This window comes from Paenisporosarcina sp. TG-14 (genome assembly GCF_000297555.1).
Taxonomy (GTDB): domain Bacteria; phylum Bacillota; class Bacilli; order Bacillales_A; family Planococcaceae; genus Paenisporosarcina; species Paenisporosarcina antarctica.
In genome coordinates, this window is sequence record NZ_AMGD01000027.1 from 1 (window position 1) to 57,671 (window position 57,671).

Sequence of the window (57,671 nt, forward strand, 5' to 3'; positions counted from 1 at the left end):
CAGAATAAACCTGTTTTACACTTCTCCTACGCAAACCAGCTTCACCAAATTCTTTATAAGCACGTACCCATCGTTTTAATAGAGATTCAGTAGAAATATTAAATGCTTTAGCTAAAGATGTGTATCCCAAGGAACCTTCTAAATAGGCGAGCACAACTTTCAATTTAAATTCATCGCTATATTTTGCCATATAAAAAACACCCCAAAAATTAGATTTTTAACTCTAACTTTTGGGGTGCAGCACCGAGTCAGGTCTTTAGTTATTATTCACTTAATGATACCCAACTAATTTTTATATGAAGTAACTTAGAAACAACCTTATCTTCTTAGTGAAGCCATTAAGATTTAACTCAACTTCATGTCTGATAAATTGTAATAATAGAGCCCATTATATATATGTCTATATCTCTCTATTATTTACGATTTGCATATGTATGTGTATCAATACCTCGTTGCGATAAATAATGGTGCAAGTCACCTGAAATAATTAATGGAGATTGTTGTAACTCTTGAATTGAGTTTGCGCCAAGTGACACCATTAACATCGTCAAGTCTTCATTTATTTGCTTGATTTCTTCAATTGTCGCTAGTTCGCCATCATCAACTAATGTCTTTAATATCACACCTGCTAACCCAACGGCAGAAGCACCGATTGATAAGCATTTCACAATATCAAGTGCATGTTGAATACCCCCAGAGGCTATCAAGGGAATAGTTGAATTGATGCTGGTTGTTTCTATAAGAGATGCCGCTGTAGGGATACCCCAGTCATTAAAATAGGTGAGTTTTCTTTGTCGGCGTTCATTTTCAATTGCAGCAAAGTTTGTTCCACCAAAACCACCAACATCGATGGCAGCGACATTCATTTCCATGAGTTTAATCGCAGCTTCACGTGAAATTCCAAAACCTGTTTCTTTTACAATTACAGGAACAGTTAATTCTTTTACTAGTTGTTCAATTCTAGAAAGTGCTCCTTGAAAATCTCGATCCCCTTCAGGCATCGTCAATTCCTGGATGACATTCAAATGGATTTGAATAGCATTTGCTTCCAACATATCTACTGCGCGTTTCGCTTGATCCACTGTGGCTTCACTACCTAAATTAGCAATGATCATTCCATTTGGATTTTCTTTTCGTACGGTTGCATAAGATTGGATTTCTTCTGAATTCTTGATCGCGGCCATTTGAGATCCTACAGCCATAGGTATATTCATTTCACGAGAAATACGAGCTAATTGACTATTTAACTCAGTCGTTTTAGCTCCTCCCCCACCAGTCATTGCATTAATGAAAATAGGCGAACCAAAAACGAGTTCGCCTATTTGAGTTTGCAATGATACGCTGTCCCAACTGCTGTTGGGAAGAGCTTGATGGACAAAACGTATATCATCTAACCAAGTCGCTCTAGATTGCCCCGTCGACAAAGCATGTTTTATATGGTCTAATTTTCGTTCAGCTCTAGTCATTACAATACTCCATTATTTAAAATCTTTTAATTTATCACCTATAACATCACTAATTGAAAAACCTTTTGTTTCTTCAGGCATTTGGTAATCGGATCCTGAATATTCATTTTCTTTTTCTAGTAAATCTTTTATACTTAGTGACAATCGTTTATCTTGTTTGTTGACCTCTAATACTTTCACTTGTACTTCTTGCCCTTCTTTTAATACTTCGTGTGGCGTACCAATGTGAGAATGGGCAATCTGTGAGATGTGAACAAGTCCTTCAATTCCAGGGAATACTTCAACAAATGCACCGTAAGACACTAGACGTTTTATTGTACCTGTTTGAACAGAACCACGTGGCGCTTTATCTTCTATTCCTTCCCAAGGTCCAGGAAGTGTGTCTTTAATTGATAAAGAAATGCGTTCGCTGTCACGGTCGACAGACAATACCTTCACTTTGATTTGTTGCCCTTCTTGAATTACGTCTGAAACCTGTTCTACATGCTCATGTGATAATTGAGAGATATGAACAAGTCCATCTACCCCACCAAGATCTACAAAAGCACCGAAAGAAGCAATTCGTTGAACAGTGCCTGTTAGCTCATCTCCAGCATGAATGTGGTCAAGAACATTTTTCTTGTTTGACTCTTTCTCTGCTTCCACAACTGCACGATGGGATAAGATTAAACGGTTTTTCTCTTTTTCCATTTCAACAATTAAAAAAGTTAAAACTTTTCCTTTATAATCATCGAATGATTCTACAAAGTGATCTTCTACTAATGAAGCTGGAACAAATCCACGCAAACCAAGGTCAACAACAAGTCCACCTTTAACAACGTCTTTAACTTCCGCTTCAATAATTTCACCACTTTTAAATTTTTGCTCTAATGAATCCCAAGCTTCTGCAGCGTCTACTTTGCGTTTTGATAACACAAAATTGTCGTCTTCAACTTTTGTAATAATTAAATTTAATTCGTCACCGATGGAAACGGCGTCAGAAGCTTTTTCAATGTGTAAGCTTGACAGTTCACTAATTGGAATTATTCCATCAAAAGGTGCACCCTCAATTGTGACAGTAACTGCCTTTTCCTCAACTTGGGCAACCGTACCTTTTACAAGATTTCCTTCACGAAATTCTTGATTTTCCTGCAAGTTCATTTCCTCAGACATATAGCATCCTCCTTCACAACGTTCCACTCTTTATATTATGCGAATTCTTTAATAAAAACAAAAATTTGGACTTTTTAAAACAAAACAACATATTTCAAGATTTATTCTCATTTATTAACATTTGAATTTGATTCATGATTACTAATGTTACTTCATCAGCAGACGCCTTACGATCGCGATATGGTTGCATGATGATTGGAGCTCCATAAACTACTTTTAAACGCTTAAATGCCTTATAAGGTCCTATAATGGCACAAGGAACAACGTCTGCTTCACCTCTAAGCGCAAAAAAACCAGCTCCAGAGAAGCCTTTTCCGAGTTCCCCATTTTCACTTCTAGTTCCTTCAGGAAAAAGACCCATCACTTCCCCGCCTTTTAAAATGGTGATTGCTCTTCTCAATGCTTCGCGGTCACTTAATCCTCGTTTTACTGGAAAAGCATTTAATTTCGGTAAAAGTGGCTTTAATATGGGTGCATTAAACAACTCTTCTTTTGCCATAAAATAAACGGGTCGCGGTGCAGTTATTCCAACTACTGGTGGATCAAGAGCATTAATATGGTTGGAACAAATTAATACTCCCCCTGTTTCAGGAAAATTCTCTAACCCTTTAACATCAAAACGATAAATCGGATTTAAAACGGTCCTTACTAACGATCTCGTAAAATGGTATAAGTTCACTTAGCTCATCCTCTCTTTTGCTAACTGAATTATGTATTTGGCAGCTTCTTGAATTGTTAAATTCGTAGTGTCCAAATAAATTGCATCTTTTGCTTGAACTAGAGGGGAAGCTTGTCGTTCAGTGTCCATTTTATCGCGTTCTACGATTTCTTTTTTAAGTTGATCTACATGTGAATCAATTCCACGGCGTTCGTTATCTAACTGACGGCGTTTCGCTCGTTCATCAACAGATGCAGACATGAAAACTTTTAATTCCGCATCAACCAGAACATGCGTCCCGATATCTCGGCCATCCATCACTACGCCACCACTTTTAGCCATTATTAGTTGGCGATTAACCATTTCCTCTCTTAGTCCTGCATGTGAGGCAACAACGGAAACGGAAGATGTCACAATATTAGAGCGAATCTCATCTGAAACATCCTCGTCATCTAAGAAGACAAGTTGTCCATCACTTGACGGTTTCAACTCGATTGTGGTTTCAAAAAGCAGTTGTGTAAGAGCCTCTTCATTTTCTAAATCTATGTGACGTTTGAGTACTTTATACGTAATTGCACGGTACATAGCACCTGTATCAATATATGTATAACCAAGTTCTTCAGCCGCTAGTTTCGCTATTGTACTTTTGCCCGCAGCAGCAGGTCCATCAATTGCTATTTGTATATTTTTTTTCATTTGACCAACTCCTAAACTTTCTCACATATATTGTACCATAGGAAAACAGAAAAAAGCCCACTCACGTGAGCTTTCGTTTTGATGATTATTAAAATTTCAGATGACTTAAATCATTGTCTTCTTTTCTCACATCTACCCTATTTCCCAACTCATATTAAGTCAACAATTCAGATTTTAAAACTTCCTTAGTCTCAGTATCCACTAATATGCGGAATGTGTGACTTTGATCATCAGTTTGTTTCAATACTAATAGTTCATAACAAAGTCTTTGTTGCAATTGATTATTTTCTGTATAAGCAAGTCTTTCCTGTTGTACTTTTGCTTCTGAAGTGAAAAATGTATTCCAATCGATAGCTACTATTTTTTGGTCAGGTAATTTTTCTTTTTGAATATATTCCATCGTGTTAACACCTAAAATTTCACCATCATCCTTAGCTAATTTTAATTGAATCGCATCTGAATAAATGCGCGCGTCGTTAACGGGATCTAATCTGACGAAAACTACATGCCATACAAGATGATTTTCTCTTGTTTCAACAAGCTCTAAATCATCAAAACCAAAAGATTTTACCGCTTCATTTGCTTTCTCTTTCATTTTTTCTTGCGAAATTCGATCTTCCCCAATAGGGCGTTCCACTAACAATGATAATAAATGACCACCTTTTTTAGTGAAATCTGCATAACCAGTTCGAATACCTTCATGAAATTGAATGTGATAGAAAGGATATGGAGCTTCAGACTTACTAGTAGACGTTACTATTTTTGCTTTAGTAAATTTAGGGAACATTTCTTTCATGTTGCTTACAACTTCTTGTTCAGTTTTTGGTTTTTCATCTATTGCTTGTAAGTCTTTTTTCTTTTGATCATCTGACTCACTTGCTGTCAAAGGAAAATCAGCTTCCGAATACCCTTTTACCTGTTTTGTCATTCCACTCCATTGTTTTGAGGGTTGTGCAGTTTTTACCTCTTTTTGCCACTTAGAAAAAGATTGTTGTTTTGCTAATAATTCAGTCGTTGCATTTTGCCATTCATATGAAAACTCATCTAAATTAGCTGCTACATTTGTTGTAACTACTAGCCATTTATCATCTGTAACTTTTTCCTGACCCTTTAATTTCGCATAATCTCCTAGTCGCCCAAGATAATTCATCCATTCATTTGAAAATTCTCTCTGGAGTGGCAGTGAAGCGATATCACTTCTTATTTCAGAAGTAAGTCTCCAAATATCTTCAAGTGGTTGCGCTTGAGCAGCTTTGTCCTTAAAGACTGTCGAACTTTGCACAGCTTTTTGCAACTCACTTAGTTTTTCAGATGAATCGCTCAATCGATTCGTGTACTGAGCTCGCAAGTCAAGTGCTAAATCTTTTTCATTTTGTTTTGATGTATATAAAAATACGCCCATTATTATTAAGACAACTGTTAATACGCTTGATAAAATTTTCATGTCATTTCCTCCTCACATACAGAAAATATGTTTCCCTATTTTTTTAATTTGAGGTCTTGTCCAAATCCAATCACTAGTTGCAGTGTCAGGATTAAAATAATAAAGCGCATTTTCTGTAGGATCCCAACCATTTAACGCATCAAGTACGGCTTCTTTTGCACGCTCGTTTGGTGTTAACCATATTTGACCATCAGCAACTGCTGTAAAGGCTAATGGTTGGAAAATAACTGCACTTATTGTGTTTGGGAACTCAGCATCTTCCAGTCGATTTATTATGACAGCTGCAACAGCAACTTGTCCTTCATACGATTCACCTCGTGCTTCGCCGTAAACCGCATTGGCCATAAGTTGTAAATCCTGATCGGTATATTTAGCTGGTAATTGCGTTTGAACTGATTGTTTTGTTCCTCCTCGATTTGTACCTTTTTTCACTTGTTGCTCCAATGGAACATTTCCATAATGCGTGAATTGATTACCTTGATTCAGTTGTTTTCGCACAAATTCTTTATGATAGGTCGATGCATTGACAAGTTTTGTTTTTGTATTTTGTCCCGCCACTCCATCTATCGGTAAACCGTATTGATCTTGGAAATTACGTAAAGCCCAGTAAGTCCCATATCCAAATTTACCATCTATCTTATTTTTGTAAAAACCGATATATTGTAATCGAGATTGTAGTTCAATTACATCTTCGCCATACGCACCTAGTTCAATGACTTGACCAGAAAATGCTTCAGATCGATCAGGAGCGCTAAGTGATAATGTCAACAAACAAATTATGACAAGCCAAATAAATCCTTTATTTTTTCGCATACACACTCTCCTTTTTATTAGGATGGGAATTCATGCGATTTTTATACAAAAAAATGAAACCAATTTAAAATTGATTTCACAAAATTTCTCTTATAGTATTACTTTTATTAAAATATTGCAGCGTCAATAAATGTGCTTGTTTTACTTTCGTTAAACCTAACCACCATAAGAACAACATAAATGGAATCATAAAATATAATGAAATCTTCTCAATTGCTAAGATCCCGTTATACATCATATGTAAGCCTAGTGGTACAAGTAAGGCGACAAACAGGATTGGTTTTGATGAGCGGCTTACTGCAAACTTTGCACGTCCAAGATAATAACCCATTACAACGCCAAAAATGGCATGACTCGAAACAGGCAATAAAGCACGTAAGAATGCCGTATTTAGTCCATATGTAAATAAATATAAAATATTTTCAACCGTTGCAAATCCCAGAGATACACTTGCCCCATATAGAATTCCATCATAAGGGTTATCAAATTCAACATGTTTATAAATAAGCATAACTAAAATGAGCCACTTAAAAAACTCTTCAAGTACACTTGTAAATAGCACATTCCGCAAAAACAATGATTGAATTATATTCTCAAATTCAAACACATGTTGAATAAAGAGGATTGGAAACGTTAAAATAGCACCATAGAGAAATGTGTGAAACAATGTTTTAGATGGCTCTGAAGAAATCTGATTACGCAAATAAAAATAACTAAATAATGCAAGTCCTGGAGCGATTGCGACAGATAATAATATAATCATGTTGCGCTCGCCTCCTTTTTGTAGTTTAATTATATCATTTTCAAGCTAGCTATTGGACATTAGGAGGAACATTGAAATGAAAAAAGTTATAGTAATTCATACAGGTGGAACTATTTCTATGCATGTTAACTTTGAGTCAGGAGCAGTCGTACCAGGAGATTCAAATCCCTTAACTTCAGAAATCGATAAATTGATGGAGTATGCTGATATACATGAAATTGAAGCGTTTAATTATCCTTCCCCTCATATGACACCGATAGAAATGTTAACACTAAAAAATATAATCGAACAACAGTTAGCAGAAAAAGAGGTGGCTGGATTTGTGATTACACACGGAACAGATACTTTAGAAGAAACAGCCTACTTCCTTGATTTAACAATAAAAAGCAATGTACCTATTATCTTAACTGGTGCCATGCGTTCTTCAAATGAAATTGGAGCAGATGGTGTTTATAATTTGTTATCTGCGGTTCGTGTAGCAAATTCTCAACAAGCAATTGATAAAGGCGTACTTGTTGTAATGAACGATGAAATACATACAGCACAAAATGTAACGAAAACTTCAACCAGTAATGTCTCTACATTCCAAAGTCCTCAGTATGGACCTATAGGATTGATTACTAAAACGGCCATTCATTTTCATCATTCACCCATTCGTCATGAAACCTATGATGTGAAAGACATTAACAAGCGAGTGGCATTACTCAAAGTATATGCGGGAATGGATGTAGACTTACTAATGCATGTTGCGAACAATAATTATGATGGGGTAGTATTGGAAGGATTAGGACAAGGGAATGTTCCGCCAGCTATTGTGCCGGGAATTCAGCAGTTAATGAATCAACATATACCAATTGTATTAGTATCCAGATGCTACAACGGAATTGCTCAGCCTGTTTATGGCTATGAAGGCGGAGGGAAAATGTTAGAAGATATGGGTGTTTTATTTGCCCATGGACTTAGTGGTCAAAAAGCACGTTTAAAATTATTAATTGGTCTATCTGATTCTCGCATGACACATACTCCATCAGCAATATTCGAACATTAGGATTGATGTCAATTTTTTTGCTACATTGAGAAGGAGGAGGGATTGACGAACAATTCAAATGTGCGACGGCATTGTATTTGATCGCGTCAACCATGTCCTCTTTCGTCACCTTAAAATGTTTTCATTATCATTAGAGAAGCTGTCGCTATTTCACAGCTTTTCTTTTTGTGTAATTGCATTTGCAATTACCTCTCCATGAAATCGACCATTTTCAATAAAGATTTCATTTGCATTATTGCCTGCTGCTAGAACACCCGCGATATATAAGTTTTCAACATTGGATTCCATTGTAAGTTCATTTAATAAAGGTCTACCTGAGACATCATCAATTTGAACACCCGTTCTTTTTAAAAAATCATGATCTGGATGATAACCAATCATTGCAAATACAAAATCGTTTTTTAGAGTAATCACTTCACCTTGTTTGTAAATTCTTACTTCTTCTTGCATTATTTCTTCAACCTGTGATTCAAAAAGCATAGTAATTTCACCACTTCGAACTAATCCTTCAAATTCCGGTAATATCCAAGGTTTTATACTACTTGAATAGCTACTTCCTCTATAAACAACCGTCACTCGTGCACGAGCTTTATGTAATTCTAGAGCGGCATCAATACTAGAGTTTTTGCCACCTATTACTACCACATCTGTGTCAAAGTATGGATGACCTTCTTTAAAGTAGTGGCTGACTTTCGGTAATTCTTCCCCCTGTATTCCTAATAAATTAGGATGATCATAATATCCTGTTGCAATAATAACAATTCTTGCTATATATGTAGTTTTTGAAGTATGAATTTCAAACATATCTTGTTTTTTCTCAACTCGTTCTACCGTTTCAAATCGGTGAATTTGTAAATTTTTTATTTTTACAACTTCACGATAATAAACAAGTGCTTGATTACGCTTAGGCTTACGTCCTTCGATGATAAAAGGAACTTCCCCGATTGATAGTTTTTCACTTGTACTAAAAAACGTTTGGTGCGTTGGGTAATTATAAATAGCTTCCACGACGTTACCTTTTTCTATAATAATGGGTGAAAGCCCCATATTTTGTAATGATATTGCAGCTGCTAGCCCACAAGGACCTCCACCTACAATAATTGCATCTACTTTTTCCATCAATTTACACTTCCTCTATTAAAAAAATCTCCTATCTTAGGATAGGAGAACGAAACGACTTATACAACTAATTAGCATATGTTTTTTCTTCTATCCACTTATCCCATTCGTTCATGTTAGGACCAATTATGTTTTGTTGATAAATTTTCTTTTTTTCAATTGTCATTGAATCAATTGCAAATCCACCAAGCCCTACCACTAAATTAGGAAAATCTATCTCTAAGGATTTTGATAATTCGAGAGTCTGTGAAAGATTACTTAACATTGTGCATGACATAAATAAAAATCGAGGTTTTACAGTTTGGATTACCACTGAAATATCATTTTCCTTAATACTGCTCCCCAAATAAATGACTTCATAACCTTTACGTCTCATATACAAAGTGAAGATTAATAAACCTAATTCATGCCATTCTCCAGGTCCGCATACAGCAATGACTTTCGGTAAAATCCCATTATGAGGATAAGCATGCATAACTGCTCCAATTCGAGAACGTAAAATAGATGTGGCAAAATGCTCGTGCGCTGTAGTAATTTTTCCATCTTCCCACAATAAACCTACTTGAACTAGTAACGGAGCTAAAATATCAATTAACACTTTATCCATAGTAAATATGGTAAAAGACTCATCCATAAAATTTTGAGCAGAACGTTCATCAAAACGAAGAAATGCTTGTAATGTATCTTGTTGAAGTTGAGTTACCCTATTATCTTCTTGATGCGATAGCGGATGAGACACATCTTTATTATCTTGTTCTAATAAGGAAACCGCTTGACTAATTGTAAACCCGTCATTTACTTTTTGTGCCAACCATTTTAGTTTTCGCACATGGTTATCTGAATATAACCGATGTCCTACTTCATTTCGAATGGGCGCAATCATTTGATAACGTCTTTCCCAGGCACGAATCGTGCCTGGCAAAATGCCTACCATAGTTGAAACTGCCTTCATGTTATATTTCCCTTTATTATCTATGTTGTTTTGCATGACTAAACCTCCAAGAATTTCACATCTGCTGTTGTATCAGTATAGGAAATTTAGTGAAGATTGTATACGTTTGTGTATGTTTTAATGAACATTTGTAGAACTTTTATGTTTAATCGATAAGATATGACACTCTGCAGGAGCGCCATATCTTAAGGGGATTAAAGATGTTCCGAATCCATTACTTATAAGCGTGGCTTCATCTAGTTCCTTTTTTAAGGAACCTTTTTGATAAAATCCCCATTTACCTAATCGGATCTGACCACCATGTGTATGTCCAGCTAACAACACATTTAATTTATACTTTTCTTTTACATTACTGAAGACAAAAGGGGTGTGGGAGACGAAAATTTTCATATCTTCTTTGGGAACATTATTAAAACTTTTTTCAATATCTGCTAGTCCTGCAGATACATCGTCAATTCCAACAATCCACACTCGTTGTTTTTGATTTATTATGCAAATGGCTTCGTTCTCTAAAATTGTGCCACCAACGTTTTGAATATATTTGCGGATATGTTGTTCTCCAACTTCTCGATCATTGTTGCCCCAAACGTAATAGAGAGGTCCAATTTTAGCGAGACGTGTAATATTTTCTTGTATCCGCTTCAAAGGAACTCCTCTTTCAGCTAAGTCTCCACCAATAATTACTGCATCAATTTCGGAATCGATTTGTCTCATTAACCGATTTGGTATTTTTCGACGATGTATATCAGAAATGAAAAATATACGAAAAGGATTTTGGTCAGAATAATTAGTTAACTGGATGTCTTGACGACGTATATTTATCTCAAATGCTTTCTTTAACATGAAGAGGGGCATGCTTAAAACTACACCTATAATGGTTGCTAAATAGCGCATTTCTACACCTCTTTACTAAAAATAAAAAGAGGAGGGTTGCCCCATCCCCTTTTCTTTTTATTTTTGTTTTGAATTAATCTTCTTTTATGTGAAGTACCCGGAATCCAGATCGATCAAGTTCCTTTAGGAATTTTTGAACGTTATCACGTTTCTCAATTTTTAAAACGATACGTCGCAGTAACTTGTCTGATTCGTCGAATGTAACCAGTGAAATAACCGATTCATGAAACTTTTGAATAATGTCTCCCACACGAGCGATACGACCTTCTATTTCTACAGACGTAAACGTAATTCGAACACCTGGTTTATCCATTCCAAAAGCACTTCTAAATTGATTCATGGTGTCGTAACGAGTCACTAAACCTAAAAATTGATTTCCTTCAACTACAGCAATAATCGGGAAGTCATTAAGTTGAATTAAGGAATTTTCAAAAACATCTTCAATTGATAAATAAATATCTGCACGCGATACTATGTCCATTATAGAAGCTTTTTTCAAAAAGTCCTCTTTTGTTAATCCGCTATCATAATATGCCTGGTACGCAAGATAGCGATTTAGAATTCCTTTATACAAGCCGTCTTCTAGAACTGGCAGTGCGTCAATTTGATTTTTCTCTAATAACGCTAGTGCGTCTTGTAAAGACTCTGATGATTGGATCGAAATACACTTTTCTTTAGATATCATTACACTTTTTGCAAACATACTGTCACTCCATTCTATCTTGAATATTAACCTATTCTACAAAAATTCCTTGTATCTTCTTTATAGTACCTCATTCTACAAATTTCACTAGTATTATTTCATCAAATTTAAGGAAGAACCAATGCTTGACCAGTAGAAATCGAATTTGAAGTGAGTCCATTTGCGGATTTAATTTTCTCGACAGCATCAGCTGAATTGTAATAATTCATAGCAATACGGTATAGTGTCTCACCAGGTTGCACCACATGCGTTTTTGCAATTTGTGGTGTCTCTTCTTTAGGCTGTTCTACAGCTGGTATATCTTCTTTAGGTTGTTCTACTGCTGGTGTCTCTTCTTTAGGTTGTTCCTCGGCTGGTTTTTCTTCTTTAGGTTCTGCTACTACTGGCTCTTCTTTAGGTTCAGTTATTTCTTCTTGATTTTGTGTATCTTTGTTTTCAGTAGTCGAATCCGACTCAGTGTCTTCTTTGTTTTGTTCAAATTTAAATTGGCTATTTTCTAAAACAGTTGTTTCATTTGAGTTTGGCTCATAAAAAGCAAAAACATATATTAGAATTGAAACCGGAATTAAAATAAAGAAAAAGAACAAAATTGGTAACATTAAATTTGTTTTTTGTTTTGTTTTCTTCGGAGCCACATTATTCGAACGTCTTGAAGTTCGTGTATTTGGCTTTTCCTCATCATTTATTTGAATTGGTTTTCGATGCTCGTCAATTTTATTTTGATAATCATTTTTATTCATTGATATAAACTCCTATTCTACGTATCGTCTTTATTTATTATGACGAAATTTGTAGAAAAAGTAAAATAAACTTCTATTCAATTCCTTGGAATAATAACGATATTCTTTTTTCCCATGATTGTAACTTCAATTCGCGTCGGTGTTCCTTTGAAGAATCTAATAACTCATCTATATTCAGTCCACATTTTGAACAACAATTTAGTGGCTTTGAATTCAATTTCTGACCAAAGAATTCAACAATTTGTTGTCTGATACAAAGCGAATTCCATAAAATATCTTTCATTTGAAATATTTGTTCCACTTTTTGCTGTTTTAAATGCTGTAAAATCTCAATTGTTTCGTTAATATTTTTCCGAGCCAGCCAAAAAGTTAATATTCGTACATGCGTTTCTGTTAGCAAGCCTTGTGATATTAGTTGATTGGGGTTTAATCCATTTTTTATAGACTCGTCAAAAAATCTAACATGGGATTCATCAGGAAAATCGTTAGTTGTAATGAAAATTGAAAGATCCTCATCATCCTTTGTATAAAATAAAATTGCTAGTGAATCTGAACCGTCTCTTCCTGCTCTCCCAACTTCCTGTGCATAATTGGCAACGGATGATGGAATATGATCATGGATGACTTGACGAATATCATCTTTATGGACACCCATTCCAAATGCATTTGTTGCACATACCCAATCAATCTCATTGTTCAAAAATTGTTGTTGGACGAACATACGATCAATTTGATCCATTCCTGCATGATAAGAGGCAATCCTGAATCCTTTGTCACTTAATTTTTGTGCATACACATCTGCTTTTCTTCTAGATTGAGTGTAAATAATCCCAGGTCCTGAAAAACTTTCAATTTGCTTTACTATTCTCTCGAATTTATTTTCTTGAGAATCTACTTCTACTGCAGCATAGTGAATATTTGGTCGATCTAGTGATTGCATATGAAGCGTAGGTTGTTGCATGGTTAAGTGAGTACTTATATCCTCCATCACATGTTTTGTGGCTGTAGCAGTTAAAGCTAAAATTGGTGGTCTACTAATGTGACTTAACCACTCACCTAAACGTAAATAATCCGGTCTAAAATCATAGCCCCATTGTGAAATACAGTGAGCTTCATCTGCAACAATTAGTGAAATTGGCATGCTTTGAAGTTTGATTTTCACTTGCTCTTGCATTAACATTTCAGGAGATAAAAAAATGAATTTATACCTTTCTAATTCCTGTAACAGCTTCTGTTTTTCATTTGGTGTCAAAAAAGAATTAAAAGCAACTACTCTTTTTTCTCCTAATTTTTTTAATTGTTCCACTTGATCTTGCATCAAAGATAGTAATGGGGAAATAATGATTACGCAAGATGGCAGTATATATCCTGGAAGTTGATAGCAAAGTGACTTCCCCATTCCTGTAGGTAAGATTGCCACTACGTCTTCTTTGTTAATAATACTTTCTATGATTTCTTGTTGTCCTGCTCTAAATGAAGCATAGCCAAATTTCTCAAATAATACTTTATGAAGATTCAATGTCAATTAATTCACCTCTACCGGCTAATAGTAGCCTTAACTGAAAGTACGAAAAGTTTGGAAAAACTTCCTTTAATGTTCTTAATTTATTTGTTGATTGATTTCTAACTTGTTGAATTAGCATTAAAATATTCTCGTTTCCAAAAAATAATTGAATAGAAAATAAAGGATCATTCATCGCCATTTCCACGAAATGGTCTTCTATTGTACTTTTTTTCAAATGTCGTAGTGAAATAATTTGATCAAAAGAATAGCCTTTTTGATGAAGGTCAGCTGTTCTTTTAGCTGATTCTGTTAATGGTGTCGTCGGCTTAATTCCTTCACTCATCTTAGACAACAGTACGAACATGTTATTTGTTGAAATTTCATGCAGTAAGATATGTAAGCTTTCATTTAATAAGATTTGGAGGTCAACTTGGTCTTCCTTCAATACTTGAGATAATTGTTGCCATGTAACACCACTAACTTGATACCCGGATAATCGATGACTTAAAATTGTCACATGTGTATTTGAGAGATTGTCAGAATGGAAAACTGTCTTTAACTCTTGATAATAGCTTCTGATAAATTCATCAGATTTGTAGGGAAAACTGTGTAAATATTGTCGCACCCAAGAGTGAATTTTTTCATCTTTTTGTACAGGGACGAATGATAAATTTTCTGCATTTACATGTGACAATGTTTGTGTAACAAGTGATAAACGTTGAAGAAAAATTCGTTCATTACCTCTAAATAACCAACCATTTAACTTAAGTGATGGCATTTCATATAGTTTCTGTTTCCCTACCTCTGTAATTTGAGGAACAGACATTTCATTTACAGTTATCCATCCTAATTGAATCATCTGTTGAATAACTTGATCGTATGATTGTTTCGTTAGTTTAGGAAACAATGAAAAATATTTTGTAAGATTATAGACCTTAACATCTTGGATTGTTTGACCCGAACGTTTTCCTCTAATCATATGAAAAGGGGCTGCAATTGTCCTCTCTTCGTTAAATCGATCGACCATATGTAGGATTATTTGTTTAAATAGCATTGGACATCCTCCAATTTATGAGTATTTAGGTTGAAAATTGAGGGGAAAATGATTAGAATAGGAACGAAAGCTTTTTCAAGCGAACGGAGATAAGGGAGAGGTTAACATGGCGAAGTATACCATTGTAGATAAAGATACATGTATAGCTTGTGGCGCTTGTGGCGCTGCAGCACCTGATATTTATGATTATGATGATGAAGGCATTGCCTTTGTTATTTTAGATGATAACATGGGAACGACTCAAGTTCCAGATGAACTCGAAGAAGATATGCAAGATGCATTTGAGGGCTGTCCAACAGACTCAATAAAAGTTTCTGATAAATCTTTTGACGGCGATGCATTAAAATACGAATAAAAAATGGGGCTGTCCAAAAGGCATTTAAAATGACTTTTATACAGCCCTCTTTTTATATTAAAAGTGGCTCAGTTAAAACAACTCGGTTGATTTCCGTTACAGGTCTCTAAGCCTTCTGGACGCAAGAAAAACCTGTGTTTCTGTTTCTTTTTCTGCATCGCTACGCTTGCTTCGAAATATGAAAGTTTATTGCTTTGCAGGGTCAGATGTTTTTCGCCGTCTTTCCCTACAATCATCTAACTAGTAACAAACGGACGCGACTGAATCAGTAGAAGATGTTACAGTACGTAAAGAATTCGTTCGCAAAGACCTGTGTTTAAAGAAACCTTTAAAACTGATTCGTGAATATTTCTTACCACGCCAAGATAAATATAAACAACATATAAATGACTACTAAATTGTATTTGTGTTCACCAGTTATTTTCGTAACTGACTTAGTATCGCTGAAACTATCCAATTCCCTAATTAAAATGTGATTATTACCAATAAACATCAAAATAAAGACCTGGTTCACATTTTTCGTGAACCAGGTCTTTATTAATATATTAAACTATGATTCTATTTAAGAGAATATCGCTCGTTGGTTATCCAACCACGTTTTCATTGTTTTGAATAATAAGATGACCACAGCAGATAGTAATAGACCTTTAATTAAATTAAATGGCAATATACCTAGTAAGATTGTATTGCTTAATGCAGTTCCAGTCATTGCAGGCATATTTAAGAAATATGTGTACATCGGTAAAAATAATGCGTAATTTAGAACGCTCATTCCAATAGCCATTGCGAAAACTCCTGCAATTAAGCCAATCGTTAAGCCTTTTGTAGTTGATATTTTACGATAAACGAAATAAACAGGTAGCATAAATAATATGCTTGTAGCAAAATTAGCCATTTCTCCTACCGGTACGCCTGTTGGGCTTCCACTGAACATCCAGTACAAGACATTTTTAAATAGCGCGACTAAAATCCCAGCTACAGGACCCATTGTTATAGCAGCAATTAGTGCAGGCACATCGCTAAAGTCGACTTTCAAAAAGGCTGGTAACGCTGGTAACGGAAAATTAAATAGCATTAAAACAAATGAAATACTGCTCAACATCGCAACTGCAATCATAATACGCAATCTGTTGTTCTTCATATGACTCTCTCCCTTTGTCGATTCACTCCACAAGAAGAAAAGTTTGTTCGTTCAAGTCCCATCAAAAAACCCCATAAGCCGTTATCGCTTAGGGGAGTAGAAAGGCGCACTAAAATAGGCGTCTCGTTAAATGACAGAACGAAAAACGACCGCACCTTCACCTTCTCCCATCCAGACTATACTGTCGGCTTTGGAATCACACCAAATCCTGCCTTACGGCTCGCGGGCTATGAAGAATTTCTTCAATTACCGCCGATCGGGAATTTCACCCTGCCCCGAAGATGAATCATTATTAAGTTACATTCTATACTATAAGAAAAAAAGATTCATTTGTAAACTACTTGAGCCTACAAATGAACCTTCTTATTGCCAACTATACTTATTTAGTCCTACTGGTTGTTCCATTGGTTGAGTAAGATTAATACCGTTCCATTGTTCCTCAACAACATTATCTAATTGAATTTGGACATCAAAGGTCGCTCCAGTTAAAACGAAACTTTCGATCATTTGAGCTGTTTGCTCTTGTGATAAAGAATTTAACTCAAGAGGTTCACTGAACTTAATATGATAAATCCCTTGAATTTCTTCAACTGTATAAGTAACTGACATTGGAACCACGTTTGCAAAGAAATCATTTGGAGACGTTTTTAAGGCAACCAATGCGTCCATTACATTGTTGTATGGTTCACTTAAACTCGGCACCATGTAGACCTGACCTGACGGATCTGTGTAAGGGTAAACCACCGTTTTGTAGAGGCCATTAGTTAGAACCGTAGGTGTTTTCTGACCTATCTGATCAAATTCAGCTTGACTGCCATCTTCATTTTGATGGTTAATTTGGGTAAATCCTTCAAAAGTAAATTGAAGTGATAAATCATATGAATAAAGAGCTGCACTTGCAAGGTCATAATCATGTTCTTTAGGTAATCGGTGAACAAGTTGATCTTGGTCAATTTCAAACGTTCCCTTATATGGGTGATAGTCAGTAAAACCAAGGTCTTCTTCATTGATGTCAGCCGCATACTTCTCATATAATTGCAGCGTATTTGGCGTTTGGTTCCCAAAATCTTGTTGAATTTGATCATTTGGAATTAAGAAAGTGACGGGAACTACCAGTGCATCTTGAGAAACTAAACCGATTTTAAAAACTGTATGATTTTCTACATCACTTGAATAAGCAGAAGTTAATAATGATTCAACTTGTGCTTCTGCAGATTTAGCCATCTCAGTTTCAGAAGTTTCTTTATCTGACGTACTATTAATAATAGCGGACCCTTCCGCTGACTCATCAGTAGCTTCTTCTGGTATAGACATTTTGCTTTCTTCACTTGTCACACGATCCATGTCAGCAGAACTTTCGGTCTCTGCACTACTGTCAAATGCATTTTGAAGTTCGCTGTTTGGCTGGTTAAGAAGCGTTGCACCTAATAAGGTCAACGTAATTAAGGCAGCAACTGCCACAGCTGGTGGCAGCCAAATTTTACGTTTCTTTAGCTTACCTTCCGCTAATCGCGAATCTTGTTGTAATCGTTTTAACACTTCGGCTTTCGAACGTGTGTCTTTTTGCTTAGGCACTTGGCTGAGTAACTGGTCAATCTTTTGTTCACTCCATTTATTGTTGCTCATCGTGAACTTGCCTCCTATCCGAATGCCCAGATAAGCGATCTCGAAGTTTATGAATCGCTCGATGTTGAGTGGTCTTTACTTTACCTTCCGTCCATCCGAGCACTTTTGATGTTTCTGCTATGGATAGATCTTGAAAGTACCTCATAATGATGACCATTTTTTGATCTCCTGTACATTCATCTAACGCGTCTAATAATTGTTTCATTTCATCATTTAATTCAGCTAGTTCTTCAGGGAGAGCATCACTTGATTTCAGCTCTTGTTTTTCCCAATCAAAAAAGTCAAGCGCATGTCGCTTACGAACGGACGACTTTCGAAAGTGATCAATTGCTACATTTTTTGCAATTGAAAATAACCAAGTTTTCTCTGTACTTTTACCTTCAAATCGGCTGAATGCTTTTAAAACACGTACATATACTTCATGCATTAAATCTTCGGCTGTCTGTCTATTTTTCACCATATACAATAAGAATTGAAAAACATCTTGATGGTACTGGTCATAAAGCCTGTGAAAAACGGAGTCATCCATATACTCCCCCCCGTTCTATTAATTTGTCGTTTCAGCCAGCTAAAAAGTTACAAGTGTTTGATTGGTAACATAAAGGTAAATATAGTTCCAACATTTTCTTCACTTTTTACAGTAATTTCGCCATCATGGGCTTCTACCATATTCTTAGCAATTGCAAGACCTAAGCCTGTCCCACTCCTACCTCTTGTTCTTGATTTATCAGCTTTATAAAAACGCTCAAATACATAAGGTAAATCTTCCTTAAGAATACCTGACCCTGTATCTTCTACACTAATTTTAACGAATCCATTAAGTTGTTCTACAAGGACTGACACTTTTCCTTCATTAGGAGTATGGCGAATGGCGTTATCAAGTAAATTGGTTAATACTTGTTCAATCCGGTCTTCATCCATATCAGCTGTTAATAGAGGAGAAACGGTAGTTTTAATAGTTAAATCAACAGAAGATTCTTTCGCTACTTGAGTAAATTTCTGAGTAATTCGTTCTATTATTGGAGTAACAGCTACGTTTTCTTTATAAAGCCGCATTCGACCTGATTCCATTCGTGCTATATCAAGCAAATCTGTAACTAGTCTACCCATACGTTGAGATTCTTCATAAATAATTTTCATCATTTCATCTCGTTCATCTTCCGTAGCCACCACTTTATCTAGTATTGCTTCACTATAGCCTTGTAGCATAGCAATTGGGGTTCTGAGTTCATGGGACACATTTGCGATGAAATCAGAACGTAATCGATCCAGGCGGTGTTGTTCTGTCATATCTCTAAGTACTGCAACCGCTCCACGTATTGAATCTCCGCTATACAAAGGATTTATTGAAATGGCATAATAACTACCTTCCATTTCAAGTTCTTCGTTAATTTCTTCTTCTAAATGAAGAACATGATCAAGCATATGATCCATTTCAATAGGAATTGGTTGACCTTTGTCTGTATCCATACGGAAAAACCACTTTTGTAACAATTTTTCAGCTTGTGGATTGCTGAGTAAAATGGTGTGATCTCTATTAAAAGTAATGACGGCATCAGTCATCGATGTTAAGATGCTTGATAATTGCTCTTTTTCTTGATTAATCACTTCTAAATGATGTTTTAATTGACGGCCCATCTGGTTGAATGCTACAGCCAATTGACCAATTTCATCATTTTGAAGAGACGGTAATTTTGTATCAAAGTTTCCTTTTGACAATTCAAAAGCAGCTTCACGCATTTTACGTAGTGGAGAAGTAATTCGAGTTGATAGGAAAAAGGCAAAAAAGGTAGTTAGTATAAAGGCAATGAATGCTGATAAAAAAACGATTTTCGTCGTTTCTTTTGTTGTTTTATGAATGACATCTAAACTTTGATAAATAAAGACAGCACCATGTACTTGATTTTCTACATTTAATGGAGATGCTAAAACGATAAATGATTCCATTTGATTTTTATTCTCTAAGGATGGTAATATCATTTCCTTTATTATTGGTTGTGTTGACTTAAAGACATTACCTAGTGTTTTATCATTCATAATTTGTTGTTTAATTTTTTCTTCATTTTCACCCTCATGCAATGTTAACGTTGCTTCGCGAGGCTCTTTAGCAATAATTGCATTTGTTTCTGGGCCAAGTATGCCAGAAATTATATAGAGAGATGTATCAACATCTTCGTGATCATCAACAATTCTAGCAATTGTATTTGCTTCCTGACGCAATGAAGCTTCGGCTTGTTGACTATGATAGTTTCCTAAAAACTCAAGCATCAATATAGTAATGATAAACAACACAAACGAAACGAGAAGCAATATGGTTACCCAAAGCTTCCCGACAACGCTGTTCCATATTCTATTCATTACCAACCTCGAATTTGTATCCTACGCCCCATACAGTAACAATCATTTTTGCGGATTTTTCAGATACACGATTTAATTTTTCGCGTAATCGTTTGACATGTGTATCGACTGTACGTAAATCTCCAAAGAAATCATAATGCCATACTTCTTTTAGTAATTGTTCTCGATCAAATACTTTATCTGGTGTTTTTGCTAGAAAATACAGAAGTTCATATTCTTTAGGTGTTAAATTTACTTCTGTTCCATCTGCAGTCACTCGATGTGCATCATGATCAATCGTTAAATGTGGGAATACTACTAAGTCTTTTGAAATTGTTGACGTTGAAATTGACGAAATTGTCACTGATCGTCGTAAAACCGCTTTCACTCTAAGTACTACTTCGCGTGGGCTAAATGGTTTGACGATATAGTCATCCGCGCCTAATTCAAATCCATCAATTCGGTCCGCTTCCTCTCCTTTAGCAGTTAATAGTAGGATAGGCGTCGTTTTTTGTTCACGTAGTTCAGCAATGACTTCTAAGCCATCTTTTTCAGGCATCATCACATCTAGTAATATACAGTGATAATCTTTTTCCAATGCCATTTCTAATGCCACTGCTCCATTTTCTGCCTCATCTACTTCATATCCTTCACGCTCTAAATACATTTTTAATAAACGACGAATACGGTCTTCATCATCTACTACTAAAATTGCAATATGTTCTGACATGTTGGTTACCCCTTCCGTCTTATCTTACTAATTATTGTACAATTACATGTTATATAAGGAAAGCGGAGAAGCCCACTCAAACTTGATGCTGGTGATGGATATTAGTCTTATAAAAAAGATTTTCTATACTAAAATTATACTTAATTATTATCTTTAAATGAAAGAAAAGCCCTTCCCTTAAAGGAAAAGGCTTGTCTATTATGCGTAAGAATGCAAACCAGCAATAATTAAGTTAACTGCAATTAAGTTAAACATAATAATAATAAATCCTATAACCGCTAGCCACGCAGATTTTTCACCTTGCCAACCTCTAGAAAAACGAAGATGCATGAAAGCTGCATAAAACAACCAAGTAATGAGTGCCCATACTTCTTTTGGATCCCATCCCCAGAACCTAGACCATGCTTCTTGAGCCCAAATCATCGCGAAAATAAGCGCTCCAAGCGTGAACACTGGAAATCCAATAGATACAGCACGATACCCGATTTCATCCATTAATTGAGAATTAGCTTTTTGAGCAAATGGTTGTAAAACTGCTGAAATAGGTTTACGAATGATTATACGAATTAACCCATATAAAACTGTACCAAACAGCAAAGCCCAAGTCACAGTAGTTAATTTTTTCGCATTAACAATTGGTGGCATTTCTGCAAGCGGCGCCATAGCAGCAGGGGTCAGTGATTCATATTCATTCATACCAAAAATAGGTGGAGCATTATAAGTTATTTCACTTGGTTTTTGTTCCTTATCCACATAAGTAAATGATGCTTCGTAATCCATTAAAGTAAAAGTTGTTGTGGAAGCAACGAATCCTAAAGTTAAAATTACTGTAAACATTACAGCTTCGAGCCAAAAACTTTTTTTGGATTTTTTTGTGATATCTACATTTTTCAAAAGGTAAATTAATCCTGCGACTGCACTTATTGCTAAAATCGCCTCACCCATTGCTGCTGTTATAACGTGTATCGTTAGCCAATAGCTTTTTAAAGCTGGAATTAATGGATTGATATCACGAGGAAACATACTTGCATACGCAATAATGATAATCGCAATTGGAAGTGCAAATAATCCAAGGATAGGCGTTTTATAGATGAAATATATTAAGATAAACGCCCCTACAATCATCATGCCAAATGCTGTTGTAAATTCGAATAAATTACTTACTGGAGCATGCCCTGCAGCAATCCAACGCGTGATGAAGTAAGCCAAGTTAGAAATAAATCCGACAATCGTAATTGTAATTCCGATACGTCCCCATCGTTTATCAGAAATTGACGCTTCTGATTTTATCCCTTTTACTGCACCACCGAAAAAAAATGTTGCGATTAAATAACACACAAATGCAAAAAACAATAAATTGCCACTAATCGAGACGAGTTGTGTCATGACGATTTCTCACCATCCTTTTTAAGCTCTTGTGCTTCTTTGTCCTGTTGATCAATGTATTGAGGAAGTTGTGCAACTTCTGTTACCTGATCTAACTCTTTTTTAACGCCAAACCAATTTTTATTTGTATGAGCAGCAACATATAAACGCCCATCTTTACTTTCAAGAATCCAAATTCGACGGTGATTGAAGTAAGAACCCTGCGCTACTCCAATCATGAATATTAATCCACCGAGTGCTAATATCCATAATGTTTTATCCTTACGAATCGTTAATCCCGAAATATCACGTGTATCTACGTTTTGAAATTCAAGTTTATATTCATTGTCACCAAGTGGTTCCACCGTTTGTTTAATCGCAACAAAACTGGTTTCTCCTTCAGGTGTTTCAGGAGTGGTCATTTCCACTAAAAATGCTGGGTTGTTTGGAACTGGAGATTTTGTTTGGGGCTCTCCATTCTCAAACCCAGAAAAATCAGGATAGTACCCTTTTAGTTCTACTGTTGTACCATTACCTAAATCGTATTTGGTTTTCGGGTCAACAAGGTCAACAGATAGATCTCCTAGAGATTCGCCACTAGATTTATTTACTAGATTAAAGTGCATTGTGCGTAGTTCATCTAAACGAAAATCCATTTGATAAACTGCAAATCCATCAAACTTCAATGGCTTATTTACTTGTATGGAACCTTTTTTTACTTCTTCTAAATTATCAGTTTCACCTGGCAACGAACCTTCTGGGTTTTTAAATAACACAACATCAGTTTGATAGTTGGACGCAATCGTTCCTACTCGATCAATCGCATCACCATACACTTCTTTAGTTTGATCTTTATCATATGTTTCTAAGATAAATTCTTTACTTTCTAGGTAATAACCAGGAACTTCAGGGATGGCACGTGTTTCACCCTCTCTAAGCCACATCGTTTCATCAACATAAAATCCAGGGATGGCACGTAGCATTACAGCAAACAGGAAAATAATTAGTCCCACGTGATTCACATAAGGACCCCATCTAGCAAATCGTCCCTTTTCGGCTAATAATGCACCATCTTCACGCTTGACTTTATAGCGGAGTTCTTTTAACTTTTCTTCACTTTTTGTTAATGTTTCTTCACCCAAAATATTGTCACCTTGAGCAAAAAGTCGTTGACGTTTCATAAAGCTTTCATGTCTAGTCGTACGTTGTTTCTTTAATGATTTATACAAAGGAATGACACGGTCTAAACTTGCAACAATGAGCGATATACCAAGCATACCTATTAACGTTTGGAACCACCAAGAGCCATATAAATCTGATAAACCTAACTTATTATAGATAGTTCCGAAAGTGCCGTATACGCGCTCATAATAGGCTGCAATATCTGCAGCTCCTGTTGCTGGGACATACAATACTTGGGGCAATATCGTCCCTATTGCAGCTGCCACTAAAATTAGAATAATTAGAGAAATGCCGATTTTAACACTCGAAAAGAAATTCCAAATTTTATCTATAATTGTTTTATTGTAAGTTTGTGAACGTCGTGCAGTACCTTCATAACGCATGTCCGCTAATTTTTGCTCTTTCGCTTCTGTTGTGAGGGGTCGACCACAGTTTCCACATAACACTGTTCCTTCTGGATTTTCATGCCCACAAGCACAAATGATGTTGTTCATATGACCGACTCCTTATTCTGGGCGTATCTCTTCCATAAAACCAGCGATATCTTTTTCAGTCATAACTCCTCCGAGTACAATTCGCTCTATTTTTCCTTCTGGATTAACTAATATTGTCGTTGGAAGAGGATTAACGTTATAGGCTTCCATAACACTTTTCGTTTTATCAATAACAATTGGAAAGTCTAATCCATATTGATTAGCAAATCGTTGTACTTCGAAATCCGACTGAGCAATGTTAATCGCTAGAATTTGAATTCCTTGATCTTTATAAACTTCATATTGGCTATCCATTGCAGGCATTTCTTTCACACATGGTTTGCACCATGTCCCCCAGAAATTCAAAAAGACACCTTGTCCTTTATAATCTGACAAGCGATGCACTTCTCCATTTAAATCAACCAAAGTAAAGTCTGGTGCATCGTCACCAATGCCAAGTACTTCAATTTTTTCTTTGGTAGCATTAGTGTATATGGTGTATACAATTGCAACTACAAGAACAGATAAAATAACTGTTCGTACTATAAATCTTTTTTGTTTCGTCTGAGCCATTTCAAGTACCTCCTACACGACGAAATAATAATTTTATTATAACAAAGAAAAACGACTCACTGGACGCCACATTTGAAGGGTTTGTGAACGTTTAATATCCAGATTACGACCCGATTTTACCTGTATCTGCCATCACGCGTAATAATTTAACTTCATGAGATGTTAATTCGCGTGATTCACCTGCGTTTAAACCGTGAAGTCCTAAGAAAGCAAATCGTTCACGTTTCAACTTTTGCACCGGGAAACCAATCGCATCAAACATACGTCGAACTTGACGATTTTTCCCTTCATGGATTGTGATTTCAATAATAGCTTTGCCGCCTTGTTTTTGCTCAGCAGATAGTAACTTCACACGAGCAGGGGCAGTTTTACCATCTTCTAAATCAACACCTCGCTCAAGTATACGCAGTTGTTCTTTACCTGGTATTCCTTTAACTCGTGCTACATATGTTTTATCAATCTTGAATTTAGGATGTGTTAACGTAAATGATAAATCCCCATCGTTCGTCATGATCAAAAGGCCAGATGTTTCATAATCTAAACGTCCAACAGGAAATAATCGTTCTTGAATATGTGGAAATAAATCCGCAACCGTTTTACGTCCTTTATCATCAGTTACTGCCGAAATAATACCCCTTGGTTTATATAATAAATGATAAACTTTTTGTTCTTTCTCTAGCTTTACTCCATCTACTTCAACTGTATCTGTTGACGATACTTTAGTTCCTAGTTCTTTAACAACTTTTCCATTTACTTTTACTTTACCATCTAAAATTAGCTGCTCTGATTTTCTTCGTGACGCAACCCCAGCATGTGCTAACATTTTCTGTAATCTTTCCATACTTTTCACCTCTTAGATTTATTCCTATACTCTGTGAAAATTATGTCACACTTTCACTCAAAACAAAAGAAGACCGCTTAGTCTATAAGCAGTCTTCTTCATTCATTCCGCTCAATATGTACATTTTGTGTGAGTATGGTTTTTCCGTTTATTTGTACTTCCCATCTTGCATTTTTTTGTAAAGCTTTTGTTCGGTTTAAAAATACGAGATGAGATACTTGTTCATTCTTCTTTTTTAATATATATGCTGGTTGATTTGTTTTAATAATCAACCCTCCCGGTAAATCATAAGAACCTTTTTGAATGACTTGCACTCTATCATATTGTGTAAAGACATTCTGTGCAAGTTGCTTATGCATTTGCCAATCGTTTGATTGATTTAATGTGACCACAATGACTTCTTTTTCTCCATCTTTAAAATAGGTTGCTAGCGTTCTACCTGCAGCTTTCGTATATCCTGTTTTCCCGGCAATTGCAGTAGATTCTAAGCGAACAAGTTTATGCTTATTTTCCCAATACATTCCGTTTTGTTTATAGTTAGTAGTGGATAATATCGTTTTTAACTCTTTGTTTTCCATCGCAATTTTTAACATAAGAGCTGTATCATACGCTGAAGAAAACTGTTCTTCATGGTGAAGTCCAGAAGGATTTTGAAACTTGGTATCTTTCATTCCCATTAGAATTGCTTTTTCATTCATTAATTTCACGAATCCTTCTACTGATCCGCCAACATGTTCCGCTAGAGCTACAGAGGCATCGTTACCAGACCTCAACATTAATCCGTATAACAGCACATCTACAGGTGTATCCACACCTGCTTTCAAGTATATTGATGACCCTTCTTGCGAGGATGCTTTAGTAGAAATTTCTGCATTTTCTTTTATATTCACTTCGTCTGTCACAATAACCGCTGTCCACATCTTCGTTAAACTGGCAATTGGTAATCGTTGGTGTTCTCCACTTCCAGCAAGTAAACGTCCTGTCTTCGCATCAATCACAGCATAAGAGGACCCTCCTTGGGCTTGTGTAAAATGAGGGTAAAGTGCACCTAATAAGATTAACACTACCAATAAAATTACTTGTTTTCGCAAATAGTAACACCTTTCAATTGTTATTCTTTTTGTTCTCCAAAAGCTTCTTGAAACTTCGTCATAAACAAATCTGTTTGGTTATCATCTTCGGTAACTTGCGACTCAGGTAATGGTGGTAATTCATTCATATCATTTAGACCAAAAACATTCAAAAACTCTTTCGTTGTCCCGTAAAGAATAGCTCTACCCGTTCCATCTGCTCTACCCACTTCTTGAATTAAACCTTTGATACTTAATGTATGTAAAGGTCTTTCACTTTTAACTCCTCGCAAATCTTCAATTTCAATACGTGTAATCGGCTGTTTATAGGCGACTATTGCTAATACTTCTAAAGAGGCTTGGGAAAGTGGTTGACTAGTTGGATTTTCAATTAAAAGTTGTATCGTACTAGCATTTTGTTTTTTTGAAATTAGTTGATATGTACCCGCTAATTCTTTTAATTCAATTCCTCGATATTCAGATTGCACATAGTCTTCTTGTAATTTTGTTAATGCTTCTTTTACGTCTATAGATGTAGCTTCTGTTAAACTCTCAAGTTGTTTACTTGATAGCCCTTCGTCTCCAGTAACAAAGAGTAGACTCTCTATTTTACTCATCAATAGGCTCAAATGATTCTTCCTCCCATCGATCATGTAATAGTTTAATATTTAAATCATCAAAATTTTGATGTTGTTCGACACGCACCATTTGTCTTTTCATAAGCTCAAGTATAGTTAAAAATGTTACAACCAACGTGGTTTTGTCTTCTGAAGGAAACAACTCAGAAAACGAACAGCTGCCTCCTTGACATTTTAATGTATCAAAAACACTTTTCATTTGGTCCTTTATGGAGAGTTCATGTCTAGTAATTTTGGTAGCTAAAGGTGCTCTTAATATTTTTCTTCGCATCATTTTTTGAAAAGCACCTAACATATCATAAACATTCAATGGCTCGTCAAATGCAGCCAGTTGTTTTGTTGTCTGATAGTCCGTTAAATCACTAGGTGCTCTTGTATACACTTGAGCACGGTGTTCCTCTAATTGTTGTAACTTTTCTGCTGCTTCTTTATACTTTCTGTATTCGATGAGTCTATTCACTAATTCTTCTCGTGGGTCGTTCATATCAAGAACTAATTCATCATCATCAATATCCCCTTCGTGAATAGGAAGAAGCATTTTACTCTTTATTACAAGTAAAGAAGCCGCCATGACTAAAAATTCACTTGCTTTATTTAACTCAAGCACTTGCATGGCACGAATATGTTCCATGTACTGTAAGGTTAAGTCAGCCATTGGAATATCATAAATATCAATTTCCAAACGATTGATTAAGTGCAATAATAAGTCGAGAGGACCCTCAAAAGCGTCCAATTTCACTTCATAAGACATGTTTTAGGTCACCCATTCATTTAGATTCAAATTTTAGTATAGAGGAAGTGTGAGAAGAATGCATCCGTTGTTTCACCCACTTTTTACGCAGTTTATCACGTATTTTAATGAGCATGAAGATTATTTTGAATGTCACGAAGTACTAGAAGAATATTGGAAAGAAATTGCACCTAGTGATAAAACGCATCCACTTACTGCATTGATATTGCTTGCAACAGGTATGTATCACTGGAGAAGAGATAATTTCATCGGTGCCCAAAAATCACTTAAGAAGGCCAGTGAACGTATTCAAGCGAATGCTTCAAATAATTTTTATGATGGCATTCATCTAACACAAGTGGTTGATTATCTTCATGAGTCGATGGAATTAGTACAGCAAAAAAAATCATTTCGGGCATTTAAAATCCTGATTATTTCTCCTGAATTAATTGAAGTTATCAACAAACAACCATCATTAGCTCCCCTGGTGGGTGATAATCTCATACACAAGCATATGCTTCGAGATCGATCTGAAGTACTTAAAGCCCGTGAAGAAAAAAGAAGGAACAGACATTAAGCGTCTGTTCCTTCTTGCTTTATTAGGCACTTATCTAAAAATGGTTTTGTTGATTGTGCTGCAACTATTTCTGTACAAGGGAGAAAATGTTGCACTTTTGACACCATTTGTTTCCCGATTCCATCACCACGATGAGAAGGATTAACAGTAATATGTTGCACTAAACACACTTCATTAGAAGTCTCGATACCTATTAAGCCAACGAAGTCCTCTTCTTTTTTCCACAAAAACAAATGCCAGTTCGAATTGACTTCATAAGTAAGAATGGTTTCTCGTAGTTTTTTAATATCTTTTTCTTGAGGCATAAAAGACAATAAACCCATGGCAATTTTTTCACTATTTTTTTTATAACGTACTAACATAATTAAATCCCTCATTTTTGATTCCGTTTCAACACCATTGACTATGCTACATCATTTGTTAAAAAAATTCAACTAGAAATCCATTTTTTAACATTTTATAGGTCTGGTGCTAAAAATACCCAATACAGTGCTCCCCATACAATGCCCATAACTAGTATTAGTATAAATAGTTTGAAGTTGTTACTTTTCATGATTGCATACCCATATTCTCGTCTTGTAATGAACAGTCTAATCTTACCAGATCTTCGTAAGTTTCACGTTTAATTACTATACGATGTTGTCCTTGCTCAACGAAAATAACAGCTGGTCGTGGGAGTCGATTGTAATTACTAGCCATCGAATACCCATATGCGCCTGTGCAGAAAACAGCCAGCGTATCTCCCGCTTCAACTTTAGGTAAAGAAATTTTTTCAATCAACTTGTCACCAGATTCACAACATTTTCCAGCAACCGTATAAGTTGTTGTTGAATCAAAAGTCATTTTATTTGCAACCGCTGCGTCATATTTCGCTTGATATAAAGCTGGACGAATGTTGTCAGACATTCCACCATCAACGGCGAGATAATTTGTTAATCCTGGAACTTCTTTTTGAGAACCAATTTTATACAAAGTTATACCTGCGTCTCCAACTAGGGAACGACCAGGTTCAATCCAAACTTCTGGCATAGGGTAATTTTCCTGACCAATTTCTAATTGAATAGACTTGATCATATCTTCAACATAAATTTCAGGTTTAAGTGGTTTGTCTTCTTCAGTGTAGCGAATACCAAAACCGCCACCTAAATTTAGGACTGAACAAATAAAACCGGTTTTTGTTTTCCAGTCAAGCATTTTAACAATTAATTTTTTGGCCGCCAATGAAAATGCCGCAGTATCAAAAATTTGGGATCCAATATGACAATGCATACCTAGTAAACTGATGAATGAATCATCTTTAACTGATTGGAACGCTTGATCTGCTTGACCATTGTGCAAGTCAAATCCAAATTTTGAATCAGCTTGTCCGGTTGTAATATAGTCATGCGTATGAGCTTCAATACCAGGAGTTACGCGTAGTAATATATTAATTTTCATTTTTTTATATTTTGTCAATCTCTTTAGCTGTTCAATTTCGTGAAAATTATCGACAACAATACAGCCGATTGCTGAATCGAGTGCGAAAATTAATTCCTCGTCACTTTTATTATTGCCGTGAAAGTGAATACGTTCAACGGGATAACCTGCACGAATAGCCGTATATAATTCTCCTCCAGAAACTACGTCTAAAGATAGACCTTCCTCAGCAGCAAGTTGATACATCGCGATACTTGAAAAAGCTTTACTTGCATAAGCTACCTGAGCTTGAACTCCAGCTCGCTCGAAAGTTTGAACGAATGCTCTCGCTCGTTCTTTTATTAACGCTGTATCGTAAACAAATAAAGGTGTTCCATACGTTTTTGCTAATGTCACTGCGGACGTTCCGCCAATTGTAAGTTGACCATGTTCGTCCACAGACTGTGTTCCATATAAGTGCATCATCATCTCTCCCAGTGGTTTTTCAATATATGAACTTTACCATAGTAAAAGACTCTGATGCAATGGAGGGATTATGAACGTTTGCGATTAGGTGAATGTGTAACGAAAGGTCTAAGTGCTCCATTAGAAGAAGGGAAGCGAATAATAATTCGAGCTAACGCTTTAGGGAAGAACGGTACCAGCGGCCATAAGTAAGGTACCCCCATTGGCTTGATTGAGACTAAATACATAAATATTAATAAAATTCCTATGAAAAAGCCATTGGTCCCAAATGCGGCTGTAGCAATCAGAAGCATATTCATAAATATTTTAATAGCCACACCTAATTCATAAGATGGTAAAGAAAACGTTAAAATAGCTGCAACAGCTGAATACAGCACCACTTCTGGTATAAATAACCCAACATCAATTGCAATTTGACCAATAATAATTGCAGCAACTAAACCCATCGCTGTAGAAAGAGGTGTAGGTGTATGAATAGCTGCAAGCCTTAAAAATTCAAGACCTACACTGGCAAAGATAATTTGAAGAAAGATTGGAACTTCTCCAATCTCTTTTGGACCAATAAAAGTCATAAATTGTGGGACATGTCCTGATTCTTTGACAAGTAAATACCAAAAAGGCAAGAACAATAAACTTAAGAAGAACCCTGATAAACGCATCATTCGCACGATTGTTCCAACCAATGGTGCTTGACGAAATTCTTCTGCATGTTGCAAATGGTGAAAAATCGTTGTTGGAACTAAAATGACCGAGGGAGATGTATCCACCATAATGGCAATATGCCCTTCTAATAAATGGGCTGCGCATATATCTGCTCGTTCTGTATAGCGCACGAAAGGAATGGGATGGAATTTTTGCTTAAATATCCATTCTTCAAGCGCTTTATCTGCCATTGTTAATCCATCATGATGGATTTTTTCCATACGTTTGCGAAGGAATTCGATATGCTGTTCATTTGCAAGACCTTTAACAAATGCGATGACTGTATCCGTTTGGCCACGTTTAGAAATTTTAGTTAATTCAAAACGAAGAGATACATCACGAATTCTTCTTCGAACTAAGGCAGTATTTTGTAAAATATTTTCGGTAAAACCATCCCGGGAACCTCGTATTACTTTCTCATTGTCAGGTTCCTCGGGTTGTCTCCCTGGATACGAACGAACATCGATGGTGAAAACATAACCATCAGACGTCACAATACCTAGCTGGCCGCTTAATACTGCAGACAGCCAGGCATCTTTAGAGTCATAGATAGTCACCGAATGATAGGGGAAATAACTATTCATCGCTTCGATTTCATTGATATCGGCTTTCCGTTTCACTTGAGCTTGCGTGCTCTGAGTTAAGGTTAATATTTGCGTAAGCATCATCGAATCAATTAAACCATTCATATAAACAAACAATGAAGGAATCGACCAAATATGTGCATGCTTAACACCTACATCAAAACTTTCCCCTTTTCCAAACTTTGAATATACAAAGGATTCAGCATCATGAATATCGGTGAAAAGTGATTGATTTATTGAAATCCATCCTTTAATGTCGCTTGATTAGGCAACATCCAACTTTTAAGTTGCTTAAGTATTTTCTTCTCTAAACGGGATACTTGCACTTGCGAAATTCCAAGTCTTTCAGCAATGTCACTTTGCGTACAATCTAAGTAGTAGCGCAAGTATATAATCGTTTGTTCTCGTTTTCCTAACCTTGATAAAATATCTCTTAATGGGATATGATCAAATGATCTCTCTGAACGTTCGTCACGTAACTGATCCATTAGTGTCAGTGCATCACCTTCACTTTCGAAAAGTTGCTCATGTAATGACGCTGGGTCTCTCAGAGCATCTGATGCCAACACGAGTTCATCCATTGTGACATCGAGCTTTATTGCAAGCTCAGTTAACGTTGGTTGACGTTCGTGAAGTCTGATAAAATCATCAGTGGCATGACGAATTTTAAAGCTAAGTTCTCTAATAGATCGACTTACCTTTACCATTCCATCGTCTCGTAAAAACCGTTGAATTTCCCCAATAATCATCGGAACTGCATATGTTGAAAATTTCACTTCATAAGACAAATCAAATTTATCTACTGACTTCATTAATCCGATACAGCCTATTTGAAATAAATCTTCTAAATCCGCCCCCCGTGATGCGAATCGTTGAACGATTGACCAGACAAGTCGTGTATTACCTTCTATCATGGTTTGTCTAGCTATTTTGTCTCCTTCTTGAGACAGAAAGATCAATTCTCGCATTTTTTCTTGAGTCAACAACACGGATTGTTGTCCAATAGGCGTACTCATCGTTCACCTAGAACGAAGTTAGATTGTACAGGTAAAAATTCTTTTGTAAAGGTAATCGCAGTTCCTTTCTGAGGCTCTGACCATACCGACAAATGATCCGCAAAACTTTCCATAATAGTAAAGCCCATACCAGAACGTTCACTTTCTGGCTTTGATGTATAAAGAGGTTCCATCGCTTGTTCAATGTTTGGAATTCCTCGTCCTTCATCGCTTATCGTCATTGTAATGGTTTGCCCATTTCGTTTTGCTCTAATTGTGACAATTCCTTCGCCATCTTCGTCATAGCCATGAATAATGGCATTCGTAACCGCTTCTGAAACTATTGTTTTAAACTCACCTAACTCATCAATTGTTGGGTCTAGAGATGCAATAAAACTCGTCATCACCATTCGTGCTAGACCCTCATTTTCACTTATGGCAATAAACGATAACGTCATTTCATTGTCCATTGAGAATGCCCCCTAATTGTGCGATCGTTTCTTCTTCTGTTGTTGTCCACACATATGAACCTAATCCGGAATATTGAAAGATTTTCTTCATCGTTTCAGAAGGATGTAAAATGACTGTTTGTCCATTAGAAGGAACAAAGTCTCTCATTCTCCCTAAAATAAGTCCAATTCCTGCACTGTCCATAAAATTTAAATCTTGTAAGTTCCATATGATGGCACGAAGCGTTCCACTGTATAAAGTCTGTGAAATTTCGTCACGGATCATTTGTGTAGCATGATGGTCAAGCTCACCTTTTAAACGAATAATAGCAATGCCGTCATCGACAAATAGTAGTTGATGTTTCATCTAGTAACTCCTCCTTTCCGTGACTATTCGAGGTGAGCTTCAATAATTCCTTGTCACTGACAATTAAAGGTAAAACATCTTATTTATCGACATAAAATCGCAACATTCTATTCACTATTAGTATGGAAAATCTTTCATCTATTTAAACATCAATAATAAAAAGGTTTTACTTTTTAGAATAAAATTTGAAATTACTTTTTGACCAATTCTTAAAATGAGCGATAACATTTAACAAACACAACTGACACTTCAAAAATGTCTCATTAGCTATGCAACAATTGTTAGACCATGTTTCCAGGTCACTTTCGGACACCTTCCCTGCTGCACCTAGCTCTAAAGAATAAAGAGGTGGGCTTGTGACTGTGTCACGTAGCTCACCTCTCTTTTCAGATCATCTTGCGTCGGATTGGCGCCCTTCACTCCCTTGCAACTTGTACGCTCCCAGTTAAGTTCATTTGGTTTACTAGAGAATTGATACTTTCTTTTATGTAAATATTCGTCCGAAGATGATATTTCGGCCTCTTCCTGCTTATTTTATCTTCATGATATTAGTTAAGACTCACTTTATGGAAATATAAACAGTGACTTTTATTAATACGCACTCTCTCACAGGCTTATTAATAAAATTCAGTCCTTCTTTCTTGATTTGCTTTGTTCAATGAACAATGTGACGATTCACTAGTACAACAAATTTGCTCTTTTGTTATTTTAATTTTCATGGGAGTTTAATAAGAAATAGATTCATCATTTATCAACTAAATAATCTTCAAGTAAGACGAAAAAACGATTTGGGCTTTATTTCTTTTCCAACATAGAGCAAATAATTACATTCAAAAGCTCCTTTGCAAAATGTTGAATATAATATAAATAATCTTATTTTAGACTGAACAATGGGAGTGAAATAATGGGAGCAATAAATGGGAAGAAATTAATTGACCGTTTAGACCAACTGAAAGCCGAAATATGGTTTGATGGAGAAAGGATCACTGGAAAGATTTCAGAGCATCCTGCTTTTAAGGGTATTCTGGAAACAAAAGCATCTTTGTACGACCTGCAGTTGGAGCCCCGTCTTTTAAACGAAATGACATTTATTTCACCTGATACCAATGAACCCATAGGAATTTCTTATTTGCAACCTAAAACAAAAGAAGATTTAGTAAAGAGAAGAACAATGATGGAGCATTGGGCAAGACAGACCAAAGGGATGGTGGCGAGAAGTCCAGATTATCTAAACTCAGTTATAATGGGTTTTGCATCTTCTGCTCCATTTTTAAAGGGAAAGGAAAAGTGTTTTCCCGAGAACATCCAGACTATTTATGAAACAGCCATGAGTAAAGACTTAACATTCACTCACACATTTGTAACCCCCCAAGTGAACCGTTCATTATTTAATTATTTCTCCTCTAAGGAACCCATATCAGCGAAAGTGATTGAACAAAACGAGCAAGGGTTAGTCATAAAAGGGGCACGTCTCCTGGCTACTCAAGGAGGCTTAACTGATGAAGTCCTAGTTTTTAGTACCCCAAGTCTCTTCTTGCAAGAAGATGAATCATTTGCTTTCTCGATTCCTTCCAATACACCAGGATTAAAATTCATCTGCAGGGAATCTTTTGTTGGTGGAGATTCTGCTTTTAATCATCCACTTAGCTCGAGATTCGAAGAAATGGATTCTCTTGTTGTCTTTGATCATGTTCTAGTCCCATGGAACCGTGTATTCTATTATGGAAACATTGAAGCATCAGCCAACTTCCTGTTAAAAAGTTCCTTTCATTGTTTTGCATTACATCAAACCGTAACTAGACAAATTGTTAAGTCAGAATTCATTTTAGGTCTTGCTCAACTAATTGTGGAGACCATCAATGTAGGCGAGTATCAGCATATTCATGAAAAGCTATCAGAATTCATCATTGGACTTGAAACGATGAAGGCTCTTCTTGAGAAATCTGAGCAAGATAGCAAATTAGATGAATTTGGGACGATGCGTCCTCATCTGATTCCTCTTCAAATTGCCAGTAATATCTTTCCCAAAATATATCCACGATATTGTGAAATCATTCAATTAATCGGTGCCAGCGGTATGGTGACTTTACCGACTGAAAAAGCAATTAACTCTTCAATTGGCTTAGATATTCACCAATATCTTCAAGGTTCAACCAAAACCGCCGAGGAGCGAATAAAGGTATTTCGATTAGCATGGGATTTAACAATGAGTTCATTTGGCACAAGACAAATTCAATACGAACGGTACTTTTTTGGAGATCCTATTCGTTTATCCAGTTCACTCTATAATACGTATCCAAAGGAGCAATACGTAAAAACAGTCTGTGAATTTCTTGATATAAAACATTAGGTTAAATAGAGTTCTCTTATAGAGAATAGCTCCGAAGTTACCAACCCAACTTTTAATCGCACTCGCTTCTTCTTTTTTTTTCGTTTACGCAGCAATATTACAGAAAATATATTGCTTTTGGTTGATTCTCTTTTCCCCTCTAATGAGTTTATCTAATCTGTCTTGGGCTTTGGTAAAATAATAATTGTTCGTCTTTGATTAGAAATACATGAATCTTACATCAGTCTGACGTTCATCCCAATAGAGAAGTATATTTCAAGGGATCTTTTTTTCCAAAATGAAAAGGAAGAAAGGCATCCGTATTTGAGCAACAAATTCTCATATTGAACGGTAAACTCCTCAGTTTACGTGATAAATAGTTCACAATCGCCATGGACTTTCAAAAACCAGTTCAATGGACAATTAGGGCACGAAAAAAAGCGATCTCCGGAGAGACCGCTTTTTTGTTATTTTATTGTGTGATGATTTCTTCAATCAAATTAGGTGCTGTTGTTGGTTCTTTTGAGAATTCAATATATTTGTAAAGAATGGCTAAGACGTTTTCAACATTCTCAGTGTTGGAATGGATTGTTGCAAGAGATTCGCCTTCTTTAACTGCGGCGCCTACTTTTTTATGGAGCACAATTCCGACTGCCAAATCGATTACCGAATCTTTTGTTGCACGTCCTGCGCCTAGCAACATTGCAGCAGTACCTACTTCATCAGCTTCGATAAATGATACATATCCGCTTTCTTTTGCTGGAACTTCGAACGTGAATTGAGCTTGTGGTAACAATTCCGGTGAATCTACAACTGCTGGATTACCACCTTGTCCTTCAATGAAACCTTTTAATATTTCAATTGCAGAACCATTTTCAATTACTTCACGAAGCATTGCACGAGCTTCATCTAGATCCTTCGCTTTCCCGCCAACAACAACCATTTGGCTTCCTAGTACTAAACAAAGTTCTGTTAAGTCTGCTGGACCTTTTCCGCGAAGTGTATCAATTGCTTCTTTGACTTCTAACGAGTTTCCAATTGCAAACCCTAAAGGCTGGCTCATATCAGAAATAATAGCCATTGTTTGGCGTCCTACGTTGTTGCCGATTTGAACCATTGCTCTAGCAAGTGAACGTGCGTCTTCAACTGTTTTCATAAACGCGCCTTTGCCCGTTTTCACATCTAATACAATGGCATCTGCACCTGCAGCGATTTTTTTACTCATGATTGAACTTGCTATTAATGGGATACTATTAACAGTTCCTGTTACATCACGAAGTGCATATAATTTTTTATCAGCAGGTGTTAAATTTCCACTTTGACCAATTACAGCTAACTTTAATTCATTAACTTGTTTTGTGAATTGTTCATTTGTTAACTCAACATGGAAACCTTCGATCGCTTCTAATTTATCAATTGTCCCACCAGTGTGACCTAAACCACGTCCACTCATTTTTGCAACAGGAACTCCGCAAGCTGCAACTAAGGGTCCAAGGACAAGTGTTGTTGTATCGCCAACACCACCAGTTGAATGTTTGTCTACCTTAATTCCTTCAATTTCAGATAAATCAATTTGATCCCCTGATTCAACCATTGCTAATGTTAAATCTGCACGTTCACGATCCGTCATGTCTTGGAAATAAATAGCCATTAATAAAGCACTTACTTGATAATCGGGAATATTTCCATTTGTGTATTGCTCAATGAAAAAACCTATTTCTTCAGTTGTTAGTTCTTCACCATCACGCTTTTTTTCTATTAAATCGACCATTCTCATGAATGTTCACCTATCCTTTAGTTTAAATATGAAAGAAAACTGCGGCCAAATTTCGGCATTGGCACATTAAAGTTTTCGGCAATTGTTGCCCCTATATCAGCAAACGTTTCGCTTAGCGGAAGTTCTTTGCCTTCTGTAAAACGAGGGGAATAAGCTAATAAAGGCACATATTCACGCGTATGATCTGACCCTGGGAAAGTTGGGTCATTTCCGTGATCCGCTGTAATAATTAACAAATCTTCGTTCGTTAATGCGTTTAACACTTCTGGCATGCGAGCATCAAATGATTCTAAAGCTTCGCCGTATCCAATTGGATCCCGTCGATGTCCAAATAACGCGTCAAAATCAACCAAGTTCAAGAAACTAATACCATTGAAATCTTTAGTGACGACTTGGGCTAACTTATCCATACCATCCATATTGTCTATTGTTCGTAAAGATTCAGTTACACCTTCATCGTTAAAAATATCCGAGATTTTGCCGATTGCAATAACATCGTAATTGGCATCTTTTAATTCGTTCATTACAGTGCGTTCAAACGGTTTCAACGCATAGTCATGACGATTTGTTGTGCGTTTGAATGCTCCAGGTTGACCTTTAAATGGACGAGCAATTACACGGCCTACTAAAAATTCTGGTTCTAATGTAAGTTCACGTGCAATTTCACAGATAGAATATAACTCCTCTAGAGGAATAATTTCTTCGTGAGCTGCAATTTGCAAGACAGGGTCAGCAGATGTGTAAACGATGATTGCACCGGTTTCCATATGCTCTTGTCCTAGCTCAACTAATATTTCAGTACCACTGGCTGGTTTATTACCAATGACTTTACGTCCAGTTTTTTGTTCTAACGCTTGAATTAATTCATGAGGGAAGCCATTTGGATAGACTTTAAATGGCTGAGTGATATTAAGGCCCATGATTTCCCAATGACCAGTCATTGTATCTTTACCTACAGATGCCTCTTGCATTTTTCCAAAGTAGGATGAAGGAACGTCTACAGGTTGTATGCCTTGGAACGGGCGAATATTTGAAAGACCCATTTTCTCAAGGTTTGGCATCTTAAGACCATTCATTTTTTCTGCTATATGACCTAATGTATCAGAACCTTCGTCTCCGAAAGCTTTTGCATCTGGAGCTTCGCCAATTCCTACTGAATCCATGACAACTAAGTGAATTCGTTTAAATGATTTATTTAACATACATATCCTCCTTCAACTTCTACTTCTACTTCTATCTTATCAAATGTTTGGAAAAAATACACGTCAGACTTCTGACAAGTATCCATAGATTATGCACGAGGATGAAATTGTTTATACACATCTTTTAATCGTATTTTACTAACATGTGTATAGATTTGAGTAGTTGAAATATCTGCATGGCCAAGCATTTCTTGGACTGCTCGTAAATCTGCTCCATTCTCTATCATATGAGTGGCAAACGAATGTCGCATCGTATGTGGCATTATTTCATTCTGAATACCAGCTTTCCTTGCATGCTCTTTCATTAATTTCCAAACACCTTGTCTAGTTAGAGCTTTCCCTCGTTGATTGACGAATATTGCGTCTGTTTTATTTGTTGGTTTAATTAGTTTTGGACGTCCTTCTTTTAAATAGTTTTCACAAGCAGTAAGAGCTGATTGTCCTAACGGTATAATTCTCTCTTTCCCACCTTTCCCGAAACATCTTACAAATCCCATCGTTAAGTGTAAATCCTCCAAATTTAATGAAATACACTCACTAATACGCATTCCAGTCGCGTATAGAATTTCTAACATGGCACGATCTCTTAAGCCTTGTGGTTTCCCAGTATTCGGCGCTGCAATTAATTCCTCAATTTCTTCTATTGATAAAATTTTTGGGAGCGTTCTATCCATTTGCGGCATTTCTAAATGGACCGTTGGATCCGTGTTAGACACTTTTTCACGTAATATAAATTGATGAAATGAGCGAATTGATGAAATATGACGCGCTAAAGTGCGAGATGAATTCCCTCCCACTTTCAGTAACTGTAAGTGGGAAAGAATATGAATTCGCTCTACGTTATTTAATGTGGTTATATTTTGAACTTTTGAAAGATCCTTTATATATGCTTTAAGATCTCTTTCGTACGAACTTAAAGTATTAGATGATAATTGTCTCTCCACCCTTAAAAAATGAAGATAATCTGAGACTGCATCTTGCATTTCTTTCAATTAAAACCCTCCTAAACGTAAAAAAGGATAGCATTCTGCCATCCTTTTGTTTTAAATATTTTCTTTCATTCAAGGTCAGTAATGTCTGACTCTAAACGCAGGATAGCGGATCCTTATGTTATCAGAAAGCCAAATTTCCGTCTTTCTTTCTTCCACCACTAATGTCTAGAGACGCTTTCCGCTTTTCGTTATTATGTTCAATCAGACAATTCATCATGTTTATCATGGCAACGCCAACAAATTCCATGAAATGTTAAACGGTGGTCTTTAATTTGAAAATTCCATCTTTTTTCAACTACATTTTCTACATCTTCCAGTAAGTCTTCTTGGATTTCATCCACGGCTCCACATTCAATACATACGAGATGATGATGGAAGTGTGCTGCGCCTTCTTGTCTCAAATCGTATCGTGAAACGCCATCTCCAAAGTTAATTTTATCAACTACTTTTAGTTCTGTTAGCAGTTCAAGTGTGCGATATACTGTTGCTAATCCAATATCTGGTGCTTTATTCTTAACAAGAAGATAGACATCTTCTGCGCTCAAATGATCTTCTTCATTTTCAAGAAGCACTCTTACTGTCGCTTCACGCTGTGGCGTCAGCTTATAGCTCGCACCATGAAGCTGCTTTTTTATCCGATCGATCCGGCTCTCCATGTGACGCCCCCCAAACTAACTTCATTATACCAAATTGGGCTTTCTCTTTACAAGATAGAGAAAGCTATAATGATAATTATTATAATCTATCTAGATTATAGACCATGAATGTAAGGAAGGACAAACAATTCAAGTCCAATTAACACAATATAAATAAGACTTAAGAGTCCAATCACTTTAAAACTACGGTTATTATTGAGCTGTTGAGAAGATGGTGGTGGAACAAGCAAAAATCCAATTAGGAGCAATAAAGAACAATAGATCAATTGAAACGGGAACCACCATAGTGCATATGCCCAAAACTCAGTTTCTTGAGCGATTAAATAACCTGAACTAATTCCCCAAAAAACAGCTCTCATTGTCCCTATTAATAGAATCATATATTTTAGAATAAGGTGAGTTGCAAAAAGAAGAAATAATAAAATGGTTACGAGTTGCGGAAGAATTGAATCAAAGCCATTAGGAACATAATCGTTTAATAGTCTGGGATCGATCCAATGGATGACTTTTTCAACTTGATCATAAGGCATTTTCGAATACAGCCATAATCCGCCTAAATAGCCAATGACGAGTAATCCAAGTAAAAAAATTAATGGGAAAGACCGAGTCAACATCCGCCACCTACCTTTCATAGATTAGCTTATGCGTGTCCCGGTATCATCCATTCATCATTTTTGTAAATATTCTTTTGCCCATAAAACACTATAGGCAGTTTTGGCATCAAAAATTTGTCCATTCTTCATCATTTCTTCCGCTTCTTCAATGGTTGCTTCAATCACTTCCACAAATTCATCTTCATCAAGTGCCGCAGCATTTTCAATTTTAGATAATTCTTCTGCTACAAATAAATGAATGATTTCATCAGCAAATCCTGGTGAAGTTGCAAACGATTGAATATAGGTTAATTTCCCACATCCGTAACCCGTTTCCTCTTCAAGTTCTCTTCTTGCCGTTATTTCTGGTTGTTCACCAGGCTCTAGTTTTCCTGCTGGTGTTTCAATTAGAGAGCGTTCAAGCGCTTTTCGGTATTGTTCAACAAATACTATTTTACCTTCTTCAGTTATTGGTATAATCGCAACTGCTCCAGGATGTTTTATTAATTCTCGTTTCGAGGTTTTACCATTTGGTAGTGTCACTTCATCTACTCGTAATGATATGACTTTTCCGTCATATATAGGTGTTGTTGAAATAGATTTCTCTTCGTATTTTTTCATGGATTCCACCCTTTCTAGTTGTCTATATGCAAACACAATTGTACCATGTATGAAATGAGGAGGATGATTATGAAAAAACGTGAACTTGGAAAAAGCGGATTATTTGCATCCGAAATCGGACTAGGTTGTATGTCACTTCCAACTAACAATGTCGAAGCCCAAAAAATTGTGGATGCCGCTATCGACCACGGCATTACGTATTTTGATACCGCAGATTTATACGATAAGGGTGAAAATGAAGTTGTTGTAGGCCATGCATTAAAAGGAAAACGTCAAAACATCTTGCTAGCTACCAAAGTAGGTAATAAATGGCGTGAGGATGAAGCTGGATGGACTTGGGATTCATCTAGTTCATATATTACTAAGCAAGTAAAAGAAAGTTTAACAAGACTACAAACAGATTATATCGATTTGTATCAACTACACGGTGGAACGATGGAAGATAATTTAGAAGAAGCAGTCGATGCTTTCGAATCTTTAAAAAAAGAAGGGCTGATTCGGGCGTACGGAATTTCCTCCATTCGCCCGAATGTAGTCAATCGGTTTTTAGCAAAGGACCAAGCAAGCTCTGTTATGATGCAGTATAGTATGTTAGACCGTAGACCAGAAGAGTGGTTTGAATTGATAGCTGGTCACGGAGCCTCTGTTGTTACTCGTGGTTCACTTGCTAAGGGATTGCTTACTGCCGAAGTAATGAAACGTGTTGAAGATTCTAAAGGCTATGGTGAGTATAGTAAAGAATTATTACTAGAAACCTTATCAAAGATTGGTAAACACACAGAAGATTTGACTAGTCTTGCTCTAGCGTTCGTTTTACAGCATAAACAAGTGGCAGCAATAGTTGCCGGTGCTAGTTCAGAGAAACAAATAACAAGTACTATTGACGCATACCACCGATCAATTTCAACTAATGATTTAGAACAAGTAACAAATTTACTGAGAGATGATCGATACAAAGAACATCGTAAAATTGGGTTAAATTGAGTAAATTCTTACTAATTACATTCACTGATCATAAATTTTTTCATGTAGTTTGGTCTAACGTATAATAAGGTCTGGCACTTGGAGTAGACAGGTACTTTAATCTAAGTATTACCCTTAGTAAAAATATAGATAAAAAGCGTCAAAGAGAAAAAATCTCTTTGGCGCTTTTCGATTAAAATTTATTGCCATTCATTCCGTAATCATCTAACAGTTCAGCGAATGATTTGTTCTTCTCTTTTTGTTTTCTATTGAATTGTGCTTGCGCTTCGCGTTCTTCTTCTTGATTACGCTCAGCATCTTGTAATTGTTTTTTTGCTAGTTTTAATTTTTCTACTACATCATTTTGAAGTTGGTCGGCTAACGTGTTCCCTTGCTCTCGCTCTGAGCGGTCAGGTTGTTTCTGCCCCTGCTGTTTCTTTTTTGCCATCATTATTCACCTTCTACCTTATGCTCTTTTTACAATTGTAGCGACACCTTGACCGCCACCTATACATAAAGTTGCTAAACCTGTTTTAGCATCTTGCTTAGCCATTTCATGAAGAAGTGAAACGAAAATACGTGCACCACTAGCACCGATTGGATGTCCTAAAGCGATAGCTCCACCGTTAACATTTAGTTTTTCATGATCGAAGGCAAGCTCACGATCAACTGCTATCGATTGTGCAGCAAAAGCTTCATTCGCTTCTACTAAGTCAATATCTGCCATTGAAAGACCTGATTTTGCAAAAACATTTTTAACAGCTTGTACAGGGCCAATTCCCATCACTGAAGGATCAACACCTGCAGATGCATTTGCGACTATTATAGCAAGAGGAGTTAAGCCTAATTCGTCCGCTTTTGCTCTAGACATTACAACAACAGCTGCTGCTCCGTCGTTAACTCCGGAAGCATTTCCTGCTGTAACGCTTCCTTCTTTTTTGAAGGCTGGACGCAACTTGCCTAATTTTTCTACTGTAGTTCCACGTTTTGGGTATTCGTCTGTATCAAAAACAATCGGATCCCCTTTTCGTTGTGGAATTTCAACAGCTACAATCTCTTCTTTAAATTTCCCTGAATCAATTGCTTGAACTGCACGTTGTTGAGAACGAGCAGAGAACTCATCTTGTTGCTCACGAGAAATTTCATAACGATCACATAAATTTTCTGCCGTAACGCCCATATGGTAGTCATTAAACGCACACCATAAACCGTCAGAAACCATACTATCCACTACTTTTTGATCGCCCATTCGGTATCCTTCACGAGCGTTCTTTAATAAGTAAGGTGCTTGACTCATATTTTCAAATCCACCCGCTACAACGATGTCAGCATCCCCAGCAATAATGGCTTGAGTAGCTAAATGAACTGCTTTTAGTCCAGATCCACATACTTTATTTATAGTCATAGATGGTATCGTATCAGGAAGACCTGCAAAAATAGCTGCTTGTCTTGCTGGATTTTGACCAAGGCCACCTTGTAGGACATTCCCCATGATAACTTCACTCACTTGATTTGGTTCAAGTCCTGCTTTTTTTAATGCTTCTTTTATTACAAGTGCACCTAATTTTGTAGCTGGTACGTCTTTTAACGCCCCTTGGAATGAACCAATTGCTGTACGAACAGCACTTACGACAACCACTTCTATTGTTGACAATGTAAATTCCTCCTAATTTGTTGAAAAATAAATTTGCTTGCACCCCTATATCATCATTACAATAGACTAAAGGAGAGATGTTATGTTTAGTTTACCAAACAATGTGACAATAATCGAGGTTGGCCCACGTGATGGTTTACAAAATGAGAAAAATTTAGTTTCTACTGAAAACAAGCTCGCATTTATACACGCACTTCAAGCATCCGGAATTCAAGAAATGGAAATCACTTCTTTTGTTTCACCTAAGTGGGTACCACAAATGTCCGACGCAGCCGATATAGTTGAATTTGTTCAAAAGCAAGGTAGACAATTCGTTTTGACACCTAACTCAAAAGGCGTGGAAAGAGCGATTGAAGTAGGCGCAAAAAGTATGGCAGTTTTTGTTGGGGTAAGTAATTCTTTTAACATGAAAAATATAAACAAAACGACTGCTCAAAGTATGGCTGGATTAAAACCGGTTATTTCGAATTTAAAACAACAAGGATACTTTGTTAGGGCTTGTATCTCCACTGCATTTTATTGTCCTTATGAAGGTAAAATATCCATTGAAGACACATTATCACTATGTAAAGAGTTTGCAAGCTGGGGAGTTGATGAACTTAGTGTAGCCGATACAATTGGCATGGCGAATCCACATGAAAGTTATTCGTTATTTTCTCACTTAATTAAGGAAATACCAAATGTCTTAATGACTGCTCATTTTCATGATACAAGAAAAATGGGGATAGCCAATATATATGCCGCATTGCTCGCTGGCGTTTCTCGCTTTGATACTTCAGCTGGCGGTCTTGGTGGGTGTCCTTTTGCACCTGGAGCCACAGGTAATGTAGCAACTGAAGATGTGGTGAATATGCTACATACAATGGGAGTTCAAACAGGAATTAATTTGGATTTATTATGTGAAGCGGTATCCATTATTGCCCCTTGTGTTTCAAGACCAATTGACACGGGCATGTTTAGATTATACGAAATACAACAACAAGCGTAGGAGGAATAACTATGAAGCGTCGCATTCTTTGGATCACTAGTATTCTTACGAGTATTATGACAGTAGGAGCGGCGGTTTTTGGTTTTATGATAACAAGCCGGTTAATGTATTTGAAAAAAAAGGACGATGCATTTATATTAAACCGGGAGATTACTGCAAATAGATTTAACGAAGCTTGGTTTAATGTTGTCAGAAAGACTGAAAAATGGATTGCTAGTCCTAATGGTTATCCAGTAAAAGCAATCTTTTTAGAGCCTTTGGACACGAATAATTATGTTATCATTTGTCACGGTGTTACCGAAAGTAAAATTAATTCCGTTAAATATGTACGACTCTTTGAACGATTAGGTTTTAATTCTGTAGTTTATGACCATAGACGACATGGTGATTCGGGAGGTAAAACAACTAGTTTTGGCCATTATGAAAAAATGGATTTACAAGCGGTCGTAAAAGCTGTCAATGATCACTCAGGAAAAGATGCCATTATCGGTATCCATGGTGAATCTATGGGCGCAGCAACAACTATATTATATGCAGGTACGCTTCAAGACCATGCGCATTTTTATATCGTTGATTGTGCATTTTCTGATTTTACTGATCAACTACTGTATTTGATGAAAAAACAAACGCCACTTCGCTCAAGTCTAGCCATTAAACTAGCAGATGTGTTTTTACGCGTCCGTGATGGCTATTCGATGAAGTTAGTGTCTCCTCGAGAAGCAGTAACGCGAATCGATAAACCAGTTTTATTCATTCATAGCTTACTTGATGATTTTATTCTTCCAGAAATGACCAAACAACTTTACGAATTAAAAAAAGGCCCAAAACAATTGAAACTATTTGAAAAGGGCTCCCATGCACAATCGTTCAATCAAAATTCAGAAGAATACGAAAAAACAGTTGCCGACTTTTTAAACACCTATAATTTATTGCCAAAAGCATAAAAATAGCACTCTTAGCGAGTGCTATTTTTATTTTTGCATTTTATTCATTTGATTCATCATTTGCTTAACTTGTTTTTCAGATGGTTTTCGTCCCATTTGAGCCATCATCATTCGAAGCATTTGTTCATTAATTGGTGGGTTTTCTTTTAAGTACTTCATCATATATTTACGCGCAGCAAAGAAACCAATTGCAGCTCCAGCTACTAGCGCTAGTATAATTAATGAGATTGCTAATACTAAATTCAATGTTGTCTTCCTCCTTCTCGGTGTATAACCTGAGTTTATATCTCCAAGAAGGATTATACAACAAAACCTTTCTTCTTACTAGACGAAGTCTAGAATTTCTGTAAATGAATGAATAGAGCCAATCTTAATTGGCTTTAACCAACCAAAAGATATCTCTTCTTGTTGAAATGCCATGTAACAATCACTTGAATCTGATAAACCGGCAAATAGATCCAAATCGAGCATATGAGATCCCTTACACCAAACATGTAAACAGTAAGGATCGATTTTCATATGTATCGAACCTTTTAACGGATGTTCAAGTAATATTTTGTTATCATCTTGTTCTTTATGCGTAAACAAACGGCTCAGCTTTTTATCCAAACTCTTTTTAATTAATTCTTCATCAATTTTCTCACATACATAGGTCATTTCATTATGTTCTTGATCACTTTGTACATGTTCTTTCCCTAATAATTCTTGTAACATCTTTTCTCTACCTAATACGAATGGTTGGTAAGCTTTCTTAATATGAAAAATTTTATATGTTCGCATATGATATACCCCCATCTTTTAATTTAGTATAAAGGGTATTCATTGCTAAAGTTGTCGAACTGCGACCGTTCTCCATCACTATTATTGACAGAAAAAAACAAGTAGTGGCGAATGCACACTACTTGTTTTTTAAATTAATTATTAAGTAAAGATTTCACTCGCGCTACTACGTTTTCTGTAGAGAAACCAAATTCTTTCATTACAATCTCTCCTGGTGCACTTGCGCCAAAGCGATCAATTGCTAAAATACTACCTTCATCGCCAGAGTAACGTTCCCAACCAAATGAAACGCCCATTTCAATCGCTAAACGTTTTTTCACATTTTTTGGCAAGACACTATTTTTATATTCAGCATCTTGTTTTTCAAAACGATCCCAAGAAGGCATAGAGATTACAGCTACTTCAATTCCTTCTTCAGCTAATACATGTTGTGCATTGACTGCAAGCGAAACTTCAGAACCTGTTGCCAATAATAGTACGTCTGCTTGTTCTTTGTTCGCAGGAGATACCACATACGCTCCTCTAGCAACACCTTCAGCTGCAAGCTCTGCAGTGTGCTCAAGTACAGGTAAGTTTTGTCTAGATAAAATTAATGCAGTTGGAATAGATTTAGATGACACAGCTAGCTTCCAAGCTTCAGCCGATTCGTTAGCGTCGGCAGGACGGATAACTGATAGATTCGGCATCGCACGTAATGAAGCCAATTGTTCAACAGGTTCATGTGTAGGACCATCTTCACCAACAGCAATGCTGTCATGTGTAAATACATACGTTACAGGAAGTCCCATTAAAGCTGATAGACGCACAGCTGGTCGTACATAGTCGCTGAACACAAAGAATGTTCCACCAAACACATGTAAACCACCGTGTAAGGCCATACCGTTTAAAGCAGCACCCATTGCAAATTCACGAACACCAAACCAAATGTTACGACCTTCATAAGAGTCACTAGAGAAATCACCAGCACCTTTAATCGTGGTTTTATTTGAGCCAGCAAGATCCGCGCTTCCGCCAAAGAACGATGGGACAGTTTTAGCGATAGCATTCAACACTTCACCAGAAGATGCACGTGTTGCAAGTGATTTTCCAGCTTCGTATACAGGAATTTCAGCATCATAGCTTTCAGGGAGTTGTCCTTTTATTGCTAATGCTAATTGTTCTGCAAGTTCAGGGTACTCTTCTTTGTATGAGCTAAACAATTCATTCCATGATGCTTCATTAGCTCCTCCAAGTTGCTCTGCAGCTTCCTTGAAATTAGCATACACTTCTTCAGGCACATGGAAATCTTCTTCAAATGTCCACTTGTAGCTTTCTTTTGTTAATAACGCTTCATCTTTACCTAATGGCATCCCGTGTGCATCAGATTTACCTGAACGATTTGGAGATCCAAAACCAATAACCGTTTTAACTTCGATTAGAGTAGGCTGACCTTTATGGTTTTTAGCTGATTCAATCGCATTTGTTAAATCTTCAAGTGAGTTTCCATCTGCGACATGTAAATAGTTCCATCCATAAGATTCAAAACGTTTTTGGATTTTTTCCGAGAATGATTTATTTAAATCACCATCAAGAGAAATGTCATTGCTATCGTAAAGAACAATTAATTTATCCAATTGTAAGTGGCCAGCAAGAGAAATAGCTTCTGCTGCAACACCCTCCATTAAGTCTCCATCACCACAAAGAGCATACGTGAAATGATCAATAACTTCATGGTTCGGTTTATTGTATACTGCCGCTAAATGGCGCTCTGCCATAGCCATACCAACAGACATACCGATACCTTGTCCAAGTGGACCAGTTGTTGCTTCTACGCCTGAAGTATGACCAAACTCTGGATGACCAGGTGTTTTAGATTCCCATTGTCTGAAATTTTTAATCTCTTCCATTGGCAGATCATATCCACCTAAGTGCAATAAGCTATATAGCAACATTGAACCGTGGCCTGCTGAAAGAACAAAACGATCGCGATTGAACCAAGTAGGATTTTCAGGATTATGACGTAAATGCTTTGTCCAAAGTGTATAGGCCATTGGAGCAGCACCCATTGGTAACCCTGGATGACCTGAGTTTGCTTTTTCAATTGCATCGATTGATAACGTACGAATAGTATTAATGGCTAACTGATCTAAGTTTTGAGACATGTTTGACATCCTTTCTGAAACAGAAGTTTTCTTCTCCCTTTAGTTTAGTCAACTTTTGACGAACTGACAATGGTTAATGAAATGTTGGTTTAATTCAGAAATTTCTTTTCTTTAATTGCTTTCACTTTTTCAGGGGTTACATCATTACCTTCTGGATCTATAACTGTCACGTTTTCAATCGTATTTTTCATGGATGAACGAAACGTTTCTAAATATTCTTTTCGTAATGACGTTTGTTCTTTGGCTTCCTCGAGTGTAAGACCAATTGATTTAGATTTTTTTGATAGCTCATTAATTCGGGCAATTTTATCTGAAGATAACATTAGTTCACACCTTTCTTTTAATAATCTTCTTAAACGGTATGCAAAAAAGACTCAGAGCGCAAGTATTTAGCCTCCAAGTCTTTCTTTATACTCCGTATATCTTCGATGGACAGTTGCTTTACTTACAGGAAAACCGAATCCTCTTAAAGTTGATGCAATTTCTTCATATGTTAAACCATTTTGGCGTAGTTTCACGATTTCTTCTATTGGGATTTCTTTTCGTTCTCTACCTTCAGGATTACCTTGATTTTTAAGGTTCTTTTCGGGTTTAAATCCATGTACAACAGCCCTTCTCATACCTCTTCGAATTTTTGCATTATGCAATTTTCGTTGGTATTCCTCTACAAGAGCTAAGATTTCGAGCATCATCGTGTCCATTTCATTTAAACAAATAGAACCACCATCATTTAAAGAAATTACTTGAACATCTAATTTTTTTAGCATATGTAAAATAGCCATACGAGAATTACCTCGCCCTAAACGAGTCTCATCTTGGATAAAGACTGTGGTTATTGAATGTATTTTAACAAAATCTAGCATATCTAGTAAACCTTCACGTTCGACAGAGTAACCACTATGTTGGTCAATAAATACATCTCTTACAAAGTATTTTTGTCCTTGAGCAAAGTGACGTAACTCTTCTTCTTGCCTAGTTAAAGAAGATTCTTGAGCTTCTTTTTCAGTACTTACACGGCAGTATATAACAGCAGAATTAGTGTTTGCCATTACTTTATATCTCCAGCATATTCTACACCTTGAACTGTTGTATATTGATAATGACTGGTTGAAATTAAAAGAGAGTCACCCGCTAATATCATTTGTGTATTTAAGTTATTCGTTATCATCACTTCTGTAATCCAATCTTGTTTTGGTGTGTTCCCTCGATATTTATCGGATAACGTCCAAAGTGTATCTCCCTCAAGTATCAAGATTTCATTAAAAGATTCCTCTTTCTCAATTGCAAAAATAACAAAACATAGTGTACAACTAAAGATAATACCTAATAGTAATGATATAAATGAATTATTCTTGACCCAATTCATATGAATTCCTCCTCTAAGCGAATGTTTGTTCGTAAATGTATGTCCTCACTATAAACCGAACACATGTTTCTTGTCAACAATAATTAGAACCTATGTTTGCATATATTACTATCAATTGTTATACTAAACTTAGTTAAATGAGGCAAACTATTAGGCGGAGGTGAACTGGTTGAAAAAAGTATCTAAACGACAAGAAGATATATTGGCTTTTATTAAAGATGAAGTTCGAAGAAAAGGATATCCGCCATCTGTAAGAGAAATTGGGGAAGCTGTAGGCCTTGCATCTAGTTCTACAGTTCATGGTCATTTAGCACGACTAGAAAGCAAAGGATTAATTAGACGAGATCCTACCAAACCAAGAGCTATTGAAATTTTAGAGATTGATAACTTAAATGATCTAAGACCAAACGTTATAAACGTTCCTTTAATAGGTAAGGTTACTGCTGGATTACCTATCACAGCTATTGAAAATATTGAAGAGTTTTTCCCACTTCCTGAAACATTCGGAACTTCAGAAGATAATCTATTTATGCTTGAAATTATGGGAAATAGTATGATAGAAGCCGGCATTTTAAATGGGGATTACGTTGTTGTAAAACAGCAGCAATCCGCAAATAATGGGGATATCGTTGTTGCTATGACTGAAGAAGACGAAGCAACAGTAAAACGCTTCTTTAAAGAAGAATCCTATTTCAGGCTTCAACCTGAAAATTCCTCTATGGAGCCAATTATTGTTGAACAAGTATCGATTTTAGGAAAAGTTGTAGGTGTTTATCGTCATATCCACTAAATAAATTGAAATCCTCTTAACACACAAAGTGTAAGAGGATTTCAATTTATTATTAATAACTATACGATTTCATAAAAGTATGCTATAATAATTTTGAGCCGATATCACGCCGACTGACATTTACATCTTCAGTCGGCCTTTTTGCGTTTTTTTTTCTACTATTTAATCCGTTCTTCCTCACTTTAATTATTTTAATCCTTTATCTTTTAAGAATTGAGTATTTCGTCTTGCTTTAAAGCGTACATCATTGTTTTTCCACCAAGCCCAAATGGATGCTGCAAATGCGATAAAAACAGTAACCGTCACTTCAGTTTCTTCATTAGTAAATGGCAAAGGACTATAACCTTTCATTACCAAATACTGATTTATCCAAGCTAAAAAAAGGATGACCGTCCGAACAAGCATGATCTTGTCAAACGGGGCTTGATTCTTCTTTTCACTCAATTACCCTACCTCCTCCTCCTCCTTTGCTTACTTTATTTTATGTATTAAGGTTTTAAAATAGTATCGATTCATTTTATTTATTTTTAAACCATTAAAATATTTATACGGTTTTTCATAATTAATTAAAATTAAAAAAACGAAAATCGTCCCTACAATGAGAGACGATTTTCGTTAGTTGATTCCTTATAATTCATATTTTAGCTTTATCAGCTTTTTTAATTTGCTTACTTCTTAACTGGCCACAAGCAGCGTCAATATCAGCTCCCTGTTCATGGCGAACACCGCAGTTAATTCCCTTTTTCTTAAGCGCATTATAAAATGCAGTAATTGCTTCAGGGGTACTTTGTTGGTATTGCCCATGTTCATCAACCGGGTTATACGGAATTAAATTAACATAAGAAAGATGACGCTTGTTTTCAAGGAGTTTCGCAAGGCCCCAAGCTTCTTCCACATGGTCATTAACGTCACGCAAAAGAATATATTCGAACGTAATTCTTCGGTTCGTTTTTTTCAAATAATAATCAATTGCATCCATTAGTTTTTCAATTGGGTATGCTTTATTAATTTTCATAATGCGTGTACGCAATTCGTTTGTCGGTGCATGAATTGAAATCGCCAAATTCACTTGAAGCCCTTCATCTGCGTAATCGTAAATTTTCGGAACTATTCCACTTGTCGATACAGTAATGTGACGAGCACCTATTGCAAGGCCTTTTTGTGAATTAACAATGTTTAAGAAGCCCATTAAATTCGTGTAGTTATCAAATGGCTCGCCGATTCCCATTACGACAATATGACTTACTCGTTCTTCTTTTTCCAATTCATCAAGATGTTGTTGCACTTTCATGATCTGCTCAACGATTTCACCTGCTGATAAATCACGGCTTTTCTTCAATAATCCACTCGCGCAAAAACTGCAACCAATGTTACATCCTACTTGAGTAGTAACACATACTGATAAGCCATACTTAAATCTCATTAAAACTGTTTCAATTAAGTTTCCGTCTTCCATCTTAAATAAGAACTTAATTGTTCCGTCTGCTGATTCCTGTTTCACACTTTCTTCTAGTGTATAAAACACAAAGTTTTCTTCAAGTAATTCAATACACTCTTTACTGACATTATTCATATGTGAAAAATCGGTAATTCGTTTAATATATAACCAATCCCAGATTTGCTCAGCTCGGTATTTTTTTTGTCCGTTATCTAAAAGCCACACTGTCAGCTGTTCTAATGTTAATCCAAAAATAGATTTTTTCATTTTGATACCCTCTTTTCATAAACCAAAATCAGTAATATTCATTCTACTAGAAACAACCATACATAACAACTGACTGAATTTTCAATGCAGAATTTCTCATTAATTCATAGGAAAAGCCACCTTTTCCTGTTTAACAAAATAATAATACTAATCCTGTTTATTATTATGAACTCAAATTTTACGTTTATTCGTTTGTATGGATATTTTTGCAGGTCCATTCTATATTTGGTGATTGAGATACACCTTCGAGCTAGAAAGATCTATTCTTTTAAAACACAAAACCCTACTTTAAAAGTAGGGTTTTGTGTTGACAACTATATAATTACCTTAAATATTAATACATTTTCAAATATTGTTCGCGTTCCCATGGGTGTACAGAAGTTCTAAACATATCCCATTCAATTTCTTTGGAATCTACGAAGTTTGCATAAATATGCTCACCTAACGCTTCACGAATTGTTTCATTTTTTTCAAGTTCTATTAAAGCAGCATATAAGTCGGCTGGAAGATCTTCAACCCCATTTGCACGACGCTCTTGTTTGTTCATAACATAGATGTTGCGGTCAACTGCTGGAGGTGGTGTTAATTTATTTTTAATACCATCAAGTCCGGCTTTCAAGATTACAGCCATCGCAAGATATGGATTAGCAGCTGGATCAACTGAACGAACTTCTACTCTAGTACTTACTCCACGAGAAGACGGAATACGTATAAGTGGACTACGGTTTTGTGCAGACCATGCAACGTAACAAGGTGCTTCGTACCCTGGAACTAAACGTTTGTATGAATTAACCGTTGGATTCGTAATTGCTGTAAACCCTTGAACATGCTTCAAAATACCTGCCATGAATTGATAAGCTGTTTCGCTTAATTTCAAGTCTGCATTCTCATCATAGAACGCATTGTCTTTACCATTAAATAACGACACGTTCATATGCATTCCTGATCCATTGACACCGAATAATGGTTTTGGCATAAATGTAGCATGCAAACCATGTTTACGTGCAATAGTTTTAACTACTAATTTAAATGTTTGTATATTATCACAAGCTGTCACTGCATCTGCATATTTAAAATCAATTTCATGTTGTCCTGGAGCTACTTCATGGTGAGATGCTTCGATTTCAAAGCCCATTTCCTCTAATTCTAGAACTATATCACGACGGCAATTTTCACCTAAGTCCATTGGTGCTAAATCAAAATATCCACCAGTGTCATTTAGTTCCAGTGTTGGTTCACCACGTTCATCTAATTTGAATAAGAAGAATTCCGGTTCAGGTCCTAAATTAAAATCTGTAAAACCAAATTCTTTCATTTCTTTTAAAACACGTTTTAAATTACTGCGTGGATCTCCTTTGAATGGTGAACCATCAGCTTTATTGACGTCACAGATTAAACGAGCTACTTTCCCTTTTCCAGTAATCCATGGGAAAACAACCCATGTGTTTAAGTCTGGAACTAAATACATATCGGACTCTTCAATGCGAACGAATCCTTCAATTGAAGAACCATCAAACATCATTTTATCGTCGAGTGCTTTGTCAAGCTGGCTTACAGGTATTTCAACATTTTTAATCGTTCCAAGAATATCTGTGAATTGTAAACGTATAAAATTAACTTCTTGTTCTTTTACAAACTTATGAATGTCGTCTTTAGTGTACTTGCTCACTTCTTGTCACTCTCCTATAATTTTAATTTATAATTGCCCGCTTAATGATAAAAACGAGATAAATCACCTTGTCTTAAAGAAGCCTTTTGCATTCTTCCTGCCTGTTGCATTTCAACACGCAAGAAACTTCGTAGTTCCGTGTCTGTCATCTGGGCTTTCTTTTCAGCGATGAGGGGCTGGTTTTTCATTTCAAATATTTTTTTAATTCCAGCCATATTAATGCCTTGCTCAAGAAAATCTTTAATCTCAAGTAAAGTGTCGACATCAATTAATGAAAACATCCGTCGATTACCATCTGTACGTGCTGGGTTAATTAAATCATGATCTTCATAATAGCGAATTTGTCTGGCAGTCAATTCTGTGAGCTGCATGACAATGCTAATTGGGAGCAAGGGCATCGTTCTTCTTAGTTGTTGACTCACATGACTCACCTCCGCTTTCACAATTCTTATCTTACCTTATGTAAGGTTTCATGTCAACAATATGTTATATTACCTAACACCATAAAATATTCCTTAAATCAGAAACATCCATCTTATTTAATGAGCGAACTATTTTGTAGTTGAAGAACAGCAGAGAGGATCGCGAACTTAACGTGTTCATAGGTTAATCCCCCTTGGATGTATGCTGTATAAGGAGGACGTAATGGTCCGTCGGCGGTTAATTCAATACTTGATCCCTGAACAAAAGTTCCTGCTGCCATAATGACATCGTCCTTATAACCCGGCATATATGCAGGTTCTGGAGAAAAATGAGCATTTATTGGAGAATTAGCTTGTATAGCCCGACAAAATTGTATCATTTGTTGTGCCGTTTTGAATGATACAGACTGTATTAAGTCTGTTCGCTTTTCAAGATAATGAGGTGATGTATTCATCCCTATTTTTTCGAGCATGGCCGATGTGAAAATGGCTCCTTTAACCGCTTGTGCCACGACATGAGGCGCTAAGAAAAAGCCCTGATACATATCTCCTAATGTATTTAAGGAAGCACCTGCCTCGCCACCTATCCCCGGTGAAGTCATTCGATAAGCACACATATCAACAAATTTTTTCTGACCTGTTATGTATCCCCCCATTTTCGCAAGACCCCCACCAGGATTCTTAATAAGGGAACCGGCCATTAAATCAACCCCTACATTCGTTGGTTCAAGCTTTTCTACAAACTCACCATAACAATTATCAACGAAAATAATTGCTTGTGGTTTAATTGATCGAATTTTTTTTGTCATTTGTTTAATTTGATCAACAGTAAATGAAGGACGATTAGCGTATCCCTTTGAGCGTTGAATGGCAACCACTTTTGTTTTTGATGTAATCGCTTGCTCTACTTTTTCCCAATCAACATCACCGTTATCTTGTAAATCTATGTGTCGATATGAAATATTAAAGTCTTTTAAAGAACCGGTGTCTTGCTCTCCACCATCAACAATTGCTTGTAATGTGTCATATGGTTTGCCCGTTATATATAGTAATTCATCGCCAGGTCGGAGCACGCCAAATAAACTGATGGTTATTGCATGTGTTCCTGAAATTATTTGATGTCTTACAAGCGCAGCTTCAGATCCAAATACTTCAGCATACACACGTTCTAAATTATCCCTTCCTTCGTCATCATAGCCATATCCATTTGAAGGATGTAAATGAAAATCACTTACTTGATGTTTTCTAAATGCTGTAATGACTTTTTCTTGATTGAAGAAAGCAATATGATCGGCTGTCTCATGTTGCTCCGACACTAGTTGTTCAATATGTTTTGCTTCATTTAATAAGTTCGTTGTTAATACTGATTGAAACGTCATAATTTATTCCTCAATTCTTCTATTTCCCTATTCTATCTTATCATACCTATTTAAATAGAATGTAAACCAAAATAGTTGTAATAGCATATATATCTGCTATTATTATATCGGTTCTATTGAATTTTGGAGGAGTGTCAAGTGGCTTGGGAAGTGTTAAGCATTATTGGTACAATTGCATTTGCTGTTTCAGGCGCAATTGTTGCTATGGAAGAAGAATATGATTTGTTCGGTGTATATTTACTCGGAATTGTGACCGCCTTTGGTGGAGGAGCAATTCGGAATTTATTAATAGGAGTACCCGTATCAGCACTATGGGAACAAGAAATGATGTTTCAAATTGCCCTTTTTGCAATTACCGCTGTCTTTTTATTCCCACGTAAATTATTAAAACATTGGAATCGCTGGGGGAAATTCTTCGATGCAATCGGACTTTCTGCATTTGCAATTCAAGGGGCGTTATTCGCTGTACACCTTGGACTCCCTATAAGCGCAACCGTCGTTGCGGCAGTGTTAACAGGTTCAGGAGGCGGGATCGTTCGTGATGTCTTGGCCGGGCGGAAACCACTTGTACTTAAAAATGAAGTGTATGCAGTGTGGGCAGCTATTGTTGGTTTAGTTATTGGTTTAGACCTTGCTACAGACGATCTTTCGCTCTATGTTTTGTTTGTAATGATGACAGTCTTACGAGTTGTCTCTTACTTATATAATTGGCGTTTGCCATTTCGTTCTTTACTTGAAACAGAAAAAGCAGATTAACTCGGCTTCCGAGTTAATCTGCTACTTTTCTATAGTTCAACTTCACCTTGCCAGTCTAACATACCGCCAGACATGTTCGTTACATCAAACCCTTGACCTTCTAGGAATTGACAAGCCATTCCACTACGTCCTCCAGAACGACAAATAATTACGTATTCCTTCGTTTTATCTAAATCTTGGTATTTGAATTCTACTAATCCTAATGGAATATGTTCTGCACCAGGTATTATACCTTTAGCAACTTCATCCGCTTCGCGAACATCAATCATATGAACTTTTTCACTAGCCTCTAGCTTTTCTTGTAATTTTTCAGGTTGAATCG

Annotated in this window: 62 protein-coding genes and 1 riboswitch (1 of these 63 running past the window's edge); of the genes, 9 read left to right on the forward strand and 53 right to left on the reverse strand. The window is 36.3% G+C overall.

Annotation, left to right across the window (positions count from 1 at the left end; all coding sequences use genetic code 11):
• The 8 genes from C406_RS0109425 to prsW form a co-directional block, all read right to left on the reverse strand.
• On the reverse strand, positions 1-190 hold a 190-nt coding region (locus tag C406_RS0109425; protein WP_017380366.1), incomplete at its 3' end, for a helix-turn-helix domain-containing protein.
• A 223-nt stretch (positions 191-413) separates the two neighbouring features.
• Positions 414-1,466, reverse strand: coding sequence for a type 2 isopentenyl-diphosphate Delta-isomerase (gene fni / locus C406_RS0109430; protein WP_017380367.1), 1,053 nt, complete (start codon positions 1,464-1,466; stop codon positions 414-416).
• Between the two features lie 12 nt (positions 1,467-1,478).
• A complete protein-coding gene (gene rpsA / locus C406_RS0109435; RefSeq protein ID WP_017380368.1) occupies positions 1,479-2,618 on the reverse strand; it encodes a 30S ribosomal protein S1 in 1,140 nt (379 codons plus the stop codon).
• A gap of 94 nt (positions 2,619-2,712) precedes the next feature.
• Positions 2,713-3,297, reverse strand: coding sequence for a lysophospholipid acyltransferase family protein (locus C406_RS0109440; RefSeq protein ID WP_017380369.1), 585 nt, complete (start codon positions 3,295-3,297; stop codon positions 2,713-2,715).
• Positions 3,298-3,972 carry a (d)CMP kinase gene (gene cmk, locus C406_RS0109445; protein WP_017380370.1) on the reverse strand — a complete coding sequence of 225 codons (675 nt, stop codon included), beginning with the start codon at positions 3,970-3,972 and terminating at the stop codon, positions 3,298-3,300.
• A gap of 154 nt (positions 3,973-4,126) precedes the next feature.
• Positions 4,127-5,416, reverse strand: a complete 1,290-nt coding sequence (locus tag C406_RS0109450; protein ID WP_017380371.1) for a PepSY1/2 domain-containing protein — start codon at positions 5,414-5,416, stop codon at positions 4,127-4,129.
• Positions 5,417-5,428: 12 nt separating this feature from the next.
• Entirely contained in the window at positions 5,429-6,229 is an 801-nt protein-coding gene (gene sleB / locus C406_RS0109455) for a spore cortex-lytic enzyme (RefSeq protein WP_017380372.1), read from the reverse strand.
• A 76-nt stretch (positions 6,230-6,305) separates the two neighbouring features.
• Positions 6,306-6,992, reverse strand: coding sequence for a glutamic-type intramembrane protease PrsW (prsW, locus tag C406_RS0109460; protein WP_017380373.1), 687 nt, complete (start codon positions 6,990-6,992; stop codon positions 6,306-6,308).
• 76 nt (positions 6,993-7,068) lie between these two features.
• On the opposite strand from prsW, the gene C406_RS19450 reads away from it, so the two are divergent.
• Positions 7,069-8,040 carry an asparaginase gene (locus C406_RS19450; RefSeq protein WP_017380374.1) on the forward strand — a complete coding sequence of 324 codons (972 nt, stop codon included), beginning with the start codon at positions 7,069-7,071 and terminating at the stop codon, positions 8,038-8,040.
• A gap of 150 nt (positions 8,041-8,190) precedes the next feature.
• Here the strand turns inward: C406_RS19450 and C406_RS0109470 are convergent, their stop codons facing one another.
• From C406_RS0109470 to C406_RS0109500, 7 genes are all read right to left on the reverse strand, one after another.
• A complete protein-coding gene (locus C406_RS0109470) occupies positions 8,191-9,159 on the reverse strand; it encodes a YpdA family putative bacillithiol disulfide reductase (protein WP_017380375.1) in 969 nt (322 codons plus the stop codon).
• Between the two features lie 67 nt (positions 9,160-9,226).
• The gene (locus C406_RS0109475; protein ID WP_017380376.1) at positions 9,227-10,147 is read right to left on the reverse strand and encodes a MerR family transcriptional regulator; all 921 of its coding nucleotides are present in this window, start codon (positions 10,145-10,147) and stop codon (positions 9,227-9,229) included.
• An 81-nt stretch (positions 10,148-10,228) separates the two neighbouring features.
• The gene (locus tag C406_RS0109480) at positions 10,229-11,005 is read right to left on the reverse strand and encodes a metallophosphoesterase (RefSeq protein WP_017380377.1); all 777 of its coding nucleotides are present in this window, start codon (positions 11,003-11,005) and stop codon (positions 10,229-10,231) included.
• A gap of 73 nt (positions 11,006-11,078) precedes the next feature.
• Positions 11,079-11,708 carry a CBS domain-containing protein gene (locus C406_RS0109485; protein WP_017380378.1) on the reverse strand — a complete coding sequence of 210 codons (630 nt, stop codon included), beginning with the start codon at positions 11,706-11,708 and terminating at the stop codon, positions 11,079-11,081.
• 107 nt (positions 11,709-11,815) lie between these two features.
• A complete protein-coding gene (locus C406_RS0109490) occupies positions 11,816-12,448 on the reverse strand; it encodes a LysM peptidoglycan-binding domain-containing protein (RefSeq protein ID WP_017380379.1) in 633 nt (210 codons plus the stop codon).
• A gap of 73 nt (positions 12,449-12,521) precedes the next feature.
• Entirely contained in the window at positions 12,522-13,973 is a 1,452-nt protein-coding gene (locus C406_RS0109495) for a RecQ family ATP-dependent DNA helicase (RefSeq protein ID WP_017380380.1), read from the reverse strand.
• Complete coding sequence (locus C406_RS0109500; RefSeq protein WP_017380381.1) at positions 13,954-15,006, reverse strand: helix-turn-helix domain-containing protein; 1,053 nt, start codon at positions 15,004-15,006, stop codon at positions 13,954-13,956. The genes C406_RS0109495 and C406_RS0109500 overlap by 20 nt, the downstream gene beginning before the upstream one ends.
• A gap of 106 nt (positions 15,007-15,112) precedes the next feature.
• On the opposite strand from C406_RS0109500, the gene C406_RS0109505 reads away from it, so the two are divergent.
• Complete coding sequence (locus tag C406_RS0109505) at positions 15,113-15,361, forward strand: ferredoxin (protein ID WP_017380382.1); 249 nt, start codon at positions 15,113-15,115, stop codon at positions 15,359-15,361.
• 562 nt (positions 15,362-15,923) lie between these two features.
• On the opposite strand, the gene C406_RS0109510 is transcribed toward C406_RS0109505, so the two are convergent.
• The 12 genes from C406_RS0109510 to C406_RS0109565 all read right to left on the reverse strand — a co-directional run bounded on the left by C406_RS0109510 (position 15,924) and on the right by C406_RS0109565 (position 28,088).
• Positions 15,924-16,502 carry an ECF transporter S component gene (locus tag C406_RS0109510; RefSeq protein WP_017380383.1) on the reverse strand — a complete coding sequence of 193 codons (579 nt, stop codon included), beginning with the start codon at positions 16,500-16,502 and terminating at the stop codon, positions 15,924-15,926.
• A gap of 155 nt (positions 16,503-16,657) precedes the next feature.
• A riboswitch (FMN riboswitch) is annotated at positions 16,658-16,789 on the reverse strand.
• Positions 16,790-16,865: 76 nt separating this feature from the next.
• Positions 16,866-18,128: a hypothetical protein gene (locus C406_RS0109515; protein ID WP_017380384.1), complete on the reverse strand. Its 1,263-nt coding sequence runs from the start codon at positions 18,126-18,128 to the stop codon at positions 16,866-16,868.
• Entirely contained in the window at positions 18,115-18,657 is a 543-nt protein-coding gene (gene sigX, locus C406_RS0109520) for an RNA polymerase sigma factor SigX (RefSeq protein ID WP_017380385.1), read from the reverse strand. Before sigX ends, C406_RS0109515 begins: the two co-directional genes overlap by 14 nt.
• 47 nt (positions 18,658-18,704) lie before the next feature.
• Positions 18,705-20,486, reverse strand: a complete 1,782-nt coding sequence (locus C406_RS0109525; protein WP_017380386.1) for an ATP-binding protein — start codon at positions 20,484-20,486, stop codon at positions 18,705-18,707.
• Entirely contained in the window at positions 20,479-21,195 is a 717-nt protein-coding gene (locus C406_RS0109530; RefSeq protein ID WP_017380387.1) for a response regulator transcription factor, read from the reverse strand. The genes C406_RS0109525 and C406_RS0109530 overlap by 8 nt, the downstream gene beginning before the upstream one ends.
• Before the next feature lie 198 nt (positions 21,196-21,393).
• Positions 21,394-22,581, reverse strand: coding sequence for a c-type cytochrome biogenesis protein CcsB (gene ccsB / locus C406_RS0109535; protein ID WP_017380388.1), 1,188 nt, complete (start codon positions 22,579-22,581; stop codon positions 21,394-21,396).
• Positions 22,578-24,236 carry a cytochrome c biogenesis protein ResB gene (resB, locus tag C406_RS0109540; protein ID WP_017380389.1) on the reverse strand — a complete coding sequence of 553 codons (1,659 nt, stop codon included), beginning with the start codon at positions 24,234-24,236 and terminating at the stop codon, positions 22,578-22,580. The genes ccsB and resB overlap by 4 nt, the downstream gene beginning before the upstream one ends.
• A 12-nt stretch (positions 24,237-24,248) precedes the next feature.
• The gene (gene resA, locus C406_RS0109545; RefSeq protein ID WP_017380390.1) at positions 24,249-24,788 is read right to left on the reverse strand and encodes a thiol-disulfide oxidoreductase ResA; all 540 of its coding nucleotides are present in this window, start codon (positions 24,786-24,788) and stop codon (positions 24,249-24,251) included.
• A 103-nt stretch (positions 24,789-24,891) separates the two neighbouring features.
• Complete coding sequence (locus C406_RS0109550; RefSeq protein ID WP_017380391.1) at positions 24,892-25,629, reverse strand: pseudouridine synthase; 738 nt, start codon at positions 25,627-25,629, stop codon at positions 24,892-24,894.
• A 98-nt stretch (positions 25,630-25,727) separates the two neighbouring features.
• On the reverse strand, positions 25,728-26,720 hold the full coding sequence (locus C406_RS0109555; protein ID WP_017380392.1) for a D-alanyl-D-alanine carboxypeptidase family protein: 993 nt from the start codon (positions 26,718-26,720) through the stop codon (positions 25,728-25,730).
• 20 nt (positions 26,721-26,740) lie between these two features.
• Positions 26,741-27,328 carry an SMC-Scp complex subunit ScpB gene (scpB, locus tag C406_RS0109560; protein ID WP_017380393.1) on the reverse strand — a complete coding sequence of 196 codons (588 nt, stop codon included), beginning with the start codon at positions 27,326-27,328 and terminating at the stop codon, positions 26,741-26,743.
• A complete protein-coding gene (locus C406_RS0109565; protein WP_017380394.1) occupies positions 27,309-28,088 on the reverse strand; it encodes a segregation/condensation protein A in 780 nt (259 codons plus the stop codon). Before C406_RS0109565 ends, scpB begins: the two co-directional genes overlap by 20 nt.
• Before the next feature lie 58 nt (positions 28,089-28,146).
• Between C406_RS0109565 and C406_RS0109570 the strand changes: the two genes are divergently transcribed.
• Positions 28,147-28,644: a DUF309 domain-containing protein gene (locus C406_RS0109570; RefSeq protein WP_017380395.1), complete on the forward strand. Its 498-nt coding sequence runs from the start codon at positions 28,147-28,149 to the stop codon at positions 28,642-28,644.
• Here the strand turns inward: C406_RS0109570 and C406_RS0109575 are convergent.
• The 6 genes from C406_RS0109575 to C406_RS0109600 form a co-directional block, all read right to left on the reverse strand.
• Positions 28,641-29,006, reverse strand: a complete 366-nt coding sequence (locus C406_RS0109575) for a GNAT family N-acetyltransferase (protein WP_017380396.1) — start codon at positions 29,004-29,006, stop codon at positions 28,641-28,643. The genes C406_RS0109570 and C406_RS0109575 overlap by 4 nt on opposite strands.
• Positions 29,007-29,193: 187 nt before the next feature.
• Entirely contained in the window at positions 29,194-30,522 is a 1,329-nt protein-coding gene (gene lysA / locus C406_RS0109580; protein WP_017380397.1) for a diaminopimelate decarboxylase, read from the reverse strand.
• Between the two features lie 71 nt (positions 30,523-30,593).
• On the reverse strand, positions 30,594-32,048 hold the full coding sequence (locus tag C406_RS0109585) for a spore germination protein (protein WP_036654435.1): 1,455 nt from the start codon (positions 32,046-32,048) through the stop codon (positions 30,594-30,596).
• Positions 32,045-32,827 carry a SigF/SigG family RNA polymerase sporulation sigma factor gene (locus C406_RS0109590; RefSeq protein ID WP_017380399.1) on the reverse strand — a complete coding sequence of 261 codons (783 nt, stop codon included), beginning with the start codon at positions 32,825-32,827 and terminating at the stop codon, positions 32,045-32,047. Before C406_RS0109590 ends, C406_RS0109585 begins: the two co-directional genes overlap by 4 nt.
• Positions 32,824-33,276 (reverse strand): anti-sigma F factor, encoded by a 453-nt coding sequence (gene spoIIAB, locus C406_RS0109595; RefSeq protein WP_017380400.1) that lies wholly within the window; start codon positions 33,274-33,276, stop codon positions 32,824-32,826. The genes C406_RS0109590 and spoIIAB overlap by 4 nt, the downstream gene beginning before the upstream one ends.
• A complete protein-coding gene (locus C406_RS0109600; RefSeq protein ID WP_017380401.1) occupies positions 33,266-33,622 on the reverse strand; it encodes an STAS domain-containing protein in 357 nt (118 codons plus the stop codon). The genes spoIIAB and C406_RS0109600 overlap by 11 nt, the downstream gene beginning before the upstream one ends.
• A gap of 904 nt (positions 33,623-34,526) precedes the next feature.
• Here C406_RS0109600 and hpaB point away from each other — a divergent pair.
• Positions 34,527-35,972, forward strand: a complete 1,446-nt coding sequence (hpaB, locus tag C406_RS0109605) for a 4-hydroxyphenylacetate 3-monooxygenase, oxygenase component (protein WP_017380402.1) — start codon at positions 34,527-34,529, stop codon at positions 35,970-35,972.
• Positions 35,973-36,423: 451 nt separating this feature from the next.
• On the opposite strand, the gene C406_RS0109610 is transcribed toward hpaB, so the two are convergent.
• The 6 genes from C406_RS0109610 to C406_RS0109635 form a co-directional block, all read right to left on the reverse strand.
• Positions 36,424-37,728, reverse strand: coding sequence for a pyrimidine-nucleoside phosphorylase (locus tag C406_RS0109610; protein ID WP_017380403.1), 1,305 nt, complete (start codon positions 37,726-37,728; stop codon positions 36,424-36,426).
• 17 nt (positions 37,729-37,745) lie between these two features.
• Positions 37,746-38,930, reverse strand: coding sequence for a phosphopentomutase (gene deoB / locus C406_RS0109615; protein ID WP_017380404.1), 1,185 nt, complete (start codon positions 38,928-38,930; stop codon positions 37,746-37,748).
• Between the two features lie 89 nt (positions 38,931-39,019).
• Positions 39,020-39,922, reverse strand: coding sequence for a site-specific tyrosine recombinase XerD (gene xerD, locus C406_RS0109620; protein WP_017380405.1), 903 nt, complete (start codon positions 39,920-39,922; stop codon positions 39,020-39,022).
• 197 nt (positions 39,923-40,119) lie between these two features.
• Entirely contained in the window at positions 40,120-40,578 is a 459-nt protein-coding gene (fur, locus tag C406_RS0109625; RefSeq protein ID WP_017380406.1) for a ferric iron uptake transcriptional regulator, read from the reverse strand.
• Positions 40,579-40,673: 95 nt separating this feature from the next.
• Positions 40,674-41,189, reverse strand: a complete 516-nt coding sequence (locus C406_RS0109630; RefSeq protein WP_017380407.1) for a hypothetical protein — start codon at positions 41,187-41,189, stop codon at positions 40,674-40,676.
• Between the two features lie 57 nt (positions 41,190-41,246).
• Positions 41,247-41,792, reverse strand: a complete 546-nt coding sequence (locus C406_RS0109635) for an NUDIX hydrolase (protein WP_017380408.1) — start codon at positions 41,790-41,792, stop codon at positions 41,247-41,249.
• 69 nt (positions 41,793-41,861) lie between these two features.
• Between C406_RS0109635 and C406_RS0109640 the strand changes: the two genes are divergently transcribed.
• Positions 41,862-42,776, forward strand: a complete 915-nt coding sequence (locus C406_RS0109640) for an aldo/keto reductase (RefSeq protein ID WP_017380409.1) — start codon at positions 41,862-41,864, stop codon at positions 42,774-42,776.
• A 172-nt stretch (positions 42,777-42,948) separates the two neighbouring features.
• On the opposite strand, the gene C406_RS0109645 is transcribed toward C406_RS0109640, so the two are convergent.
• A complete protein-coding gene (locus C406_RS0109645; RefSeq protein WP_017380410.1) occupies positions 42,949-43,203 on the reverse strand; it encodes a YqkE family protein in 255 nt (84 codons plus the stop codon).
• Between the two features lie 18 nt (positions 43,204-43,221).
• Positions 43,222-44,409, reverse strand: a complete 1,188-nt coding sequence (locus C406_RS0109650) for an acetyl-CoA C-acetyltransferase (protein ID WP_017380411.1) — start codon at positions 44,407-44,409, stop codon at positions 43,222-43,224.
• A gap of 82 nt (positions 44,410-44,491) precedes the next feature.
• On the opposite strand from C406_RS0109650, the gene C406_RS0109655 reads away from it, so the two are divergent.
• Together C406_RS0109655 and C406_RS0109660 are read left to right on the forward strand one after the other, a co-directional pair.
• Positions 44,492-45,397 carry a hydroxymethylglutaryl-CoA lyase gene (locus C406_RS0109655; protein WP_017380412.1) on the forward strand — a complete coding sequence of 302 codons (906 nt, stop codon included), beginning with the start codon at positions 44,492-44,494 and terminating at the stop codon, positions 45,395-45,397.
• An 11-nt stretch (positions 45,398-45,408) separates the two neighbouring features.
• Positions 45,409-46,341, forward strand: a complete 933-nt coding sequence (locus C406_RS0109660; RefSeq protein WP_017380413.1) for an alpha/beta hydrolase — start codon at positions 45,409-45,411, stop codon at positions 46,339-46,341.
• Between the two features lie 27 nt (positions 46,342-46,368).
• On the opposite strand, the gene C406_RS0109665 is transcribed toward C406_RS0109660, so the two are convergent.
• From C406_RS0109665 to yneA, 6 genes are all read right to left on the reverse strand, one after another.
• Positions 46,369-46,587: a YneF family protein gene (locus tag C406_RS0109665; RefSeq protein ID WP_017380414.1), complete on the reverse strand. Its 219-nt coding sequence runs from the start codon at positions 46,585-46,587 to the stop codon at positions 46,369-46,371.
• Between the two features lie 78 nt (positions 46,588-46,665).
• A complete protein-coding gene (gene sirA / locus C406_RS0109670) occupies positions 46,666-47,121 on the reverse strand; it encodes a sporulation inhibitor of replication protein SirA (RefSeq protein WP_017380415.1) in 456 nt (151 codons plus the stop codon).
• A gap of 134 nt (positions 47,122-47,255) precedes the next feature.
• Positions 47,256-49,262 carry a transketolase gene (gene tkt, locus C406_RS0109675; protein ID WP_017380416.1) on the reverse strand — a complete coding sequence of 669 codons (2,007 nt, stop codon included), beginning with the start codon at positions 49,260-49,262 and terminating at the stop codon, positions 47,256-47,258.
• Positions 49,263-49,351: 89 nt separating this feature from the next.
• Positions 49,352-49,585 (reverse strand): DUF896 domain-containing protein, encoded by a 234-nt coding sequence (locus C406_RS0109680; protein WP_017380417.1) that lies wholly within the window; start codon positions 49,583-49,585, stop codon positions 49,352-49,354.
• Positions 49,586-49,651: 66 nt separating this feature from the next.
• Entirely contained in the window at positions 49,652-50,311 is a 660-nt protein-coding gene (locus tag C406_RS0109685) for a YneB family resolvase-like protein (protein WP_017380418.1), read from the reverse strand.
• The gene (gene yneA / locus C406_RS0109690; RefSeq protein WP_017380419.1) at positions 50,311-50,628 is read right to left on the reverse strand and encodes a cell division suppressor protein YneA; all 318 of its coding nucleotides are present in this window, start codon (positions 50,626-50,628) and stop codon (positions 50,311-50,313) included. The genes C406_RS0109685 and yneA overlap by 1 nt, the downstream gene beginning before the upstream one ends.
• 169 nt (positions 50,629-50,797) lie before the next feature.
• Between yneA and lexA the strand changes: the two genes are divergently transcribed.
• Positions 50,798-51,418, forward strand: coding sequence for a transcriptional repressor LexA (gene lexA, locus C406_RS0109695; protein WP_017380420.1), 621 nt, complete (start codon positions 50,798-50,800; stop codon positions 51,416-51,418).
• Positions 51,419-51,604: 186 nt separating this feature from the next.
• On the opposite strand, the gene C406_RS0109700 is transcribed toward lexA, so the two are convergent.
• The 5 genes from C406_RS0109700 to C406_RS0109720 form a co-directional block, all read right to left on the reverse strand.
• Positions 51,605-51,862 carry a phage holin gene (locus C406_RS0109700; protein ID WP_017380421.1) on the reverse strand — a complete coding sequence of 86 codons (258 nt, stop codon included), beginning with the start codon at positions 51,860-51,862 and terminating at the stop codon, positions 51,605-51,607.
• Positions 51,863-52,052: 190 nt separating this feature from the next.
• A complete protein-coding gene (gene rlmN / locus C406_RS0109705; RefSeq protein ID WP_017380422.1) occupies positions 52,053-53,123 on the reverse strand; it encodes a 23S rRNA (adenine(2503)-C(2))-methyltransferase RlmN in 1,071 nt (356 codons plus the stop codon).
• A 334-nt stretch (positions 53,124-53,457) separates the two neighbouring features.
• Positions 53,458-54,792 carry a type I glutamate--ammonia ligase gene (gene glnA / locus C406_RS0109710; RefSeq protein ID WP_017380423.1) on the reverse strand — a complete coding sequence of 445 codons (1,335 nt, stop codon included), beginning with the start codon at positions 54,790-54,792 and terminating at the stop codon, positions 53,458-53,460.
• A gap of 41 nt (positions 54,793-54,833) precedes the next feature.
• On the reverse strand, positions 54,834-55,214 hold the full coding sequence (locus tag C406_RS0109715; protein ID WP_017380424.1) for a MerR family transcriptional regulator: 381 nt from the start codon (positions 55,212-55,214) through the stop codon (positions 54,834-54,836).
• Between the two features lie 113 nt (positions 55,215-55,327).
• On the reverse strand, positions 55,328-56,593 hold the full coding sequence (locus tag C406_RS0109720; protein WP_017380425.1) for a methionine gamma-lyase family protein: 1,266 nt from the start codon (positions 56,591-56,593) through the stop codon (positions 55,328-55,330).
• A gap of 138 nt (positions 56,594-56,731) precedes the next feature.
• On the opposite strand from C406_RS0109720, the gene C406_RS0109725 reads away from it, so the two are divergent.
• Positions 56,732-57,349, forward strand: coding sequence for a trimeric intracellular cation channel family protein (locus C406_RS0109725; protein WP_017380426.1), 618 nt, complete (start codon positions 56,732-56,734; stop codon positions 57,347-57,349).
• A 29-nt stretch (positions 57,350-57,378) separates the two neighbouring features.
• Here C406_RS0109725 and C406_RS0109730 read toward each other — a convergent pair whose 3' ends face one another.
• Positions 57,379-57,671, reverse strand: partial view of a rhodanese-like domain-containing protein gene (locus tag C406_RS0109730; RefSeq protein ID WP_017380427.1) — the 3' portion only. Its footprint extends 7 nt past the window's final position; the window shows 293 of its 300 coding nt (coding positions 8-300); its start codon lies beyond the right edge, outside the window; its stop codon occupies positions 57,379-57,381.

Coding starts and splice junctions, on each gene's coding strand:
- C406_RS19450 (WP_017380374.1), top strand. CDS start 7,069: ATGAAAAAAGTTATAGTAATTCATACAGGTGGAACTATTTCTATGCAT.
- C406_RS0109685 (WP_017380418.1), bottom strand. CDS start 50,311: ATGGCAAACACTAATTCTGCTGTTATATACTGCCGTGTAAGTACTGAA.
- C406_RS0109575 (WP_017380396.1), bottom strand. CDS start 29,006: ATGTTAGTACGTTATAAAAAAAATAGTGAAAAAATTGCCATGGGTTTA.
- C406_RS0109655 (WP_017380412.1), top strand. CDS start 44,492: ATGTTTAGTTTACCAAACAATGTGACAATAATCGAGGTTGGCCCACGT.
- C406_RS0109485 (WP_017380378.1), bottom strand. CDS start 11,708: ATGTTTGCAAAAAGTGTAATGATATCTAAAGAAAAGTGTATTTCGATC.
- C406_RS0109680 (WP_017380417.1), bottom strand. CDS start 49,585: ATGTTATCTTCAGATAAAATTGCCCGAATTAATGAGCTATCAAAAAAA.
- C406_RS0109490 (WP_017380379.1), bottom strand. CDS start 12,448: ATGAATAAAAATGATTATCAAAATAAAATTGACGAGCATCGAAAACCA.
- C406_RS0109600 (WP_017380401.1), bottom strand. CDS start 33,622: ATGAAACATCAACTACTATTTGTCGATGACGGCATTGCTATTATTCGT.
- C406_RS0109515 (WP_017380384.1), bottom strand. CDS start 18,128: ATGAGCAACAATAAATGGAGTGAACAAAAGATTGACCAGTTACTCAGC.
- fur (WP_017380406.1), bottom strand. CDS start 40,578: ATGGAGAGCCGGATCGATCGGATAAAAAAGCAGCTTCATGGTGCGAGC.
- fni (WP_017380367.1), bottom strand. CDS start 1,466: ATGACTAGAGCTGAACGAAAATTAGACCATATAAAACATGCTTTGTCG.
- resA (WP_017380390.1), bottom strand. CDS start 24,788: ATGGCTCAGACGAAACAAAAAAGATTTATAGTACGAACAGTTATTTTA.
- yneA (WP_017380419.1), bottom strand. CDS start 50,628: ATGAATTGGGTCAAGAATAATTCATTTATATCATTACTATTAGGTATT.
- C406_RS0109635 (WP_017380408.1), bottom strand. CDS start 41,792: ATGAAAAAATACGAAGAGAAATCTATTTCAACAACACCTATATATGAC.
- C406_RS0109530 (WP_017380387.1), bottom strand. CDS start 21,195: ATGTCAGAACATATTGCAATTTTAGTAGTAGATGATGAAGACCGTATT.
- spoIIAB (WP_017380400.1), bottom strand. CDS start 33,276: ATGGACAATGAAATGACGTTATCGTTTATTGCCATAAGTGAAAATGAG.
- C406_RS0109590 (WP_017380399.1), bottom strand. CDS start 32,827: ATGAGTACGCCTATTGGACAACAATCCGTGTTGTTGACTCAAGAAAAA.
- C406_RS0109660 (WP_017380413.1), top strand. CDS start 45,409: ATGAAGCGTCGCATTCTTTGGATCACTAGTATTCTTACGAGTATTATG.
- lysA (WP_017380397.1), bottom strand. CDS start 30,522: ATGCACTTATATGGAACACAGTCTGTGGACGAACATGGTCAACTTACA.
- C406_RS0109550 (WP_017380391.1), bottom strand. CDS start 25,629: ATGGAAAGATTACAGAAAATGTTAGCACATGCTGGGGTTGCGTCACGA.
- C406_RS0109450 (WP_017380371.1), bottom strand. CDS start 5,416: ATGAAAATTTTATCAAGCGTATTAACAGTTGTCTTAATAATAATGGGC.
- C406_RS0109470 (WP_017380375.1), bottom strand. CDS start 9,159: ATGGAAAAAGTAGATGCAATTATTGTAGGTGGAGGTCCTTGTGGGCTA.
- C406_RS0109640 (WP_017380409.1), top strand. CDS start 41,862: ATGAAAAAACGTGAACTTGGAAAAAGCGGATTATTTGCATCCGAAATC.
- C406_RS0109480 (WP_017380377.1), bottom strand. CDS start 11,005: ATGCGCTATTTAGCAACCATTATAGGTGTAGTTTTAAGCATGCCCCTC.
- hpaB (WP_017380402.1), top strand. CDS start 34,527: ATGGGAGCAATAAATGGGAAGAAATTAATTGACCGTTTAGACCAACTG.
- cmk (WP_017380370.1), bottom strand. CDS start 3,972: ATGAAAAAAAATATACAAATAGCAATTGATGGACCTGCTGCTGCGGGC.
- deoB (WP_017380404.1), bottom strand. CDS start 38,930: ATGTTAAATAAATCATTTAAACGAATTCACTTAGTTGTCATGGATTCA.
- C406_RS0109525 (WP_017380386.1), bottom strand. CDS start 20,486: ATGAATAGAATATGGAACAGCGTTGTCGGGAAGCTTTGGGTAACCATA.
- C406_RS0109500 (WP_017380381.1), bottom strand. CDS start 15,006: ATGCTATTTAAACAAATAATCCTACATATGGTCGATCGATTTAACGAA.
- tkt (WP_017380416.1), bottom strand. CDS start 49,262: ATGTCTCAAAACTTAGATCAGTTAGCCATTAATACTATTCGTACGTTA.
- C406_RS0109510 (WP_017380383.1), bottom strand. CDS start 16,502: ATGAAGAACAACAGATTGCGTATTATGATTGCAGTTGCGATGTTGAGC.
- C406_RS0109570 (WP_017380395.1), top strand. CDS start 28,147: ATGCATCCGTTGTTTCACCCACTTTTTACGCAGTTTATCACGTATTTT.
- C406_RS0109645 (WP_017380410.1), bottom strand. CDS start 43,203: ATGGCAAAAAAGAAACAGCAGGGGCAGAAACAACCTGACCGCTCAGAG.
- rpsA (WP_017380368.1), bottom strand. CDS start 2,618: ATGTCTGAGGAAATGAACTTGCAGGAAAATCAAGAATTTCGTGAAGGA.
- prsW (WP_017380373.1), bottom strand. CDS start 6,992: ATGATTATATTATTATCTGTCGCAATCGCTCCAGGACTTGCATTATTT.
- C406_RS0109565 (WP_017380394.1), bottom strand. CDS start 28,088: ATGTCTTATGAAGTGAAATTGGACGCTTTTGAGGGTCCTCTCGACTTA.
- C406_RS0109505 (WP_017380382.1), top strand. CDS start 15,113: ATGGCGAAGTATACCATTGTAGATAAAGATACATGTATAGCTTGTGGC.
- C406_RS0109720 (WP_017380425.1), bottom strand. CDS start 56,593: ATGACGTTTCAATCAGTATTAACAACGAACTTATTAAATGAAGCAAAA.
- sleB (WP_017380372.1), bottom strand. CDS start 6,229: ATGCGAAAAAATAAAGGATTTATTTGGCTTGTCATAATTTGTTTGTTG.
- sirA (WP_017380415.1), bottom strand. CDS start 47,121: ATGCGAACATATAAAATTTTTCATATTAAGAAAGCTTACCAACCATTC.
- C406_RS0109475 (WP_017380376.1), bottom strand. CDS start 10,147: ATGCAAAACAACATAGATAATAAAGGGAAATATAACATGAAGGCAGTT.
- sigX (WP_017380385.1), bottom strand. CDS start 18,657: ATGGATGACTCCGTTTTTCACAGGCTTTATGACCAGTACCATCAAGAT.
- rlmN (WP_017380422.1), bottom strand. CDS start 53,123: ATGAAAAAATCTATTTTTGGATTAACATTAGAACAGCTGACAGTGTGG.
- C406_RS0109610 (WP_017380403.1), bottom strand. CDS start 37,728: ATGAGAATGGTCGATTTAATAGAAAAAAAGCGTGATGGTGAAGAACTA.
- resB (WP_017380389.1), bottom strand. CDS start 24,236: ATGAACAACATCATTTGTGCTTGTGGGCATGAAAATCCAGAAGGAACA.
- ccsB (WP_017380388.1), bottom strand. CDS start 22,581: ATGACACAACTCGTCTCGATTAGTGGCAATTTATTGTTTTTTGCATTT.